Annotated in this window: 49 protein-coding genes (1 of these 49 cut by a window edge); 17 read left to right on the forward strand and 32 right to left on the reverse strand. The window is 70.2% G+C overall.

All coding sequences use genetic code 11. The features are described from left to right. Positions 1-490 precede the first annotated feature (490 nt). Positions 491-1,525 carry an AI-2E family transporter gene (locus ETD86_RS09505; protein WP_246147809.1) on the forward strand — a complete coding sequence of 345 codons (1,035 nt, stop codon included), beginning with the start codon at positions 491-493 and terminating at the stop codon, positions 1,523-1,525. Here the strand turns inward: ETD86_RS09505 and ETD86_RS09510 are convergent. Beyond that, positions 1,502-2,206 carry a helix-turn-helix transcriptional regulator gene (locus ETD86_RS09510; protein ID WP_138665741.1) on the reverse strand — a complete coding sequence of 235 codons (705 nt, stop codon included), beginning with the start codon at positions 2,204-2,206 and terminating at the stop codon, positions 1,502-1,504. The two genes, ETD86_RS09505 and ETD86_RS09510, sit on opposite strands and share 24 nt — an antisense overlap. A 34-nt stretch (positions 2,207-2,240) precedes the next feature. Beyond that, on the reverse strand, positions 2,241-3,095 hold the full coding sequence (locus ETD86_RS09515) for a hypothetical protein (RefSeq protein WP_138665742.1): 855 nt from the start codon (positions 3,093-3,095) through the stop codon (positions 2,241-2,243). Positions 3,096-3,243: 148 nt separating this feature from the next. Here ETD86_RS09515 and ETD86_RS09520 point away from each other — a divergent pair, with 148 nt between their 5' ends. Beyond that, positions 3,244-3,471 (forward strand): hypothetical protein, encoded by a 228-nt coding sequence (locus ETD86_RS09520; protein WP_138665743.1) that lies wholly within the window; start codon positions 3,244-3,246, stop codon positions 3,469-3,471. Between the two features lies 1 nt (position 3,472). Here the strand turns inward: ETD86_RS09520 and ETD86_RS09525 are convergent, their stop codons facing one another. From ETD86_RS09525 to ETD86_RS09560, 8 genes are read right to left on the reverse strand one after another with little or no spacing between them, the layout of a single operon-like run. After that, entirely contained in the window at positions 3,473-4,669 is a 1,197-nt protein-coding gene (locus ETD86_RS09525; protein WP_138665744.1) for an ABC transporter permease, read from the reverse strand. Continuing rightward, on the reverse strand, positions 4,666-5,376 hold the full coding sequence (locus ETD86_RS09530) for an ABC transporter ATP-binding protein (RefSeq protein WP_246147815.1): 711 nt from the start codon (positions 5,374-5,376) through the stop codon (positions 4,666-4,668). The genes ETD86_RS09525 and ETD86_RS09530 overlap by 4 nt, the downstream gene beginning before the upstream one ends. Continuing rightward, the gene (locus tag ETD86_RS09535) at positions 5,376-6,470 is read right to left on the reverse strand and encodes a peptidoglycan-binding domain-containing protein (protein ID WP_211369932.1); all 1,095 of its coding nucleotides are present in this window, start codon (positions 6,468-6,470) and stop codon (positions 5,376-5,378) included. Before ETD86_RS09535 ends, ETD86_RS09530 begins: the two co-directional genes overlap by 1 nt. Continuing rightward, a complete protein-coding gene (locus ETD86_RS09540) occupies positions 6,467-6,991 on the reverse strand; it encodes a hypothetical protein (RefSeq protein WP_138665745.1) in 525 nt (174 codons plus the stop codon). Before ETD86_RS09540 ends, ETD86_RS09535 begins: the two co-directional genes overlap by 4 nt. Positions 6,992-7,014: 23 nt before the next feature. Then, on the reverse strand, positions 7,015-8,424 hold the full coding sequence (locus ETD86_RS09545; protein WP_211369933.1) for a sensor histidine kinase: 1,410 nt from the start codon (positions 8,422-8,424) through the stop codon (positions 7,015-7,017). Further along, positions 8,421-9,098: a response regulator transcription factor gene (locus ETD86_RS09550; protein WP_138665746.1), complete on the reverse strand. Its 678-nt coding sequence runs from the start codon at positions 9,096-9,098 to the stop codon at positions 8,421-8,423. The genes ETD86_RS09545 and ETD86_RS09550 overlap by 4 nt, the downstream gene beginning before the upstream one ends. Before the next feature lie 53 nt (positions 9,099-9,151). After that, positions 9,152-10,927, reverse strand: a complete 1,776-nt coding sequence (locus ETD86_RS09555; protein ID WP_138665747.1) for a vWA domain-containing protein — start codon at positions 10,925-10,927, stop codon at positions 9,152-9,154. Further along, entirely contained in the window at positions 10,924-11,985 is a 1,062-nt protein-coding gene (locus tag ETD86_RS09560; protein ID WP_138665748.1) for an AAA family ATPase, read from the reverse strand. The genes ETD86_RS09555 and ETD86_RS09560 overlap by 4 nt, the downstream gene beginning before the upstream one ends. 253 nt (positions 11,986-12,238) lie before the next feature. Between ETD86_RS09560 and erm the strand changes: the two genes are divergently transcribed. Next, positions 12,239-13,063 (forward strand): ErmE/ErmH/ErmO/ErmR family 23S rRNA (adenine(2058)-N(6))-methyltransferase, encoded by an 825-nt coding sequence (erm, locus tag ETD86_RS09565; protein ID WP_138665749.1) that lies wholly within the window; start codon positions 12,239-12,241, stop codon positions 13,061-13,063. Here the strand turns inward: erm and ETD86_RS09570 are convergent. Then, positions 13,052-14,437, reverse strand: coding sequence for a hypothetical protein (locus ETD86_RS09570; protein ID WP_138665750.1), 1,386 nt, complete (start codon positions 14,435-14,437; stop codon positions 13,052-13,054). The genes erm and ETD86_RS09570 overlap by 12 nt on opposite strands. 117 nt (positions 14,438-14,554) lie before the next feature. On the opposite strand from ETD86_RS09570, the gene ETD86_RS09575 reads away from it, so the two are divergent. After that, positions 14,555-16,126: a molybdopterin-dependent oxidoreductase gene (locus tag ETD86_RS09575; protein ID WP_170222969.1), complete on the forward strand. Its 1,572-nt coding sequence runs from the start codon at positions 14,555-14,557 to the stop codon at positions 16,124-16,126. On the opposite strand, the gene ETD86_RS09580 is transcribed toward ETD86_RS09575, so the two are convergent. Genes ETD86_RS09580 through ETD86_RS09590 form a run of 3 tightly spaced genes read right to left on the reverse strand, consistent with a single transcriptional unit; the run spans position 16,119 to position 21,215 of the window. Further along, complete coding sequence (locus ETD86_RS09580) at positions 16,119-17,915, reverse strand: chitinase (protein WP_138665752.1); 1,797 nt, start codon at positions 17,913-17,915, stop codon at positions 16,119-16,121. The two genes, ETD86_RS09575 and ETD86_RS09580, sit on opposite strands and share 8 nt — an antisense overlap. 55 nt (positions 17,916-17,970) lie before the next feature. Then, the gene (locus ETD86_RS09585; protein WP_138665753.1) at positions 17,971-19,653 is read right to left on the reverse strand and encodes a fibronectin type III domain-containing protein; all 1,683 of its coding nucleotides are present in this window, start codon (positions 19,651-19,653) and stop codon (positions 17,971-17,973) included. After that, complete coding sequence (locus ETD86_RS09590; RefSeq protein WP_138665754.1) at positions 19,650-21,215, reverse strand: chitinase; 1,566 nt, start codon at positions 21,213-21,215, stop codon at positions 19,650-19,652. Before ETD86_RS09590 ends, ETD86_RS09585 begins: the two co-directional genes overlap by 4 nt. 307 nt (positions 21,216-21,522) lie before the next feature. On the opposite strand from ETD86_RS09590, the gene ETD86_RS09595 reads away from it, so the two are divergent. Both ETD86_RS09595 and ETD86_RS09600 read left to right on the forward strand, forming a co-directional pair. Next, positions 21,523-22,101, forward strand: coding sequence for a tetratricopeptide repeat protein (locus ETD86_RS09595; RefSeq protein WP_138665755.1), 579 nt, complete (start codon positions 21,523-21,525; stop codon positions 22,099-22,101). Then, on the forward strand, positions 22,062-22,547 hold the full coding sequence (locus ETD86_RS09600; protein ID WP_138665756.1) for a hypothetical protein: 486 nt from the start codon (positions 22,062-22,064) through the stop codon (positions 22,545-22,547). Before ETD86_RS09595 ends, ETD86_RS09600 begins: the two co-directional genes overlap by 40 nt. On the opposite strand, the gene ETD86_RS09605 is transcribed toward ETD86_RS09600, so the two are convergent. The 4 genes from ETD86_RS09605 to ETD86_RS09620 form a co-directional block, all read right to left on the reverse strand. After that, positions 22,531-24,357, reverse strand: a complete 1,827-nt coding sequence (locus ETD86_RS09605) for a M14 family metallopeptidase (RefSeq protein ID WP_211369934.1) — start codon at positions 24,355-24,357, stop codon at positions 22,531-22,533. The two genes, ETD86_RS09600 and ETD86_RS09605, sit on opposite strands and share 17 nt — an antisense overlap. Positions 24,358-24,592: 235 nt before the next feature. After that, positions 24,593-25,984: a cellulase family glycosylhydrolase gene (locus ETD86_RS09610; RefSeq protein WP_138665757.1), complete on the reverse strand. Its 1,392-nt coding sequence runs from the start codon at positions 25,982-25,984 to the stop codon at positions 24,593-24,595. Positions 25,985-26,086: 102 nt separating this feature from the next. Then, positions 26,087-26,698, reverse strand: a complete 612-nt coding sequence (locus tag ETD86_RS09615) for a hypothetical protein (protein WP_246147816.1) — start codon at positions 26,696-26,698, stop codon at positions 26,087-26,089. Next, complete coding sequence (locus ETD86_RS09620) at positions 26,686-28,077, reverse strand: selenium-binding protein SBP56-related protein (RefSeq protein ID WP_138665759.1); 1,392 nt, start codon at positions 28,075-28,077, stop codon at positions 26,686-26,688. Before ETD86_RS09620 ends, ETD86_RS09615 begins: the two co-directional genes overlap by 13 nt. Positions 28,078-28,177: 100 nt before the next feature. On the opposite strand from ETD86_RS09620, the gene ETD86_RS09625 reads away from it, so the two are divergent. From ETD86_RS09625 to ETD86_RS09635, 3 genes are all read left to right on the forward strand, one after another. Further along, entirely contained in the window at positions 28,178-29,380 is a 1,203-nt protein-coding gene (locus tag ETD86_RS09625; protein WP_138665760.1) for a serine hydrolase domain-containing protein, read from the forward strand. A gap of 22 nt (positions 29,381-29,402) precedes the next feature. Beyond that, entirely contained in the window at positions 29,403-30,053 is a 651-nt protein-coding gene (gene leuE, locus ETD86_RS09630) for a leucine efflux protein LeuE (protein WP_138665761.1), read from the forward strand. Between the two features lie 213 nt (positions 30,054-30,266). Beyond that, positions 30,267-30,908 (forward strand): VC0807 family protein, encoded by a 642-nt coding sequence (locus ETD86_RS09635; RefSeq protein ID WP_138665762.1) that lies wholly within the window; start codon positions 30,267-30,269, stop codon positions 30,906-30,908. Here the strand turns inward: ETD86_RS09635 and ETD86_RS09640 are convergent. The 3 genes from ETD86_RS09640 to ETD86_RS09650 are packed head-to-tail and all read right to left on the reverse strand — an operon-like array spanning position 30,816 to position 32,960. After that, entirely contained in the window at positions 30,816-31,262 is a 447-nt protein-coding gene (locus tag ETD86_RS09640) for a hypothetical protein (protein ID WP_138665763.1), read from the reverse strand. The two genes, ETD86_RS09635 and ETD86_RS09640, sit on opposite strands and share 93 nt — an antisense overlap. Continuing rightward, the gene (locus ETD86_RS09645) at positions 31,229-31,768 is read right to left on the reverse strand and encodes a hypothetical protein (RefSeq protein WP_138665764.1); all 540 of its coding nucleotides are present in this window, start codon (positions 31,766-31,768) and stop codon (positions 31,229-31,231) included. Before ETD86_RS09645 ends, ETD86_RS09640 begins: the two co-directional genes overlap by 34 nt. Then, a complete protein-coding gene (locus ETD86_RS09650; protein ID WP_246147817.1) occupies positions 31,761-32,960 on the reverse strand; it encodes a sensor histidine kinase in 1,200 nt (399 codons plus the stop codon). Before ETD86_RS09650 ends, ETD86_RS09645 begins: the two co-directional genes overlap by 8 nt. A 472-nt stretch (positions 32,961-33,432) precedes the next feature. Between ETD86_RS09650 and ETD86_RS09655 the strand changes: the two genes are divergently transcribed. The 7 genes from ETD86_RS09655 to ETD86_RS09685 all read left to right on the forward strand — a co-directional run bounded on the left by ETD86_RS09655 (position 33,433) and on the right by ETD86_RS09685 (position 42,850). After that, entirely contained in the window at positions 33,433-34,050 is a 618-nt protein-coding gene (locus tag ETD86_RS09655) for a DedA family protein (protein WP_138665765.1), read from the forward strand. Between the two features lie 36 nt (positions 34,051-34,086). Continuing rightward, a complete protein-coding gene (locus ETD86_RS09660) occupies positions 34,087-34,899 on the forward strand; it encodes a DMT family transporter (RefSeq protein ID WP_246147810.1) in 813 nt (270 codons plus the stop codon). A gap of 81 nt (positions 34,900-34,980) precedes the next feature. Next, positions 34,981-36,192, forward strand: coding sequence for a glycosyltransferase (locus tag ETD86_RS09665; protein WP_138665766.1), 1,212 nt, complete (start codon positions 34,981-34,983; stop codon positions 36,190-36,192). After that, entirely contained in the window at positions 36,189-36,872 is a 684-nt protein-coding gene (locus tag ETD86_RS09670) for a DUF998 domain-containing protein (protein ID WP_138665767.1), read from the forward strand. Before ETD86_RS09665 ends, ETD86_RS09670 begins: the two co-directional genes overlap by 4 nt. Positions 36,873-36,923: 51 nt before the next feature. Beyond that, positions 36,924-38,465: an isocitrate lyase/phosphoenolpyruvate mutase family protein gene (locus ETD86_RS58020; RefSeq protein WP_246147812.1), complete on the forward strand. Its 1,542-nt coding sequence runs from the start codon at positions 36,924-36,926 to the stop codon at positions 38,463-38,465. 7 nt (positions 38,466-38,472) lie between these two features. Next, a complete protein-coding gene (locus ETD86_RS09680) occupies positions 38,473-41,295 on the forward strand; it encodes an AfsR/SARP family transcriptional regulator (RefSeq protein WP_138665768.1) in 2,823 nt (940 codons plus the stop codon). Positions 41,296-41,329: 34 nt separating this feature from the next. Then, positions 41,330-42,850: a DHA2 family efflux MFS transporter permease subunit gene (locus ETD86_RS09685; protein ID WP_138665769.1), complete on the forward strand. Its 1,521-nt coding sequence runs from the start codon at positions 41,330-41,332 to the stop codon at positions 42,848-42,850. Positions 42,851-42,859: 9 nt separating this feature from the next. Here ETD86_RS09685 and ETD86_RS09690 read toward each other — a convergent pair whose 3' ends face one another. From ETD86_RS09690 to ETD86_RS09720, 7 genes are read right to left on the reverse strand one after another with little or no spacing between them, the layout of a single operon-like run. Beyond that, on the reverse strand, positions 42,860-43,768 hold the full coding sequence (locus ETD86_RS09690) for a serine hydrolase (protein ID WP_170222970.1): 909 nt from the start codon (positions 43,766-43,768) through the stop codon (positions 42,860-42,862). Between the two features lie 51 nt (positions 43,769-43,819). Next, positions 43,820-45,214: an NAD(P)/FAD-dependent oxidoreductase gene (locus ETD86_RS09695; RefSeq protein WP_138665771.1), complete on the reverse strand. Its 1,395-nt coding sequence runs from the start codon at positions 45,212-45,214 to the stop codon at positions 43,820-43,822. A 23-nt stretch (positions 45,215-45,237) separates the two neighbouring features. Then, positions 45,238-46,026, reverse strand: coding sequence for an ABC transporter permease (locus tag ETD86_RS09700; protein WP_138665772.1), 789 nt, complete (start codon positions 46,024-46,026; stop codon positions 45,238-45,240). Further along, the gene (locus ETD86_RS09705) at positions 46,023-46,874 is read right to left on the reverse strand and encodes an ABC transporter permease (protein ID WP_138665773.1); all 852 of its coding nucleotides are present in this window, start codon (positions 46,872-46,874) and stop codon (positions 46,023-46,025) included. Before ETD86_RS09705 ends, ETD86_RS09700 begins: the two co-directional genes overlap by 4 nt. A 4-nt stretch (positions 46,875-46,878) precedes the next feature. Then, complete coding sequence (locus tag ETD86_RS09710) at positions 46,879-48,075, reverse strand: polyamine ABC transporter substrate-binding protein (protein WP_138665774.1); 1,197 nt, start codon at positions 48,073-48,075, stop codon at positions 46,879-46,881. A gap of 9 nt (positions 48,076-48,084) precedes the next feature. Next, entirely contained in the window at positions 48,085-49,230 is a 1,146-nt protein-coding gene (locus ETD86_RS09715; RefSeq protein WP_138665775.1) for an ABC transporter ATP-binding protein, read from the reverse strand. A 6-nt stretch (positions 49,231-49,236) separates the two neighbouring features. Next, on the reverse strand, positions 49,237-50,670 hold the full coding sequence (locus tag ETD86_RS09720; protein WP_138665776.1) for a gamma-aminobutyraldehyde dehydrogenase: 1,434 nt from the start codon (positions 50,668-50,670) through the stop codon (positions 49,237-49,239). Between the two features lie 201 nt (positions 50,671-50,871). Between ETD86_RS09720 and ETD86_RS09725 the strand changes: the two genes are divergently transcribed. Then, positions 50,872-51,363 (forward strand): Lrp/AsnC family transcriptional regulator, encoded by a 492-nt coding sequence (locus tag ETD86_RS09725; protein WP_138665777.1) that lies wholly within the window; start codon positions 50,872-50,874, stop codon positions 51,361-51,363. Here the strand turns inward: ETD86_RS09725 and ETD86_RS09730 are convergent. The 4 genes from ETD86_RS09730 to ETD86_RS09745 form a co-directional block, all read right to left on the reverse strand. Then, on the reverse strand, positions 51,360-51,992 hold the full coding sequence (locus ETD86_RS09730) for a cyclase family protein (RefSeq protein WP_138665778.1): 633 nt from the start codon (positions 51,990-51,992) through the stop codon (positions 51,360-51,362). The two genes, ETD86_RS09725 and ETD86_RS09730, sit on opposite strands and share 4 nt — an antisense overlap. Continuing rightward, on the reverse strand, positions 51,992-53,506 hold the full coding sequence (locus tag ETD86_RS09735) for a purine-cytosine permease family protein (RefSeq protein ID WP_138665779.1): 1,515 nt from the start codon (positions 53,504-53,506) through the stop codon (positions 51,992-51,994). The genes ETD86_RS09730 and ETD86_RS09735 overlap by 1 nt, the downstream gene beginning before the upstream one ends. Then, positions 53,503-54,438: an agmatinase gene (gene speB, locus ETD86_RS09740; RefSeq protein ID WP_138665780.1), complete on the reverse strand. Its 936-nt coding sequence runs from the start codon at positions 54,436-54,438 to the stop codon at positions 53,503-53,505. The genes ETD86_RS09735 and speB overlap by 4 nt, the downstream gene beginning before the upstream one ends. A 139-nt stretch (positions 54,439-54,577) precedes the next feature. Continuing rightward, positions 54,578-56,968: the 3' portion of a glycoside hydrolase family 38 N-terminal domain-containing protein gene (locus tag ETD86_RS09745; RefSeq protein ID WP_138665781.1), read on the reverse strand. It continues 396 nt past the right edge of the window; the window shows 2,391 of its 2,787 coding nt (coding positions 397-2,787); the start codon falls outside the window, past its right edge; the stop codon is at positions 54,578-54,580.

The raw sequence follows: 56,968 nt of genomic DNA on the forward strand, positions 1-56,968 counted from the left end.
CCGCCAGCGTTCGTCCTGAGCCAGGATCAAACTCTCCAAACAATGAACATGTCCGGACAGATCTGTCCAAGCAAAACCGTCAAAAATGACGGGGTCATACATGTGATGATGCACATGCACTGGCTTTTAACACACTGTTGAGTTCTCAAGAAACGGACGCTTATTCCGGCGTTTCGCTTCGGTCTTGCGTTATGTCTTAATCCTTACATCCGCCCGAATCCCTGTCAAATTGACCGGACCCGCGAAATCTGCAGGAATTAAGCCGCGTCCCGTTTCCGGGACAACCCCTCAAACTTACCAGCCCTTCAGAGTGGACGCGCACGTCCACCGGAGTGGAGGAGTCTTGGGGGTCGTCCCCGAAGTGAGGTCGGCGATCATGCCGCTCTCTCGGGACTGATGAACTGTATGTGCGCCTCCCGGAGCCGTCAAATCGGCGGTTCCGCCGTCCGCCTCCCGGGCATTCACAGTGGGTAATCGCAAGGGAGCGCACGTGAACACTCTGCCCAGGGCACTCATCCTCCTGGTGGGCATCGCCTGCGCGGTCGTCGCCCTGTTCGGTCTCCGGGAGGTCGCCTCGATCGCCGGCCCGGTCGTGCTGGCCCTGGTGCTCGTCATCGCCGTCGCCCCGGTACGCGGCTGGCTCGCTGCCAAAGGGCTGCCCGTGTGGGTGCAGGTCGCGGTGCCGTTCCTCGTCGTCGTGCTGGTGCTGCTCGGCATGGTGGGCATCCTGACCATCTCGGTCGCCCAGCTGACGTCGTTGCTGCCGGCGTACGCGAGCGAGTTCGAGCAGTTGCTCGCCGACGCGCAGCGGTGGGCCGCCACGTACGGCCTCGGCACCGACGTCTTCGACCGGGCGCTGGACGCGTTCGATCCGAACAGATTGTTCGAGCTGGCGCAGGGCCTGCTGGGGAGTTTGATCGGCGTGCTCTCGGCGAGCTTTCTCGTCGTGGTGTTGTTGCTGGCGATGTGTCTGGACGCGCCGGTGACGGCCAGAATTCTCACTGCCGGGGAAGGGCAAAGACTCCAATTGGTGACGGCGCTGAACACATTCGCCCACAAGACCCGGCGTTATCTCATCGTCTCCACAGTCTTCGGGCTCTTGAGCGCGATTCTCGACGTGCTCGCACTGTCGCTGCTCGACGTGCCGTTGCCGCTGCTGTGGGGGGTGCTCGCGCTCATCGCCAACTACATCCCTAACATCGGGTTCGTCATCGCGTTGTTGCCGCCCACGATGCTCGCACTGCTGGACGGCGGCGTGCGGACCATGGTGCTCGTCGTGATCGCCTATATCGTCATCAACGTCGTCACCCAATCGTTCATCCTCCCCAAATTCCTGGGGGACGCGGTCGGGCTGACGACGACGATGACGTTCCTCTCGTTGCTCGTGTGGACCTTCGTGCTGGGGCCGCTGGGCGCCATTCTCGCCATCCCGTTGAGCCTGCTCGCCCGGGCGTTGCTGATCGACAGCGACCCGAGCGCCACCTGGGCACAGGCGCTCGTGTCAGGCAGGCTTCCGAACAGGTGAGACCAGCCGGCCCATCGGCACCCCGCTCAGCCGCTTGACGTCGTGGGACAGGTGGGCCTGGTCGGTGTAGCCGGCTGTGACGGCGACCTCGGCCAGGGGCACGCCGGCGCGGGCGAGCCGCAGCGCGCGCTGGAAACGGACGATGCGCTGCAGGGTCTTGGGCGCGTAGCCGAAGGCGGCCACGGCACGGCGGTGCAGCTGGCGATCGCTGAAGCCGAGGTCCCAGGCCACTTCGGTCACGGTGCGCCCGGCCATGAGCGCCTTGGCGATCGCGGGGGCGGCGGGGTCGGCGGCGTCCGAGCGGGTCAGGCGCCGCGCGACGGCCGCGCGCATGGCCTCAAGCCGCCACTCGGGCCGCGGGGCGCAGGACTCGTCGATCGGCAGGCCGGGCAGGGCGGGCAGCGGGATCCGCTGGTCACGCAGCTCGTGGACCGGGACGCCGAAGACGTCGCCTACCGCGCCCGGCTTGAAGCGGATGCCGGTGAAGGTGTCGCCTGCCGCCATGGGAGTGGGCATGGGGCCCGTGTCGGGCCCGGCCACGAACAGGCCCTCGGGGCCCCAGATGAGGTCGACACAGGCGTCGGGCACCACCAGATGGGTGGTGCCCGTCTCGCTGACCTGGTGCCACACGCAGGCGACACGTCCGGCGAGGTCCGGGCCAGGCGGCCGTTCCTCGTACATGCCTCCAACGTACGACACACCACCGACAGAACGGCTAGCCCGGCAGCCGCCCGTAGGCGCGCAGGGTCTTGAGCTGGTGGACGGTGAGGTAGCCGCTCCACTCGTGCTTCACCAGAGGCGTCCATATCGGAAAGTTCGGACTCCAGCCGCCGTCAGTGGACTGCGCGGCAACGAGCGCGTCGAGATGGGCGTCCAGGACGCCCTGCGTGAACAGCGGCAGCCGCAGCGGCTCGGGCGCGAAGTCCAGCGGGAAGTGCGCCTCCCCCGGCGTGTCGGGATCCAACGCGACCGTGGCCAGGATGGCCTCGCGCAGCCGGGCGAACTCGGCCTCCGCCCACTCCCGGTCCGGGACCAGGTTCAGGAAGGTCACGATGGCGCGGGCCTCGTACGGGCTGGTCTCCTGCACCGCGGCGATCCGCGACCAGCAGAAGCCGGTGGCCGTGGCCAGCCATGGATGCGAGATCGCGTGTTTGTGGAGGAGGCCGGCGAGTGACGCCGTCGGGACGAGGTTGCCGGGCGGGTCGTCGTCCGTCTGCCACCAGGGCCCGCGCGGGTCGTCCCGGACGGAGGGCAACACGAAGGGCACCCCGCCGTCCCCCGTGGTGATGCCGGACAAGTAGTCGCAGGCGGCCAGGACCATGGGCGAGTCGAAGGCAGCCAGCTCGTCCAGGATCCAGAACGCGATCTCGACCGGCTCCGGCTGGCTGCCCGCGCCCCGCAGGTCGGGTTCGAGCGCGTGGCCGAAGCCGCCGTCGGTGTTCTGGTAGCAACGCAGCACGTCGAGCACCCGTTCGCGGGAGCCACCGCGGAACAGCGCCGCGAAGCGCAGCCGGTCGATCAGTCTGCCGTGCAGCTGGAGATACGTCTCTGCCCGGTCGAGCACGTCCATGGATGCAGTCCTTTCCCCAGAGTCCGTCCCCAAGAAGCTACTCACACCACCCCGCCGCTCTCTTGTAAGAATCGGACGCATGAAGGAGAGCGGCGATAGGACGTCGACGAGCGGTTCACCGGCGTGAGCGACGGACGGGGTCTACGAGGTGCGGGCCCGTCCGGAGGAGGAGCTGGAGGGCATCGACGTCATGCGGGCCGTGACCAGGCCGCTGTCCGAGGTGGCGGAGCCCTCCTTCCTGGTACGGCAGGCGGGAGGCGACGCCTACGACAGCGTGACCGGGGTGATGCCCGGCGACGGGAGGGTCAAGTCGCACGGGCATCCGATCAGGGTCGTCGTGGGCACAGAGCAGGTCACGGAGCAGGTCACGGGCTAGGTCACGTCGTAGCCAGCGCCTCGGTCGGTGACATCCTGGCGGCGCGCACCGCCGGGTAGAAGCCGGCGATCCCACCGATGACCAGTGTGGCGAGCACGCCGCCGAGCATGGCCCAGACGGGCACGATCGCCGGCCAGCCTTGGAAGCTCGCGTACGCGGTGGTGACGCCGATGCCCAGCAGAACGCCGCCGAGGCCGCCGATGGCCGACAGCAGCAGCGACTCGGCCAGGAACTGGAGCCTGATCTGGCCCCTGGTCGCCCCCAGCGAGCGGCGCAGCCCGATCTCGGCGCGCCGCTCCAGCACAGAGATGACCATCGTGTTGGCCACCCCCACGCCGCCGACCAGCAGCGCGACGCCGCCGAGGCCGAGCAGGAGCGCGTTGAGCGTGGCGTCGGTGGCCTGCTTGGCGGCCAGGACGTCCGACGGCCGGGAGACGTCGACCTCGTTCGGCATCTCCGGGTTCGCGGTCGCGCCGAGCACGTCGCGGACCGCGACCACGTGCTCTTCCTGCACTCTGGCGTAGATCGTGGTCGCGTACCCGTCGAAGTCCAGCCGCTCCTCCGCGACCGGCCAGCCGACGAGAGCGGCCGTGTCCAGCTCGGGCGCCAGCGGAGCGGCGGCGAGCACGCCGACGACCGTGAACCACTGGCCGCCCAGCCAGACCCGCTGGTCGGGGCCCGCCTGGACGACGCCGAGCCGGTCGGCGGCCTTGGCGCCGAGCACGGTGGCCGGGTAGCGGTGGGTGGCCGCGTTCAGCCAGGAGCCGCTGACCACGGTGGCGCCCGTGTCCTGGAGCAGGTCGAGCCGGGCGGCGGTGACGGAGATGCTGCCGGTCTCGGCCGCGGGGACGTGGTCGTTGCGGTAGACCTTGGCGGGCGTCGTGCCGGTCGCGGTGACCGAGGTGACGGGGGCGATCTGCCCGATCATGCCCTCGGCCTCGGCGGGCAGGTGGCTCGCCTCGCCGAACAGGGTCTGTCCCGGCGACACGGTGAGCAGGTTCGTGCCGAGCGCTTCCAGCTGCCGGTTCAGGTCCTCCTGGCTGGAGGCGGAGATGCCGACGACGCCGAGCATGGCGGCGATGCCGATGGCGATGCCCAGCGCGGACAGGAACACCCGCAGCGGCCTGGCCCGCAGCCCGGCCCCGCCGACTCTGACCACGTCGCGCGACCGCATGCGGGGTGTCGTGAGGACCGTCATGCCTGTGCCCCCTCGACAGGTCCCTTGCGCGCCTCCGGCACGACTCCCTTGCGCGCCTCCGGCACGACGCGACCGTCGAGCATCTCCACCTTCCGGGGCAGGGAGGCGGCGATGTCGCGGTCGTGGGTGATGACGACCACCGTGGTGCCGGCCGCGTTCAGCTCGCGCAGCAGCTCCATCACCCCGGCCCCCGAGCGGGAGTCGAGGTTGCCGGTCGGCTCGTCGGCCAGCAGCAACTGCGGGTCGCCGACGACGGCGCGGGCGATGGCCACGCGCTGCCGTTCGCCGCCGGACAGCTCGTGCGGGCGATGGCCGAGCCGGTGCCCGAGCCCGACGCGTTCCAGCGCCTCGTACGCGCGCAGCCGCCGCTCGCGGAGCGCCGGGCCCGCGTACAGCAGGCCGTCGGCCACGTTGTCCAGAGCAGGCACCCCGGCGGCCAGGTGGAACTGCTGGAAGACGAAGCCGATGACGTTCGCGCGCAGGGCGGACAGCTGCTGGTCGGTGAGGGTGCTCACGTCGTGCCCGGCGATGCGGACGGTGCCGCCGGTCGGGCGGTCCAGGGTGCCGATCATGTTGAGCATGGTCGACTTGCCCGAGCCTGACGGTCCGACGATGCCGACCAGGTCGCCGTGCTCGATGTCCATCGAGACCTCGCGGAGCGCGGCGACGTCGCCGTACAGCTTGCTGACGCCGCGGAGTTCGACGATCACCTGGGCACCGCCACGGTCATGCCCTCGTCCACGCCGGTGACCTCGACCTTGCTGTCGGCGAACATGCCGGTCTCGACCGGGACGTAGCGGGTGGTGGAACCCTCCACGACCTGCACGCCGTAGCCGCCCTCGGCGAGCGCGACCAGCGCCCCGACGGGGACGGCCAGGACGCTCTCGCGCTGGCCCGACACGATCGTGACGTCCACGGGCGCGGCGTCGAACGACTTCTTCAGCCCGCTCACCGACACCGTGACCTCGACCGTGGTGCTGGTGTCGGTGCCGGTGCCGGTCTCGGTGGCGACCTTGCCGACGCTCGCGACCTTGCCGTTCACGGTGCTGCCGTCGGGCAGCTCGACGGTGGCCTTCATACCCTTCTTGACCAGGTGCTCGTCGGCCACGTCGAGGTTGACGAGCACCTCGCGGGTGGTGCCGGTGGCGGTGAGCACGGGGCCGCTCGCGGCGCCGCCGAGCGCCTTCTTGAGCTCGGCGACGCGGAGGGGGCCGTCGGCCACGACCACGTCGCCGGGCTGGACCTTGCCGGTGACGTCGTGCCCGAGGTCCTCCTGCCAGTCCTCGACCGCCTCCCTGGTGGCCCAGGTGAACTCGTCGTCCACGTCGAAGCCCTCGTAGCCGAGCTTGTCGAGGTTACGTTCGAGCAGCTCGACGTCCCGGCCGCTGACGCCGTCCTCCAGGGTGCGGTAGAGGGGCATGGCGCCGTACAGGAGGGGGCGGCGGTCGGCGTCCACACTGTAGACGCCGCGTCCTCGGGTGACGGTGGAGCCCTCGCCGGGAAGCCAGGTGATCGTGCCCTGGGACTGGGCGGCGACGGTGACGGTGTCGCCGTACCCGAGGCTTCCGTCGACGGTCTTGGTCTCGGTGAGGGTCGTACGGGTCACCTTGGCGGTGGCGGGGGGCGTCCGGCCGGCGGCGGCCGTACCGGTGCCGTTGCCGCCGAAGCCCACGGCGGCGGCCGCGACGGCGGCGGCGAGCAACGCGGCACCGCCCGTCCATGCCAGGACCCGCACGGGGCTGCGCCGGACCGGGGGCAGGGCGCGGACCGCCCGCTCGCTCTTCTGCTCGGTCTGGGTCACTTGGCCGCTCCCGGCTTGCGGAACTTGTCGCCGCACGCGTCGAGCGCCTTCCTGAACTGCGGGTCGTCGCGATTGAAGTTGCGGCCGGCTCCGCTGAGGGTGCCGTCGGGGTTGGGGTCGGGCATGTCGACGCCGTTCTCGCGCATGCACTGGGCGAACTGCCGCAGCTGCTCGACCTCTTCGGGATTGAGCTCCCTGCGGTCCTTGAACGGCGCGAACGCGCGGCAGGCCTCGGCGGCCTCTCTGACCTTGTTCTTGTCGACGTTCTGGCCGATCGAGGTGAAGCCGCCGCCCCCGTCGGGGTCGGGGTCCTCCATGGGCACGCCGTGCTCGCGCATGCACTGGGCGAACTTCCTGCCCTGTTCCTGCGGGTCGGCCGTGGTGGTCGGGGTGGCGCTCGCGCTGGCCGAAGGCGGGGACGAGCCCCGGGTCACCGAGGCGACGCCCGCGCCGCTCTCCTGGCTGCCGCAGCCGGCCGACAGCGCGGCCAGCAGAGCCGTGGCGATGAATGTCCGTCTCATGCTCCGAATGTGCCGAGCGTGCTTCAACGCCGGCTGGGAGCCGCCTCGGAGTCAGGTAGGAGCACGCGGAAGCACGCGCCTTTGCCCGGCGCGGTGTCCAGGTCGACGCGGCCGCCGTGCGCTCGGACGATGGCGGAGACGATGGCCAGGCCGAGCCCGGCGCCGCCGTCGGCCCTGGATCTGCCTTGGCCGACCCGGTAGAGGCGGTCGAACAGGCGCGGCACGTGCTCGGGCGGAATGCCGGGCCCGGTGTCGGTCACCTCCAGTACGGCCATCCCACCCGACCGGCCCACTTTCACCGTGATGTCGGCGTCGGGCGGCGTGTGGCACAGCGCGTTGCCGACCAGGTTGGCGGCGACCTGGCGCAGGCGCGCCTCGTCGCCCACGACCGAGACGGGTGCGAGCGGGCCATCGAGCCCGGCCAGTTTCACGTGCCGGTCGGGGACGCGGGCGCGGGCGTCCCTCATCGTGTCGACGGCCACCTGGAGCAGGTCGACCGAGGCGAGGTCGAGCGGGCGTTCCTCGTCGAGCTGGGCCAGCGTGAGCAGGTCGTTGACGAGCACGCCCATCCTGGCGGCCTCGTCCTCGATCCGGCGCATCGCCTCGTCGGCGTCGCCGCCGCCCCTTCGGTGCAGCTCGGCGAAGCCGCGCACGGAGGTGAGCGGAGTACGCAGCTCGTGGGAGGCGTCGGCGAGGAAACCCCGCATGCGGGCCTCGGAGTCGGTCCGGGCGGCGATCTCGGACTCCAGGCGGTCGAGCATGACGTTCATGGCGCCGGCCAGCCGGCCGGGCTCGGTGTGCGGGTCGTGGGCGTGGACGCGGCGGGAGAAGTCACCGCGGGCGATGTGCCCGGCGGTGGCCTCCATCCTGGTGAGGGGGCGCAGGCCGAGGCGTACCACGGCGTCGGCGGCCAGGCCCAGCAGGAGCAGCACCAGCCCGCTGACCGCGACGGCGATGGCGACGGCCGCGGTCTGCGTCTGCTCCAGCTCGGCCAGCGACTGGGCGAACACCCAGACGGTGCCGTTGGGCAGCTCGGCGGCCCGGATCCGCCACGAGGCGCCCGAGGTGCCCGGCACGGTATAGGCGACGCCGGTTCTGACCTCTTCGACAACGGGAGCGGGCTGGCCGGGTGCGGAGCTCTTGTACTGCAGCGCGCCTTCAGCGGTGAAGACCATGATCTGCTGGATGGTGGCGATCCGCTTGGCGAGCACCTCGAAGACGTCGTCCACCGGGACCGGCCGCGCGGTGAGCGTCTGGACGCCCTTGGCGCTGGCGATTCTGGAGATCTGCGCCAGCTGCTGGTCGACCCGGCCCATCATGTTGTCGCGCAGCAGCAGGACGCCGACGACGTTGGAGAGCACCAGCGCGACCGCGGTGAGGCCGAGGATGGCCACGACCAGCCGGGCGCGCAAGGTCCAGGTCGCGGGCCTCATCGCGGCGTCCTCAGCGTGTAGCCGACCCCGCGCACGGTGTGGATGAGCTGCGGCTCCCACTTGTCGATCTTCTTGCGCAGGTAGTAGACGTACGACTCGACGATGCTGGAGTCGCCGTCGAAGTCGTAGCGCCAGACGCTGTCGAGGATCTGCGCCTTGCTCACCACCCGGCCCGCGTTGATCAGCAGGTATTCGAGCAGGTTGAACTCGGTGGGCGACAGCTCCACCGGCACCCCGGCCCGGCGTACCTCGTGGGCCTGTGGATGCAGCTCCAGGTCGGCGTAGCGCAGGACGTCGTCGCGGGGGACGGCGCGGCTGCGCCGCAGGATGGCGCGGATGCGGAGCACCACCTCTTCCAGGCTGAACGGCTTGGCCACGTAGTCGTCGGCACCGAGCGTGAGCCCCTGCACGCGGTCCTCGACCTGGTCGCGGGCGGTCAGGAACAACACCGGGATGCGTTCGCCGAGCCGCCTGGCCACCTCGAATCCGTCGAAGTCGGCCAGCATCACGTCGAGCACCACGATGTCGGGCTTGAACTCCCTGGCGGCCGTCACCGCCTCCGCGCCCGTCTCCGCCGTCCTCACCTCGAACGAGACCAGTCGCAGTGTCTGTGAGAGCAGGGCGCGGATGTTGGGCTCGTCGTCCACGACGAGCACCCTGGCCGGTCGGTCCATGGCTAAAGGTCTACCCGAGCCACCTCAATGCCGGCTCAAAGCCGAGCAGCGGCTCACTTCACGAAGAACACCGGGCCGCGCGGCCTGAACGGCAGGGGTGCGCCCTGCGGCACCAGGAACGCGTGCTCCCTGCGGATACGCAGCACGTCGCACGCACCGTCGGTGATCACCAGGATGGGCCCGTCCAGGGGGAAGTCGTCGGCCTGTTCGAGCAGCCTGACGCCCGGCTGGAGGACCGTGCCGCCGCGGCCGCGCACCCTGACCTTGCCCGCGATGTCCTCGACCGGCAGATAGCCGGCGTCGTAGGCGGCGGCGTCGCAGAAGACCACGCGGGCCCGGGGCACGTCACGGGCCGTGGCGTAGGAGGCGATCGCGCCGAGCGCCTTGCCGAGCAGCTTCACGTCCATGGATCCCGAGGTGTCCAGGACGACCCCGAACGTGGCCTTGCGCACGATCTCCTCAGGGCGCACCCAGCCAGGGCGCGGGATGCCGGGGCTCGACGCCTGCCGGCGCGATGCTCGGGCGTAGGAGCGGCGCTTCTCCCCGGGCTGGAAGTGCTCGTCGAACCAGCGGGCCAGCTGGGCGTCCCACGGCAGCGGCGGCTGGTCGAGCGCGCGGATCTCCTCTTCGAGCCCGGCGGGCAGCAGGCCGCGCCCGCTGCTCTGGTGGTAGGCCAGGCCGGTGCAGAGCGCGTTGCGGTAGTACTCGTCGAGGTCGACGTAGCCGCCGATGCGGCGGGGCGGGTGGTCGAGCACGTCGCCGAGCCCGCGCCCGCGCAGGGTGGCGAGCTTGCGGAGGCGGCGCAGATCGGTGGCGATGTGGTCATAGACGGCCTCCGCGGACATGCGGCTCAGCGACTGGTCGAACAGCAGCCCTTCCGGCATCTCCCCGACGCCCATCTCGACCAGCCAGCCGTTGATCACGTAGTCGCAGGCGACGTTCCACAGGTACGGGTCTCGCATGCCGCACCGCTCCCCATGGCGCAACGCGGCGTGCAGCATCTCGTGGGCCAGCACGAAACGCCATTCAAGCTCGGAGTGCTGGGCGAGCGGGTTGATGTAGATCTCCCCTGCCTGGGCGCTGACCGCGGCGATCGAGATGGACCAGCCGCGGGCCAGCTCCGCGTCGGAGACGATCTTCATGCCCGCGGCCAGCGCGCCGAGCAGCGGGTACGACGACGTGAACCAGCGCAACGCCAGGTCCCACGGGCCCTTGACGTGCCCTTCGACGGGGGTGCGAGGCTCGCCGGCCTGGTCGAGCGCGGTCGTGGCGGCCTCGGCGACGCCGATCGCGAACGACCGCTGGAAGTCCATGTCCTCGGCCAGCTTCGCCGAGCCGACGCGGAAGTCGGGCTCCCCCAGCGGCTTGACCGGGGCCGGGACGCCGAGCCTGCGCCACTGCTCGGACAGCGTCACCTCGTCGTTCTCCGGCAGCTCGGCGGGGAGCGGCCAAGGACAGCGCCCGATCTTCAGCGTGCGCAGGAACCGCTCCACGGCCAGGCAGCAGGCGGCGTGATAGGCGGGATGCGGGCGGTCGCCGTCGACGTCCTTGGGCGCGCAGGTGCGCGGGTCGGCGTGGCCGAAGCCGAGGTGGAGCAGGAGGTGGGCGAAGACCCAGGTCCACTCCTCGGCCGGGGCGCGGCGCTTGGGGTGGAAGCGCACGTCGCCGTCCTCGGTGACGATCGCCCAGGTGTCGTTCGTCAGCTCGCCGTCGTCGGCCTCCTCCAGGTGGGGGTAGAAGACGCGGAACAGCGGCTGCTTCGTGGTGGCGTGCCAGCCCGTCATGAGCTCGGCCCGCCACGGGTCGACCTTGGGCTTGCCGCGGCTCATGACCGGGCCGCCATCAGCCGCGGCACGTCCCTGCCGACCTCCACCAGGAACCAGGTGGGCAGCGCGGGAGCGCCGTCGGCGTTGTTGGCGATGACGAGCTGGGCACACTCGAGGGAGATCTCGGCCAGCTCGACCAGCAGCGTCTTGGCACGGAAGCCGAGGTCGCGCCCTCGGGAGGAGGCTCCGCGCTTGTCCGCGGGCAGCTCCTTGATCAGACGTGCGCGGAACGCCTCGGCCAGGAAGTAGAGCAGGTCGCGCTCCTCGGGCGCGCGCGGCCAGGGCGCCTCGCCCTTCAGCACGGCCTCCAGGTCGTACGCGTGCCGCACGGTCTTCACGTACGCGCGGAAGGCCGAGGCATGGGTGGCGGTGAGCGTGCCGAACGCCAGCATGGCGATCGTCTCGTCGGGCACGTCGTCACCATAGGAGACAAGCACGTCGGAGAGCATGTGCCAGGCCCGGGGCGAGGAGAACGGCTCCTCGGTCTTGGGCGGCGGGATCCACAGGTGGTCGGGCCGCTGCACGAGGTAGTCGACGATCCACGGGTGGATGCCGTTGGCGGCCGCCCACTTCAGCCAGTCGTCGGCCGAGGCCCGCAGGTGGACGTGGACCAGCCGGTTGATCAACGCGGAGGCCATCGGGCGGGCGAGGGCGTTGTCGGTCGCGCGGTTGCCCGCGCCGATCACGACCGAGCCGGCGGGCAGCTCGTACGTGCCGATCCTGCGGTCGAGGATCAGCGAGTAGAACGCCTTCTGCACCTCCGGCGCCGAGGCGTTGAGCTCGTCGAGGAACAGGCAGTAGGGCTCCTCGCGGGCGATCGACTCGGGCGGCGCGAACCGGCTGCGCCCGTTGACCAGCTCGGGCACGCCGATCAGGTCTTCGGGAGCGAGCTGGGTGCCGAGCAGCGTCACGCACTCCAGGCCGAGAGAGCCGGCGAACTCGCGGACCAGTGAGCTCTTGCCGATGCCGGGCGCGCCCCACAGGAACACGGGCCGCACCACGGCGACGTGCAGCAGCAGCTCGGGGAGCTGCGCCGGAGTGACCGTGACCGTTGCCTGCACGCTGTCCAGAGTGACGAACCAGGCGCAGCTCGCGCATCACATTTAATTGCGTTGCCCGGGTGACGGGCCGCTCCCTACTGTGACGGGCATGACATGCATGTTCGCCTGCCCGATGTTCATTCGCATCCGCCGGAGCTCGCGCGGCCGGGCTCTGGCCCGCTAGCGGACGCGATCATCTGAGGCTGCGCGTCCGCACGCGTGCCCAGGGCCCTTCGAGACCTGTCCATCTCGAGGACCCGAAAGGGCGAGCGCTGTGGCGCAGAATTTCGCACACGGAAACTATTCACACACCCAGAAGAAGGCCAGGAACGGCGGTGGCGGTCGCACGCCCAAAGATCGGGCGCGGCGCACGCTCTCGCAGAATTTCCTGGTCGACAGCCATGCCGTCGAGCTGATGGTCAAGGCCGCCGCTCCCGACGGGCTCGTGCTGGAGCCCGGATCGGGGCAGGGGGTGCTCACCTTTGCGTTGGCCGAGGCCGGCGCGCGGGTCATCGGCTACGAGATCGATCCCCTGCTGGCCGGGAAGCTGGCCGCGCGGACACGTGACCACCCGGGGATCGACGTGGTCAGGGGCGACTTCACGACCGCGCGGGCGCCGCGCGAGCCGTTCGCGGTGGTCGGCAACATCCCGTACTCGGTCACGTCGAAGATCGTGGACTGGTGCCTGCGGGCGCCGGGCCTGACCTCGGCGACGATGCTCACTCAGCGGGAGTACGCCCGCAAGCGCACCGGCGACTACGGCCGCTGGAGCCTGGTCACGGTGGAGTCGTGGCCGTGGTTCAGCTGGCGGCTCGGTGACACGATCGGCAGGGAGAGCTTCCGGCCCGTGCCGGCGGTCGACTCGGCGATCCTGCGCGTCCACCGGCGGCCCGCGCCGCTCGTCCATGGCCGCCGCTCCTACCAGGAGCTGGTCGAGCTGGGGTTCGGCGGCGTCGGTGGATCGGTGCGGGCGTCGTTGAAGACCCGCTACCCGGGGGTGGACGCCGCGTTGGAGGCCGCAGGGGTGGCCCGCGACACCGTCGTGGGCCATGTCCACCCCGACCAGTGGGTCACGTTGTGGCGGCGCCTATGCGGCTGAGGTGACCCTGGTCCTCGCCTCCACGGCGGGGGCCGAGCCAGGGGCCGGTGCGTCGCGCCGGCCCCACGGCATGGCCAGCAACAGGATCGGCAGCAGCACGATCGACGCCCGCGACCAGTCCTGGTGCAGGTACCACCAGGGGTTGACGTCGAACTGGGTCATGTAGAGGTAGCCGTAGCCCGCCCAGAGCGAGACGCCGATGATGGCGGGCCAGGCGAACCTGGTGGGCCTGGCGACCAGGAACGGCATGAACCAGAGCAGGTACTGCGCGCCCAGCCGGGGCGTCACCACCATGAAGATCAGCAGGATGGCGATCGTCATGTCGATCGGGTCGGCCCGCCGCCAGATCAGGATCGCCGCGATGACGCACACGTAGATGAGGTTCGTGCCGAAGGAGGCCAGCTCCGGGATCAGCGCCCAGTCGCCGCCGGTGAACCACGGTGTCCAGCCCCATTCGCCGATGATCGGCCGGATGTCCTGGATGGTGTGGATGACCGCGGGGATCTGGTCCAGCGACGTGCCCGCGAAGATCGGCAGCGTGGCCAGGAAGAACAGCGGCAGCAGCCCGGTCATGAACAGGGCGGCCACCCGCGAGCGCAGGTTGGGCAGGAGCAGCAGCATGCCGGGGATCAGCCAGATCGGCCAGCTCTTCGCGCACAGCGCCAGGCCCATGAGCAGCCCGGCCAGCGCGCCGCGCTTGAGGTGGGCCAGGTCGTCGGGGCCGGGCACGAGGGCGCGGTGCAACATGCCGCCGCGGCCGATCACGCGCGGGATCGAGGCCCGCACGCCGTACGCCCCCACACCGCGGCGCAGCTTGGCGATCACGTCGGTGGTCATGCCGGGGCGCTCGGGCTCGCCGGGGCCGCGGGCGACGACGAACGCGGCCACGCCGAACACGAGCGCGACCGGCTCGACCTGGCCGTGGACGCAGGCGATGAGCAGGGCGAGCGGATTGAGCGCGTACTGCAGGGCCCGCAGCGAGGCCTTCGGGCCGCCGGCGAGCTTGGCCACCAGCGGGATGAGCGCGATGTCGGCGACGACGGTGACCAGGCGTCCGGCGTACTCCCACGGGATGCCGAGCCACAGCAGGATGCCGTACACGTACGGGATGGTCGGCAGGAAGTGCCAGCCGCCCTCGCTGGCCAGGACCGGGTCCTCGCCCCGCAGCACGGCCTCGCCCGCGGGCTTGAAGCTCTCCATGAAGTCGACGGGCTGCCATGAATCGATCGCTGAGGTGTACATGATGAGCACCCGCACGACCACGCCGACGGCGATGGCGACGATGAGCGGGGGCCGCCAATCGCGCCATTGGGCGATGAGAGCGAGTAGGACACCGGCGACGAGGACTATCCCCGTGAGGACTGCGTAATCCATGGCGGCATCTAGCCTGCCGCATCCATCCGACTGCCGCCACCTGGGGTTCCGATTCTTATCCCCGACATGCCGACACGTATCGCGATACGGGCTCACGGTGTGTGTTCAACTTTTTGCATGGGGGGATCGCAGGTCAACCAGGCAATGGTCAGGCTCTACTTCGAGGTGAGAGATGGGCTGCGCGACCCGGTCGCGGCCTGGGCGAAACTCACAGGGAACTCACAGCAATATGTCCGGGCCAGAGGTGAGCGGCGGGTGCCGCTGGACGACGGCACCGCGGCCGAGCTCGCGGCGGCCGCGATCGTGCACACGACCGCGCGGCACGGCGCTGATCGGGTGGCGGCTCTGGCCACCTCGCCGCTGGCGCGGCTCGTCGGCGGGCTCGGCGGCGCGGTGCTGACCGAGCATCCGTGCGCGCCCGAGCAGGTGCTGGGGCCGCGGTTCGCCGGTCCGCGGGCCGAGGACTGGGCACGGGCGGCGTACGTGCTGCTCTGGGGGGAGAACAACCGGCTCGTCCGCACCGCCGACACACCCTGGGTGATCGCCGGGCGGTACAAGGGGCAGAAGGTGGTCGCGATCGGCACGCATCCGACACGGTTGTCGGACGAGACGCTGGTCGTGCGGCCGGGCACGGACGGGGCGCTGGCCATGGCCATGGGGCACGTGCTGCTCAAGGAGTTCTTCGTGGACCGCACGCCGTTCGCCGGGCATGCCATGGAACGCACGGACCTGCCGTTCCTGGTGCGGCTGCAGCCGAGGCAGGACGCGTACGTGCCGGGCGGGGTGCTCGGGCGGGTCTGCGACCGGCTCAGCGTGTACGGCGGCGAGGCCGTCGAGGTGCTGCTGCCGCGCTTCGACGACGGTCCTGGGGTGCTGCGGCGCGGCGTGCCGGTGCTGCGGGACGGCGACGACCTGGTGACGACCGTGTTCGATCTGCTGCTCGCCGTCTACGGGGTGGCGCGGCCCGGCCTGCCCGGCGAGTGGCCGGCCGGCTACGACGACCGCGTCGAGCCGTACACGCCGGCCTGGCAGGAGGCCTGCACCGGCGTGCCCGCGTCGCGGGCGTTGAAGATCGCGCGTGAGCTGGGTGTGACGGCGGAGAAGACCGGCGGGCGGTGCGTGATCGTGCCGGGCCGGCTGGAGACCCCGCACGCCGACACCGCCTACCGGGCGATGCTGGCGTTGCTGGTGCTCACCGGGTGCGGCAGCGGATGGGCGCAGGCGGGCGGTACGGGGATCCCGCTGGTGCCGTACCTGTGCCTGCACGCCTGCGGCGAGGACCGCTCGGACGTGGGCGCGCTCAGCTGGGCGCTGGCCGAGGGGCTGTTCGCGCACCGCACGTCGCGATCGGTGCTGCTGGAGGCGGTGCGCGACGGCTGGCCGATGGCGCCGCCGCCGCGCGTGCTCGCCCTGCCGCGGCCGATCTACCCGCTGCCGCCCGGCGTGGACCTGCTCATCGGGCCCGACGACCACTGCGACCTGTCGCCGCCGGACGCCGAGCTGGTGGCCGGCGCGGTGGCCAGGCTGGCCGGCCGCCAGGCTCCGGCCGCGCCGGACGGCGACCAGGTGGACGGGCGGATGCGGCTGCTGGTGGACCACGCCTGGATGCACGAGTACGGCGAGGCCCTGCCGACGTACCGCCCGCCGGGCCTCGGCGTCCCGCTCAAGCCCACTCAGCTCGTCATATGAGGGCGTTCAGATACGCACGATGGCTCCTGGAGAACTCGAACCCGTTGTACTTGTCCCAGTTGATCGACCAGGTCATCAGCCCGCGCAGGTCGGGGTAGACGCCACGCGGCCGGTACGTGCCGCAGTTGCTCCCCTTGGCGAGGCAGTCGAACGCCTTCTGCACCTCGGGCACGCTGGTGAACCCGTTGCCCGCGTTGACGGAGGCCGGCAGCCCGATGGCCACCTGGTCCTGGCGCAGCGGCGGGAACACGTTGCCCGCGTTGCCCGCGATCGGGAAGCCGGCGAGCAGCATGTCCGTCATGGCGACGTGGAAGTCGTGTCCTCCCATGAAGTGATATTGGTTGTCGAGCCCCATGATCGCGCCGGAGTTGTAGTCCTGCACGTGGAGCAGGGTCAGATCGTTGCGCATGGCGTGGATGACCGGCAGGTACGACGCGCTCCTGCTGTCGGCCGTGCCGTTCGGCCCGGGGCCGTAGAACTGGTAGCCGAGTTGGACGAAGAACGTCTCCGGCGCCATGGTGAGCACGAATCTCGACCCGTAGCGGCTCTTGAGGGTCTTCAGCGCCGAGATCAGGTTGACGATGACCGGAGTGGTCGGGCTCGCCAGGTTCGTGTCCCCGGGGTTCAGGTAGAGCGAGTGGCCCTCGAAGTCGATGTCGAGGCCGTCGAGGCCGTACCTGTCGATGATCGCGGCGACCGACGCGACGAACGTGTCGCGTGCGGCCGCGGTCGTGAGCTGGACCTGGCCGTTCTGCCCGCCGATCGAGATCAGCACCTTCTTGCCCTGCGCCTGTTTGGCCCTGATGGCGGCGATGAAGTCCGCCTCGGGCTCGACGTTCGGGCACTCGGCGGCCGGGCACTGGCGGAAGCGGATGTCGCCCGAGGTGACGGAGGTCGGCTCACCGAAGGCGAGGTTGATGACGTCCCACTCGTTCGGCACCTCACTCATCCGGATATATCCGGATCCGTTGGCGAACGACGCGTGCAGATAACCGACCAGCACGCGCTTCGGCAGCCCGCCGCCGTTCCCGCCGCCACTGGTCGTGGTGCCGCTCGCCTCGGGGCCGTAGGCGGAGCAGTTGCCGGCGGCATCGCAGGCGCGAACCTTGAAGCGGTACGTGGTGGACGCGGCGAGCCCGGCCGCCTGGTGGCTCGTCCCGGTGACGGGGACAGGGGGGCCGCCGTCGCGCGAGACCTCGTACCGGGCGACGCCGACGTTGTCCGTCGCGGCCGACCAGCTCACGGAGAGCGACGACGGCGTGGCCCCGCCGACCGCCAGGTTGCCGGGGACGGCCGGCGCCTGGGTGTCCGGCGTGCCGCCAGGGCCGTCGAGCACCACGTCGTCGGCCAGGTAGGCGCCCTGGCCGTACCAGCCGTTGAGGTAGATCGTCACGGAGGTGGCGGAGCCGGTGGTGAAGGAGGTGTTCAGCCGGCTCCAGGCCGCGCCCGGCGCGCTCCACGTGCTGGCGTCGATGCCCGAGCCGGTGGCGCCGAGGAAGACGTAGGCGCCCTGGACCCAGGCCGAGAGCTGGTAGGCGGTGTTCGGCTGAACGGTGACGTTCTGCTGGCAACGGGCGTGGTCACTGCCCGCCGGGGTGGCACGCAGCGCTCTCGTGCCGCCGTGCACGGGCGACGTCACGGCCTGCGCGCCGGAGGAAGCTGAGCAGGTCCAGCCGGTCAGGCCGGACTCGAAGCCCGGATTTGTCAGGATATTGGCCGCGTAGGCCGGGGGCGCGTGGAGGGCGGTGAAGACCAGGACCAGCGCGGCCGCCGCTGCTCGGAGTTTCATCGGGCGAGCTCCTCACAAGGCCCGCCCCCGGGACGGGGGCGGGCCGGGTCGTGGCTCAGAAGCCGGCGGTGATCCTGGTGAACTCCCAGTCGGCCTGGGCGATGCCGCTGCAGTTCGACACCACGCCGCCGCCCGGGCAGGGACGGTCGCGGTTGACCGACCAGTACGCGAACCTGGTCAGCCCCCTGGCCTTGGCCCAGTCACGGATCTGCGTCCATGTGGCCGGAGTGGTGAGCTCCTGCTGGTCGGACAGGCCGTTCATGCCGGAGATGCCCATCCGCGCGTACGCCTGCGCGTCGGTCCAGCCGAACGCGCTCTTCAGCGCGTTCTTCAGCCCTTCTGAGGCGTTGACCGTGTCCTGGTAGATGTTGGCGCTGCCGAAGTCGAACGGCATGATCGTGTAGTTGTCGATCGGCACGCCCAGCGCCTTGGACTGGTTGATCAGCCGGATGCCGTGGGAGTTCGGGCCGGTCCTGGTGGTGCCGAAGGTGACGACGACCTTGACGTTCGGGTTGTTCTGCTTGACGATCTTGAGGCCGTTCAGGATGCGGTCCTGGACGGTGTAGTTCTCGAACTCGTCGGTGTTCTCGATGTCGAAGTCCACGACGGCGGGGCCGACGGCGTTGATGACCTGCTGCACCGCGTTCGCGAACGCCTGCGGTGTGGAGCAGTTGGGCCCGAGCTTGTTGCCGGACCAGCCGCCGAAGGAGATCTGGACGTTGCCGCCCTTGGACTTGATCGTGTTGATCGCCTGCTGGTCGGCGCCGCCGGTCAGCGGCCTGTTGCCGTCCCAGGCCGGGGTGCAGCCGCCGCTGGACAGGATGAACGCCATCGTGAACGACCTGACGCCGGTCGCGTCCATCACGGTGCCTGGGTTGGGCGGGTTGCCCCAGCCCATGTAGAGGTAGGGGGCGCCGGCCATCTTGGTCGGGTTGCTGCAGCCGGACGTGGTGGCGGTGGCGTCGCGGCCGGCCGACTCCCCTGCCGAGTTGTACGCCCGCACGGTGTAGGTGTGCGTCGTGCACGCGCCGAGGCCGGAGAGCGTCGCGCTGGTGCCGGTGACCTGGGCCCGCTGGGTGGAGCCCTCGTACACGCGGTAGCCGGTCACCGTGCCCGAGGAGGCGCCCCAGCTCAGCGAGATGCTGGAGCTGGTGACGGACGTGGTGATCGTGCCCGGCTGGCCGGGCGCGCCGGTGCCGCCCGACGTGGTGGCCGTGACGGAGTTGCTGACGCCGGACAGGTTCCCGGCGGCGTCGCGGGCCCGGACCGTGTAGGTGTAGCTGGTGTTGGCCGCCCGGCCCGTGTCCGTGTAGGTCGTGCCGGTCACGGTCGTGACGAGCGTGCCGCCGCGGTAGACGTTGTAGCCGGTGACGCCCACGTTGTCGGTGGAGGCGTTCCAGGCCAGCGAGACGCTGCTGGAGGTGACGCCGGTCGAGCGGAGGTTGCCGGGCACCGACGGCGCGGTGGTGTCGCCGCCGCCCCCGGTGCCCGGCTTCCAGAGCGCGGGCACGTTCGGCGGCTCCCAGCCGGGCTGGGAGGTGTGGGCCTGGAGGCAGACGTAGTCGACGCCGTTGTAGGTGACGACCGCGCCCACGGCGTACGCGGTCCACGGGGCCCAGGCGGCGGCCATCTGCTGCACCGCGCCGTGGGCCGCGGGCGCTGCGGTGACGAGCCCGGCGCCGGTCAGGGCCAGGGCCGTCCCGGCCAGTAACGCGGTCAGCTTTCTGCGAAATCTCATGGCATCCCCTGGAGGTGCGGCTTGACGGTCTTGGAGAACGACCAGTTGTTGCTGGCGTCCCAGTTGATGGACCAGGTCATCGCGCCCCTGATGTCCGGGTAGGCGCGCGGTGGCACGAAGGTCCCGCAGCTGGTCCGCTTGGCCAGGCAGTCGAGTGCCTGGTTGACGAGGGAGGGCGACACGACGCCACCGCCCGCGGCGCCCGGCCCGGCCGGCAGGCCCAGCGCCACCTGGTCGGGGCGCAGGCCGTTCTCGAGCTGGATGCAGGCCAGCGCGGTCATGAAGTTCACGGTCCCCTGCGCGTACGCGAAGGACTGGTCGCAGCCGAGCATGGAGCCGGAGTTGTAGAACTGCGTGTGGACGACGGTGAGGATGTCCTTGATCGACAGGGCGAGCTTGAAGTACTCCATCCCGGTCGACTGCATGTCGATGGTCTGCGGGGCCATCGTGATGATCAGGTCGGAGCCCGCCTTCGCGCGCAGCGCCCTGAGCGCCTGGGCCATGTAGGTGGCGTTGAGGCCGTTCTCCAGGTCGATGTCCACGCCGTCGAAGCCGTAGCTCTGCATGAGCGCGTACACCGAGTCGGCGAATCTGGTCGCCGCCGCGGCGCTCGCGACCTGCACCCGCCCGGCCTCGCCGCCGACGGACAGGATGACCTTCTTGCCCCGCTGGTGCAGGGTCTGCACGTCGGCCTTGAACTGGGCGTCCGTGTAGCCGCCCACCGCCGTGGCCAGGCCTGGGTCGACCGCGAAGACGACCTCGCCGGCGGTGGCCGTGGCCTCGCCGAACGCGATCGCGACCAGGTCGTACTCGTTGGGCACGGCCGAGAGCTTGAGCTCGGTCGCGGCGTTGACGAAATTGTGCCAGTAGCCGGTGAGGAAGTGCTTGGGCAGCGTCCCCCCGCCGCCCGTGCAGCCAGTCGTGGTGGCGGTGGCATCCCGCCCGGGCGACTCGCCTTGGGCGTTGTACGCCTTGACCGTGTAGGTGTGGGTCTCGCAGGCGCCGAGGCCGGAGAGGGTCGCCGTGGTGCCGCTGACAGTGGCCTTGACGGCGGCGCCCTCGTAGACGCGGTAGCCGGTCACCGTGCCCGAGGACGCGCCCCAGGTCAGCGTGATGGCACTGGCGGTCGCGGTGGCGCTCGCCGCCCCAGGCGTGCCAGGGACGCCCGGCGTGGTGGTGCCGCCGCAGGAGCCGCCGTTCAGCGTGCAGCCGGTGATGCCGGGGAAGTTGCCCGGGCTGCCGTTGAAGCCGAAGCTCACGCCGGCGCCGGCGGCCAGCGTCGGCGCCCAGCTCGGATTGGTGAACGTGTAGTGCTGGCCGTTGCGGGTCATGACCGCGTCCCACGCGGACGGGATCGAGTAGCCGGCCGGGACGTCGAACTGCACGTTCCAGCCGTTCATGGCGGTAGTGGTGCCGTTGGTGACGGTGACCTTGCCCTCGAAGCCGGAGCCCCAGTCGGAGACCTTGACGAAGGTCGCGGTGGCTGTGGCCGCCTGGGCGGGCGGCGCGAGCAGGCTCAGGGCGAAGGTCGCGAACGCCACGAGGATCGCGCGGTGTTTCACGGGGTTCTTCCTTTGGGGGTGTGGCGTGCCGCACGGCTCGCGCCGGGGGGTGAGAGCGCGAGCCGTACGGCACGGGCTCGTGGAGGTGAGCACAAGCCCTTGGGGGGTTGCGCGCGGCTGGGTGTCCTTGCGGGGGCAGTACGTTTTTGTCCGATCGAAGATTACTTATAGGAAAGTTTCCTAAGAGTTGTCGCGATCGTAGCTTTGACAACCCGTCCTTACAAGACCCAATCCCATGGCTTCGAAAGCGAGGAAAATTCCCATTCGGGTTGAGGGCTGACCGAAATCGGTTGTTTGAGTGAGCTCTGTGGCTGTTGATGTAGAGCAGGACGGGCGACTGCAGGAGGCGTACACCCTGTGGCGAACCGCCATGGAACACGGTGACACGTCCGCCATCCAGGAGACCGCGCGACTGCTCCTGCTGCTCGGCCAGGTGGACGAGGCGTGCGAGCTGCTGCACGGGCTCGCGAGCACGGGCAACCGCATCGCCATGTGCCAGCGCAGCCTGCTCCTTTTGCAGTCCGAGCGCGTTGCGGACGCTTGCGAGATCTGGCGTCCGAGCGCCGCTGCGGGGGACGTCGCCTCCATGCGTGAGCTGGCCCGCCTGCTGGAGCAGGCCGGAGCCGTGGAGGAGGCCGAGACCTGGCTGCGCCGTGCTGCCATGACCGATGACCCGGAGAGCATTCGATCCCTCGCGGGCCTCCAGGAGCGTCTCGGCGCGCGGCACAAGGCCAAGCTGTGGCTGCGCCAGCTGACGGACCGGGGGACCTGCGTGCTCTTGCGAGCCTGTCCGACCTGTACGAACGCGAAGGCAACCTGGAGGCGGCAGGCAAGATCTGGTTGCCGTTGGCCGAGACCGGGAACCGCTACGCCATGTGGCGGCTGACCGGCGTGCTCGAACGCGCGGGCCGACACGAAGAAGCCGGACGATGGAAGGCACGCGCGACGTCGAACCGCTCGCCGGGCGCGGACGGGACTGGCGAGAGCCTCAGGCAGAAGGACGAGGCGTGGCTGCGCAGAATGATGGCGGCCGGTGACCCAGTGGCCCCTCTGGCGCTGGCCGAGCTCCAGACCGAGGCGGGCAGGGACGACGAGGCCGGCCTGACACTGCGGGAGGCGACGCGGGACGGGAACGAGTTCGCCGCGGCGGCCTTGGCCGAACTCCTGCGCCCTGAGCAGGATGTGCGCCTGGACGTGGACGCCGTCGTCTCCGCCTCGCGAGCCCTGGATGCCGCGCTCACCGCCGGGCGCACGGTCGAAGACGACTGGCGCTCCGCCGTCCGGGACGAGAATCCCGGACGGTGGAGCGAGTGGGTTACTGCTGCTGAGTGATCAGGACATTGTCGACGCCGGCCTCGACGAGGGAGGCGCCCGAGGCGTCGGCGGCGTCGATGAGGATGCGGACCGTCTGGCCGGCGAAGGCGTTCAGGTTCGCGGTGGACGTGGCCCATGAGCCGTTGCGGTTCGACGCCGCACCGGCCTGGTTGAGCACCGTGGTCGTGGTGTTGCCGACGACACGCACCCTGACGTAGTCGGCGCTGGAGGAGTTCGAGCCGTGCGCCAGGTACCACGACAGGGACAAGTTCAGGCTCCCTGTCGAAGGCAGCGTGATCGGCGGTGACTGGATCGACGTGACACCGCCGTCGATGTCGAAGGCGCCCGCCGACGTGCCGGCCAGCCGGCCGGTCACCAGGTCGTTCGAGCCGCTGACCGTCGTGCCCAGCTGCTTGGCGCCCGAGGAGGTGGTGGCCTCGGGGTCTCCGCGCTCCCACTGGCCGAGGGTCGCGGTGTCGGTGCCGTTCGGGTTGGCGGTCCAGCCCGTGGCCGTCTCGAACGTGTCGGAGTAGACGGTCACCGGCGGGTTGCCGGTGCCGCAGTACTGGGCCTCCTTGCCGATGATCCGGTAGACGCAGTCCGAGTATTCGAGGAAGCGCAGCACGGCCTCCCTGTTGCGGGTGGTCTGGGGGACGATCTGCTCGTCAGGTGGGTAGAAGCCGGGGCTGGAGCCGGTCGGATACATCTCGAACGTGAAGCTGAAGATCTTGTAGACGCCCCACATCCAGTCGTCGATGGTGCCGTCGGTGATGTAGAGGTCGCTGGCCTGCTCGGGCGTGTATCCATTGGTGGCGGCCATGTTCTGGCCGAGCGTGGCATGCGCGTCCCGGTCGTCCTGGGTCAGGCCCGGCGCGGTGTCGTTGAAGGTGTAGCCGTAGGGCCACAGGATGAGCTCGCTGTAGGTGTGCCAGTCGATGTGCGACTTGATCTGCTGGGTGCCGCCGACGACGCGGCTGCGTACCCAGTTGGCCGCCGCCCTGACCTCGGGCGCCGACTCCGCGCTCGCGCCGCGGTAGGTCTCGCTGGATGTCGAGCCCGAGGAGCCGCCGCAGCAGCCCCAGTTGTAGGCCCAGTTGCGGTTCATGTCGGTGCCGACGGCCGACGAACCGGAATTGGGCTGGCGGTTCTTGCGCCAGGAGCGGTAGGAGCCGGTGGCGATGTCGTACTCGCCGCCGTCCGGGTTCATGTCGGGCATGATCCAGATTTCTCTGGTGTTGACCAGGTTCGTGATCCTGGAGTCGCTGCCGTAGTTGTCGGCGAGCAGGTGCATGATGTACAGCGCCATCTCGACCGTCAGGTGCTCGCGGGCATGCTGGTGGGCGGTGAAGAGCACCTCGGGCTCGGCCTCGTCGGTGCCCACGTTGTCGCTGATCTTGATGAGGCGCAACGCCCTGCCCTCGTACGAGGTGCCGTACGTCGTCTGGCTGACGATGTTCGGGTGGGCAGCGACCAGGGCGTTGATGTTCGCGGTCATTTCCGCGTAGTTGTGGTAGGCGGAGTCCGCCGGCGGGAAGTCAAACGCGTCGACGGACGGGGGTGTCGGGCGCGGGACCTCCGCAACCCGGTAGCCGAGCCGCTTGATGGCGGCGACCTCGGCTTCCGTGGCCGTGACCAGGACCGAGTCCGCGGCCACCTCCTCGATGGCCGCGCCGGTGGCGGCGACCGCGCTGCGTTGCTGCGCGCTGGCCGGGCCCTGTACGCGGTACTGCTTGTTCGGTGGCGGCTCGGCGGAGGCGCCCACTCCTGTCATCCCGGTGAGGGTGATCAGGCTGAGGGCGGCCAGCAGGATGACTAATCGGCGTTTCACCACGTCCTCCTCAGACGCTCGGGATCGGGTATTGACCGGCGCCTGAACTGAGAGTGAAGACGCGAGGATCCCCGCGAAAGACCCAAATTTCCGGATATGCCACGAACATGCCAGGACGCTGCCCGCGCGCCCGCGCACCGTGAACGGCATGACCTACACGATCGAAGCCGTGTCCTTGCCGGGGCAGGGCAGTGCACCGGCCAGGCGGTGAGACCCTGGCCGGCGCACTGGGGCATCAGAAGTCGTCTGGGGTGCGGATGCGATCGCGGATCCAGACACCGGCCGGCTTGAGGCGTGAGGTGCCGGCGAAGGGGCCGCTCGGGCAGGTGCCCTGGGTGAAGACCGCGCCGGAGCGCATGTCGTCCGAGAAGTTCCAGTTCACCCAGCTGATCTTCTTCTGTGCCATCAGATCCAGGTACTGCTGCGCCCGGGTGAAGTTGTTCGACCCGTCGCCGGAGGCCGTCTGGGTGCCGAATTCGGTGACGAACATCGGGATCCGGTCAGCGGCCCGGGACAGCGCGTTGAGGTAATCGGTGCCGTGGGAGGCGGCGTAGAAGTGGAAGGTGTACATGATGTTGGTGGCGTTGACCGGGTTGTTGATCACCTCGGTCTCGGTGGCGCCGTCGGAGACGCCCAGGGACGACCAGGCGCGGGTGCCGACGAGGATGGGGGTGTCGGCGTCGTACTGCCGGATCACGGGGATGATCTGGTGCGCGTAGTTTCTGATGGTGGACCAGGAGACGCCGTTGGGCTCGTTGGCGATCTCGTAGAGGAGGTTGTTCTTGCCGTTGTGCCGCTGGGCGATCTCGGTGAAGAACGTCCTGGCCCTCGAAAGGTTGTAGGTGGGATCGCCGGGAGTGAGCATGTGCCAGTCGACGATGGCGTACATGCCGCGCGCCGTGGCCTGCTCGATCAGGTTGTGCACCCGGTCGGTGAACAGCCGCGGGTTGGTCTCGTAGCCGTCCTCCTGGATGTACATGGAGATCCGCAGGACGTCGGCGTTCCAGTCGCCGGCCAGGGCGTCCAGGGAGGCGGTGTTGAGGCACTGGTAGTACCACTGCAGGCCGTGCGAGCTCATGCCGCGGAGCTGGATCTCCTTGCCGTTCTGGTTGCACAGCTTGACCCCGCACACCCGCAACTGCCCGTTGGCCTGCACGGGCGTGCCACCGCTCGACGGGGTGCCGAGGACCAGGCGGTCGAGGTTCGGGCCGCCGTTGGCGGTGGTGGCGGTGGCGCGGACGGTGTTGGCGCCGGCGTTCAGCGTCGTGGTGAGCGTGGTGTCCTGCCAGGTGCTCCAGGCGCCGGTGCCCGGGAAGTCCCGGTTGGTCGTGGTGCCGTTCACGGCGATGGCCATCGGGCGGTTCGTCGTGGTGCCGTTGGCGTACCTGAAGGTGAGGGTGGCCTGGCCGGCGGTGACGGCGGTGACGGTGAACTCGACGTACGAGCCGGTCACGTTGTCGTAGTTGACGAACCCGGTGCCGCTGTAGCCGGTGTGGTTCGACTCGGCCGCACCTTGGGAGATCGTGGCGTTCTCGGCCTCGTACGTGGTGGCGGCCTCGGCGGGGACCACCTGTAAGAAGGCGAGGACGAGCGCGGCCAGCGTGGCGAGCCGCAGGGATCGAAGCATGGGCGTGCGCTCCCGTTGATGATTAGGAAACTTTACTAACGAGCAAAGGGAGCGTAGATCGGCACACTGTCAATGGACAAGACCCAAATCTGACCGGCCCCGTCAAGCCTGCAGCAGGGTGATGATCCCGGCGGCCACGAGTGCGACCGCCCACATGCGGTCCACGTTGAACCAGGCGCGCCGGAGCACGCTGAGCCCCGCGATCTCGTAGACGATCAGCGCGACCGCTCCGGCGACCAGGAACATGGCGAGGGTGTGCAGGGCCGCCACCCCCAGTCCCCCCGACATGGCGTGGCCGGCGTGGCCGCCCTCCACGTGCAGCCCGGTGAGTACGGGCAGCAGCATGAGCCCGGCCCCGTGCGCCGACGACATCAGGAAAGACCACCCCGCCAGCTGCCACAACGACAACCGCATGCCCACCCACCGGAAGTGCCTGGTGGACAACAACCGCCACAGGCCGAAGGCCACCAGCGCCACCCCGCCGCCGATCGACAGGACGGCGCCGGTGACCAGCGAGCCGGTGACCGCGACCACGAGCGCCACCAGGGCCACCGAGCCCAGATGCCCCAGCGCGATCGCCGGGATCGACTGCAGGAGCCGGTCCCTGCTGCGCTCCTGCAGGCCGCGGGCCACGGCGAAGAGCCAGCCCATGGCCGGGTTCAGGCCGTGGAAGGCCCCGAGCAGCACCACCGCCGTGACGGTCACGGGAAGCAGTACGAGTCGGAGGAGGCGTCCCCGCCCTGCAAGCGCACCTGGTGCGGGCGCAGGCCGCGGAAGTCCTCGCCGTGCGGGAAGAAGCGCGTGTCGAAGGCGAACGCGTCGGCGTCGATCTTGGCCATCCAGGCGCCCACGCCGTCCGGGTAGAACTGGTCGTCCCAGGCGCCGTACAGGGAGTTGGTGAGGTACACGCGGCGGCCGTCGCGGCTCACCTCGACCATCTGCGGGCCGCCGCGCAGCGGCAGCACGGGCTCGGCCGGGTGCGGGATTTCCCCGACGATGCCGCCGATCCGCAGCGAGCCCAGCTCCACCGGCCGGTACGGATCCGACACGTCGTACTGCTTGATCTCGCCGGTGCCCCAGCACGAGACGTACAGCCGCTGGTCGTCCACCGACAACGCGATGTCGGTCACCAGCGGAGGCACCGCGCCGAACGGCTGCAGCAGCGGCGGCAGGCCGGCGGCGTCGGCCGGCTCCGCCGGGATGGAGATCACCTTGCGGACCTGCCAGCCGCCGTCCTCGTGGAACCAGAGCCACACGGACGCCGACAGGTCCTCGACGCTGACGGCCACGCCGACGAAGCCGTACAGGCGGGTGGGGTCGTGGGCGGGCCGCAGCTCCAGCGGCATCTGGTGCTGGTCGCCGAGGTCCACCTCCTGGACGTGGGTCCGCTTGCGGAGGTCCCAGAAGTGCAGCTTATGGCCGTATTTCCGGCCGAGCAGCAGCTCCCCCACGATCCCGTCCTCGATCATGGACGGCGTACCCCACTCCGAGGACACCAGCACGTCGTGGTTGATGTGCCACCAGAAGTCGTAGGCCAGGTACTGCGGCCCCCGGTCCAGCTCCCACTGTCCGGTCACCTCGAAGGTGTTGTGGTCCAGCACCGCGATGCCGCCCGGCCCGTCGTGGCCGTTCGCGCCGCCGAGCGCCGACACGTACAGGCCCTCGGGGCCGCAGTGCACGGTGTGCGGGCGCGAGTAGCCGGCGCGATGGGCCAGGGTCTCCGGTTCGACGACCTTGACGAGCTCCGGGCTGACCCGGTCCTTGGTGTCGTAGATGTGGATGCGCGAGGACCGCAGGCCGGGGACGACCAGGTAGCGGCGTTCGACGTGCGGGTGCGGCGCGTTGGGGCACAGGGCGCTGCTGCACGCGTTCCAGCCGAAGTGGTGCAGCTCGTCGCCGGTGTTGGGCAGGTCCGTCCAGCCGGCGACCGTGCCGTAGCCGGGCGAGTCCGGATCGGTGTCGATGACGGCCAGCGCGTCGGGGCGCTGAGCGGCGCGGTCGAAGGCGGCGACGTACGCGAGTTTCTCTGGCGGCGCTTGGGCCGCATCCCTCGGTGACGGGTAGAACGTGGGGTCGGGGGTCCAGAGTGTCATCTCTCCACGTATAGACCGATTTCCCACCCGGTCAATAGGTATTGAGCTCCCTCACACAAACGCTGTTTACAGGCCACCCCTTTCGTGATGCATTCGGGAAATGACCCTGCAAGGCACCTGTGATCCAAGGTTCGCCCAGGTCGCGGAGGAGTTCGAGGCCAACCTCGCCACCCGCGGCGAAGTGGGCGCCTCGGTGTGCGTGATCGTCGGCGGCGAGGTCGTCGTCGACCTGTGGGGCGGCCAGGCCGCGCCCGGAGTCCCCTGGCAGCGCGACACCATCGGGCACGTCTGGTCGTGCACCAAGGGCGCCACCGCGTTGTGCGCCCACATCCTGGCCGGGCGCGGCGAGCTCGACCTGGACGCGCCGGTGGTGCGTTACTGGCCGGAGTACGGCGCCAAGGGCAAGGAGCCGACGCTCGTCCGGCACCTGCTCGCCCACCGGGCGGGGCTGCCGGCCTTCCACGAGCCGCTGCCGCCGGGCGCGTTCTACGACTGGAAGCTGATGGCCGACCGGCTCGCGGACGAGGATCCGTTCTGGGCGCCGGGGGCTGTGCACGGGTATCACGCGCTGACGTTCGGCTACCTCGTCGGCGAGGTCGTGCGGCGGGTGAGCGGGCGCTCGCTCGGCACGTTCTTCCGTGAGGAGGTGGCCGAGCCGCTCGGGCTGGAGTTCTGGCTCGGGCTGCCCGAGGAGCACGAAGGCAGGGTCGCGCCGACGATCCCCGCCGACCCTCCGGAGGTCCCGCCCACGTTCTCCATCAGGGCGTTCACCGATCCCACCTCGATCCCGGCGCTGCTGCTGGCCAACGAGGGCGGCTACATGGCGCTCGGGGAGTCGGACAGCCGGGCGGCGCACGCGGCCGAGTACGGGGCGATCGGCGGGATCACGAACGCCCGCAGCCTGGCGGGCCTGTACCGGCCGCTGTCGCTCGGCGGGGGCGAGCTCGTCAGCCGCGAGCAGTTGCAGATCATGGCGCTGACCGAGTCGGCGGGCACGGACACGGTGCTGGCCGTGCCGACGCGCTTCTCGCTGGGGTTCATGAAGGCCGCGGACAACCGCTATCTGCCGGGTCTCGACGGCGAAGGCGCGTTGTTGTCGGCGACCGCGTTCGGGCACGCGGGGATGGGCGGCTCCGTCGGGTTCTGCGATCCGCCGGCCGGGCTGGCCTTCGGCTACACCATGAACAAGCAGGGCGCCGGGCTGGGGATCAACCCGCGCGGTCAGGCCCTGGTGGACGCGACGTACCGGGCGCTCGGCCACCGGCAGGCAGGGGGAGGCATCTGGTACCTATCTGCCGATTAATCACCAGATAGGCTCCTCTGTCATGTTCTTCGGCATCACCGACATCTGGGCCTATGTGATCGGCGCCTTCTTGATCGTGCTCCTGCCCGGCCCGAACTCCCTTTACGTTCTCAGCTTCGCCGCCCAGCATGGCGTGCGCCAGGGGTACCGGGCCGCGGCAGGCGTCTTCGTCGGCGACACGGCGCTGATGGTCCTGTCCGCCGCCGGCGCCGCGTCCCTGCTGCGCTCGAACCCGGCGCTGTTCACGATCGTCAAGTACGCGGGCGCCGGCTACCTGGCCTGGATCGGCTTCCAGATGATCAGAGGCGTCTGGAGATCGCGCCGTACCGGGGTGGCGGCCGAGGAGGCGCCGGCGGCGGTGGTGCACCAGCCGCGCCCGTTCCGCAAGGCCCTCATGATCAGCCTGCTGAACCCGAAGGCGATCCTGTTCTTCGTCTCGTTCTTCGTCCAGTTCGTGGACCCGGCTTACGCGACGCCGGCGCTGTCGTTCCTCATCCTCGGCACGGTGGTCCAGATCTTCAGTTTTCTCTACCTGACGTCGCTGATCTTCGGCGGAACGTTCCTGGCGGGCCAGTTCCGCCGGCGCCGACGGCTCAGCGCGGGGCTGACCTCGTGCGTTGGCGCCGTTTTCGTGGGGTTCGGCGCGAAATTGGCCACCGCGTCACTCGGCTGAAAGCGTGGTTCAAGGCTCTGCTGGTTTCGTATGGAACAGATGGAACGTGTACGAAGAGGCGGTCACACCTCTGCGGCTCGGGTACGGTAGGCCACCGGCGTGCTTCCCGGGACGCGGGGTCGTCGCAACGGTTAGTGCGAGCGGTCCATCTGGATAGCCTGGTCCCTCGAAGCCCGGGTAGTCGCTGATCGTCGGCCTATCTTCGGAGCAGCCTTGAACCATCCCCCCGTCACCCTTCCACGCCTCACCGCGCTCGCCCGGCAGGCGGCCCCCAAGTTGCTCGAGGCCGTCGTGGCGCCACTGGCGGTCTTCTACTTGGTCTTGGTCGTCCTCGGACCCAAATGGGCGATCGTCGCGACCGTCGCCTGGGTCTATCTCGGCGTGGCGTGGCGGCTGGTCAGACGGGTCAAGGTGCCCGCGACGATGTGGCTGGCCTCGCTCGCGATCACGATCCGCGCCCTGGTGTCGTTCTGGACGGGGTCGTGGCTGTGGTTCTTCATCCAGCCGGAGATGGGCACGATCTGCCTCAGCATGGTCTTCCTCGCCTCCGTGCGGCTGAACAAGCCGCTCGTGCAGAAGCTCACGCTCGACTACATCCACCTGCCGTCGGCGGTGCTCAAGCATGAGCGGATCCGCAGGTTCTTCGCCAGGATCACACTGCTGTGGGCGTTCGTGCTGCTGACGAACTCGACGGTGAGTATCGCCCTGGCGATCTACGAGTGGCTGGCCGGGTCGCTGGGCGCGTACATGGTGCTGCGGACCTCAGCGGTGGCCGTGATCAGCGGTCTGGCGATCACCTTCTCGATCTTCGCCTTCAAGCGGGTGCTGCACCGGCTGCACGTGGCCCACGCCTGACCGCTCGGCCAGCAGGAACGCGCCGCACATCCCCATCACGAGGCCGGTCAGCAGGTCGAACAGCTCCACCAGGTCCGCCGCTCCCGCGCCGGACCCGCCGCTGAGCGGCCCGCCCACCGATCTGACGATCATGGCGTAGAGCCCCCACCCGAACAGGGAGCCGGAGCCGAGCCAGGCCACCACCAGCGGGCCGGGGCTGTGCCGCCTGACGAGCACCACGAGCGCGGCGGCCCCGGCGATCGCGAGCAGACCCTTGAAGCCGTTCTGCAGAGCCGGCGCGGGCTCCGCGCCGAACGTCCAGACCAGCCGGGTGCCGCCGATCACCGTGGCCACCAGCAGCGATCCCCAGGCCACGACCTCCTGGAACGGTCGGGTCGGGCCTGCCGAGACGGAGCGCGTGGACACCATCGCCCGCCAGCGCTCGCGTACAGGGCGAAGGCCGTCATGAGCCCCACCCCCTGACCCATGAACCCGCCGTAGACCATCAGGTAGACCCACGCCTGGATCGGTCCGCCGCTGAACACCTCCAGGCCGGACGCCACCACGGCCAGTGGCGCCGTGGCGACCACCACCGACAGCAGGCCTGTGCCGACCCACAGCGGCAGCAGCACGAGCCAGGCAGGCAGCCGCATCCCCCACCGCATGGTGAACGCCAGCGCCAGCACGAGCCCCACGGCGTCCATGCCGAACGTCATCGCGTTGAGCCCGACCATGGCCGGATCGCTCATCAGCGACGGATCGGCGACCCCGACGGAGCTGCCGGTCAGCCAGAGGACCTTCAACGTCAGGTACGGCACCATGGCGGCGATCGCGATGATCGCGGCCGTGATGCGTCCTATTCCCGCTCTCCGTTCATTCATGACCCGAGCGTCGCGCGCCGGGCGCCCGGTCCCCTCCCGAGCGGCGGGGATCCTCCTCCCCTGTACGGGGGAGCTCGACGGCCAGCTCGAAGCCGCCCTCGGCCGGCCCGGCGGTGAGCGTGCCGCCCACCAGGCGTACGCGCTCCCGCAACCCCGCCAGCCCCAGGCCGCCGGATCGGACGCTGGGACGGGAGCGCGGCGGTCCGTTGCGCACGGTCACGCGGTGCGGCGTGATCGTGACCCGCACGGTGGCCCCGGGAGCGTGCTTGGCGGCGTTGGTGAGCCCTTCCTGCACCACGGCGTGCGCCAGGCCCGGCACCGATCCCCCGGCCAGGTCGAGGGTGATCGCCATGCCCGAGTCCCTGGCCCTCCGCACCAGCTCGGCCACGTCCTCGTCCACGGGCGACAGCGGCGGCGCGTCGGAGTCCTCCCGCAGGAGCCCGATGATCTGCCGTAACCGGTCCGTGGCGTCCGCCGCCGCCACCCGCACCTCCCCCGCCGCCTTGGCCTGCGCGGCATCGAGGCCGGGAGCCAGCTCCAGCCCGGCGGCCCGCACCGCGATCAGGGCCAGGTCGTGGCCCAGCGAATCGTGCATGTCCCTGGCGATCCTGGCCCGCTCCCGCAACCGCGCCTGCGCCTCGGCGGACAGCCTGGCCTGCAGCCGCTGCTGCAACAGCCCCCGCCGCAGCAGACCCAGCGAGTACGGCACCAGGTAAGTGCCGATCAGCCCGGTGACCATGGACACCCACAGGGCCAGATCCCCGTCCATCGCCAGCACCACGCCCACACCGACCGCCGCGATCAGCCCGAACGCCGCGAGCGCCGGCCAGGCCCTGAGCAGGCGCCGGCCCGTGAGGTAGGCGTACCACATGATGAACGGCGAGGTGGACAGGAGCGGGAGGATCTTCACGCCGCGCCTTGGCACCAGCCAGCTCAGGTCCACGGTGGCGAACCCCTCGGTGAACCGCCAGGGCCCGAGCGGCAGCAACAGCACCAGCGCGGCCAGCGGCCACCGCCGCCCGACCAGCACCGCCACCCCGGCGAGCGCCATCCGGGGCACGGTCACCATGCTGAACGCGGCCGGATCCTTGACGGGGTCGGGCCCCACGGCGGCGATGAAGACGCCGAAGAAGACCCAGAGCAGCAGGTCATAGACCACCTGGCGGCGGCTCCCCCTGCGTAGCTGACGCATCACGGCTCCGACGTTATCCGCCGCCGGTCGGTGCATGCCCTCCTCCAAAGGCAGGGGACGACCCTGACGAAAGACAGGGGAGGAAGTGCCCTCACCCGGCGAGGGAGTGCCGCATCTGGCGACCGAGCCCGCCGAACGGAGTGAGGCCATGAACAGGTGGGGGCGAGGACACTGCTGGGGTAGAGCTAGCCCCACCCCGAAAGCGCCTACCTCCACTCCTGTGTCCCGCTGCCCGAACGGGTTGGATCGATGGTGTCACCCGGAGGTCGCGTCCCCCACCCCGACCAAAGTCGGGGGTGGTGCCTGCCGATCGTCCGATGTGCCATGACCTGCGGAGTTTCTACCTTCAAGGGGTAGCGGCCCTGACCCGCATAAGGGATGGGTCCGCGTTCGACCCGGGGCATCCCCGATGTCCCGGGACCGCTCATACCGAGACGCTGTGTGAGTGCCCTAAAGATCGGAGTACACGCTCATGTCGCATGCCATCCTCGACCTGGTCCAGCAGGCCATGTCGTCACCCTGGTTATACGTGGCGCTGTTCGCCCTGGCCCTGCTCGACGGGTTCTTCCCGATCGTGCCGGCCGAGACGTCGGTGATCACGGCGGCGGTCTTCGCCGCGTCCGGGGAGACGAACCTGGCCCTGGTGATCGTGGTCGCGGCACTCGGCGCGTTCGCGGGTGACCACATCTCCTATCTGATCGGCAACAAGTCCGGCGGCCGGCTGCGGAACAAGAAGGCGTTCGTCTGGGCACGCGACGCCCTGGCGGAGCGGGGTGGGCTCGTCCTGGTCGTGGCCAGGTACATCCCGGGAGGGCGGACCGCGACCACGCTGACCATGGGCGCGGTGCGTTACCCGCTGCGCTCGTTCACGTTCTTCGACACGCTCGCGGCGAGCTCGTGGGCCGTGTACTCCGGCCTGATCGGTTTCTTCGGCGGGATGGCGTTCGAGAACGACCCGATCAAGGGTCTGCTGCTGGGCCTGGGCATCGCGGTGTCCATCACGGGAGTGGTGGAGCTCGTGAGATGGCTCAGGAAACGACGCGCCATCCAAGCTTCTCCGGAACGTCTTCCAGCGGACACGTCCGTTTGACACAACCTGGCAACCATCCGTCTGAAAGGAGTGCTGATGACTGTGCTGGCCGCGGCGATCGCCCTGGTCGGTTCGCTGTTCTTCGCGCTCGGAGCCGCCCTGCAGCAGTTCGAGGCCGTGGGCTCGACCAAGCCGGGGCTGCTCGCCCTGCTGCGGAAGCCGCGCTGGCTGCTCGGCGGCGTGTCCATCCTGGCGGGTGGCGGCCTGCACATCGTCGCACTTGGACTCGGCCCGCTGACCATCGTCCAGCCGATGGGCGTGGCCAGCCTGCTCTTCGCCCTCCCGCTCGCCGCCACCCTGCACGGGCGCAAGCCCTCCCGGCAGGAGCTGGGCGCGGCGGCGGTGGTGGCGGCCGGGCTGATCCTCCTGGTGCTGATGGTCCCCGAGTCGGAGGGGCCCACGCGCCTCGACCCGAACGGCGTGCTCACGCTGCTGGGGGTGTCCGGCGTCGCTGCGGTGCTGCTGTGGGCCGGCTCCCGGGCGGTCTCGCCAGCGGGCCGGGCGGCCCTGCTGGCGACCAGCTCAGGCGTGCTGTACGGCGCCACCGCCACGCTCATGCGGGTCCTCGTGGACGGCACGTGGAACTGGTGGTATCTGCTGGCGCTGCCGGTGCCCGCCCTGCTGGCGCTGGTGATGTTGCAGCGGGCCTACGCCGTGGGCCACTTCGGCGTCTCCTTCGCCTCGCTGCAGATCGCCGACCCGCTGACCGCGGTGGCGTTCGGCGCGCTGCTGCTCGGCGAACCGCTGCCGACCGGGATCGCACCGATCGCGGCGGCCGCGCTCACTGCCGCGGGCACCGTCGCCCTGGCTCGCACCAGCCCCTTGGAGGCCCGCAACGAGCTCGCCTGATCTCCTACCACGCTCGTCGTCCCCCGTTCTTCTTCCGGTCCTCCCCCAGCCGGGTTCCCGTGTGAATTTGGAGTCAACGTCATGGCCATGCCCCTGCACAGCGTCACCGACCGTGCCGACCTCGCCGCCGCGCCCGTGCGCCAGCGCCGCGTGCTGATCTCGACCGATACCTATCCCCCCGACGTGAACGGCGCCGCGTACTTCACTCACCGCCTGGCCACGGGCCTGGCCGCGCGCGGCAACGAAGTGCACGTGGTCTGCCAGTCCGACCTCGGCCCGGCCAGCGCCGACGTGGTGGACGGCGTGATCGTGCACCGGCTGCGCTCAGCCCCGATCCCGGTCCACCCCGCCATGCGGTTCACCGTGCCGACCCGGCTCGACCGGCTGGTCGCCGACATCCAGCCCGACGTGCTGCACACCCAGGGCCACTTCGTGGTCGGCCGGGCCGCGATCGCCGCCGCCCGCCGCGCCGGCGTGCCCGTCGTGGCCACCAACCACTTCATGCCCGACAACCTCTTCCAGTTCGTTCGCATCCCGGACCGGCTGCGGGCCAAGGCGGGCCGGCTCGCCTGGCGAGACTTCAACCGGATCTTCAACCGGGCCGACCACGTCACCACGCCCACCCCGCTGGCCGCCAAGCTCCTGGCCGACCAGGGGTTCGCGCATGACGTCGAGCCGGTGTCCTGCGGGATCGACCTGGGCAGGTTCCACCCGCACGCCGAGCCCAAGGCGTGGGCGCGCAAGTTGTTCGCCCTGCCCGACCGGCAGACGATCCTGTTCGTCGGCCGCCTGGACGAGGAGAAGCGCCTCGACGAGGTGATCCGCGCGCTGCCCCTCGTGCTCAATGAGGCCGACGCCCAGGTGGCGCTCGTCGGCAAGGGCAACCAGCGGGGCGAGCTGGAGAAGCTGGCCAAGCGCATCGGGGTGGCCGAGCGGGTGTTCTTCCTCGGCTTCGTGCCCGACGAGAGCATGCCGCAGGCGTACGCCGCCGCCGACGTGTTCGCCATGCCGGGCATCGCGGAGCTGCAGAGCATCGCGACGCTGGAGGCCATGGCCACGGGCCTGCCCGTGGTGGCCGCGGATGCGATGGCGCTGCCGCACCTGGTGGACGGCAACGGCTACCTGTTCCAGCCGGGCGACGTGGTCGCGCTGGCCCGGCACCTGTCCGGCATCCTGACCGACGACGATCTGCGGGCCAGGCTCGGCAAGGCCAGCAGGGAGCTGGCGCTCACCCACGACGACCAGTCGTCGCTGGCTCGGTTCGAGAAGATCTACGACGAGGTGGCGCGATGACCCCACGGCAGAGCTTCTGGGGCACCTTAGTCGGCACGGTGGTGTCGGTGTGCGCGCTGGCGTACGCACAGGTCGCCCTGCCCGCTCAGCCACTGCTCAGCGACTACGCGCTCGTCTCCGGCGGACTCGTGCCGGTGCTGATCGGGATGCTGGCGCTGGCGGGGGCGTGCCTGTGTCTCGCGTACGGGCTGGCGGCGGTCGAGCCGTCGCGTACGGCGGCCACCCGGGTGCTGCTGCTGGCGGGGGCCGCCGGGCTGATGATGAGCGCGATCTTCCCCACGGATCCGGGCACGTCGCAGGTCGGCTCGCTCTCCGGCGAGATCCACCGCTGGTCGGCTGCGGTGGTGTTCACGTCGCTGCCGGTCGCCGGCTGGACCCTGGCGAGAGGCCGGGCCGCGGCGCCCCGCTGGAACGCGGTGCGCGCCATGAGCATGACCGCGGCGGTGACGCTGGGGGTGTACCTGGCGGCGCATCCCGCGTCCATCACCTCGCCGCTGATCAACGGCGTCGCCTACTACGGGGCGCTCGAGCGTGCCGTGGTGCTGGCCGAGATGGTGCTCGTCACGGTGATGGCACTGGCGTTCGCCACCGGACGACGCTCCGCGATGGCCACAGGGGCCGCGCCGGCGAAGCCCGCCGCCGAGAGCGCCGGGCCCGAGCAGGAGCGGCTCGCCGCCTGACCCGGCACACTTCGACCGCCGTCGAAAGGACTGCCTTCTACCGTGGGTTCCATGCTCGTCACACGCCATGCCGAAGCCCGGTCGGTCCTCGATGACACCCGATACGTGCCGCCTCCCGTGCCTCAGGACGGGCGGGAGGGGACGCTCGCCTGGCTGCGGGCGCACGTGTCGCGCTTCAGCAGCGGCGACACCCACGCCGGGCGCCGCCACGCCGTCGTCGAGCGGCTGGCCGCACTGGACCCCGCCGAGCTCCGGTCCGCGGCCAGGGCCATGACCCTGGAGCGGGGCGGCGAGTGGCGGGGTGTGCCGACGGAGGTGCTCGGGGCCGCCCTCGGCGTCAAGGACACTGCCGCCGTCCCCGCCGCCGCGAGCGGCTACCTGTCGGGCGAGGGCGGCCCGGAGGCCGACGCCGCCGTCGCCGAACTGCTCGGCCAGGCCGACCTCCCGGCCGTCACGCTGCTGCTACAGGCCTACGCCGCCACCGAGGGCCTCATCGAGAACGCACTGCGGCACGCCACCGCCGGCGTCGACGTCGAGGCGCTGCTGCACGAGACGCTCAGGCATGACCCGCCCCTCAAGGCCACCCGCCGGCTGGACACCCGCACCGGCGCCGAGGTGACGATCGACCTGGCGGCCGCCAACCGGGATCCCGCCGTGTTCGCCGAGCCCGACCGGTTCGACCCGTCGCGCGACCGGACCCCGCACCTGACCTTCGGCCACGGTGTCCGCCCCTGCCCCGCGCCCGACCATGCGATCGCCCTGGCCGCCGGCGTGCTGGAGGCCGTGCACATGGCCTCGCTCTGTTCGACGGCTCGGTCGCCGGGCGACGGCACTTCCTCGCGGGCTGTGGACTTTCGCGACCTGCACCGTCCCGGTGACCCGTTGCTCCTGCCCAACGCGTGGGACTACGGCTCGGCCGCCGTCCTCGCCGCGCAGGGGTTCCCGGCGATCGGCACGACCAGCCTCGGCGTGGCCGCCGTGTACGGCAAGCCGGACGCGGCCGGCGCCACCAGGGCCGAGACGATCGAGCTGGCGGAGTCGCTCAAGGATCTCGGCATCCTGGTCACCGTGGACATCGAGGGCGGCTTCAGCGATGACCCGGACGAGGTGTCCGACCTGGTGGCGAGCCTGGCCGCACTCGGCGTGGCCGGCGTCAACCTGGAGGACGGCCGCCCCGACGGCACGCTGCGCCCGATCGAGTCGCACCAGCGCATCATCGAGGCGGCCAAGGGTCACGGCGTGTTCGTCAACGCCCGCACCGACACGTGCTGGCTGCGGACCGGTGACACCCGCGAGCGGGTCCGGGCGTACGGCCACGCCGACGGGATCTTCGTACCCGGACTGAGCGACCTCGGCGAGATCGCGGAGGTGGCAGCGAGCACGCCGTTGCCGCTCAACGTGCTGTACCAGCCGGGCGGCCCCACGATGGCCCAGTTCGCCGCGGCCGGTGTGGCCAGGGTGAGCACCGGCTCGCTGCTGTACCGGGCGGCGATCCAGGGTGCGCTGACGGCGGTGCTCGGCATCCGCGGCGAGCCCGCACCCAGGATGCCCACCTACGCGGAAACCGCCGCGTTCTTGCCGCAGCCGCGATAATCGACGCATGCGCTTCCAGATCCTCGGACCCACCGCCGCGCTGGGCGAGGACGGCCGACCCGTCGCGCTCGGCGGGCCCCGGGTGCGTGCCCTGCTCACGCTGCTCGCCCTGCACGCCGGGCGCATCGTGGGCGCGGAGCAGCTCGTGGACGGCATGTACGGCGCTTATCCCCCCGAGGGCGTGGCCAACGCGCTGCAGTCGCAGGTGTCCAGGCTCCGCCGGGTGCTGGGCAAGGACCTGGTGGAGTTCCACCCGGCCGGATACCGGCTGGTGGCCGACCCGCAGGACGTGGACGCGCGCCGGTTCGAGCAGCTCGCCCAGGCGGGCAGGCAGGCGCTGCAGGGCGGCGACCCCGAGCGGGCGGCCGCGTTGCTGGGTGAGGCGCTGGAGTTGTGGCGGGGAGCGCCGCTGACGGACGCCCCGTACGCCGAGGCCGCCGCGACCGCGCTGGAGGAGCTGCGGCTGGCCGCCACGGAGGACCGCGTGCAGGCCGACCTGGACCTGGGCAGGCACCGGGAGCTGGTCGCCGAGCTGAGCCAGCTCATCGCCGCCCACCCGCTGCGCGAGCGGCTGCGGGCCCAGCTCATGCGTGCCCTGTACGGCAGTGGCCGCCAGGCCGAAGCGCTGACCGTCTACGACGAGACCAGGAAGATCCTGGACGAGGAGCTGGGCGTCGATCCGGGGGCGGAGCTGGCCGCCGCGCACCTTGCCGTGCTCCGGGCCGATCCGGCGCTCGGCGCCCCCGCGGCCAGGACGGCAAGCCAGCAGCGGCAGGGGCTGCGGGCCCAGCTCACCAGCTTCGTCGGCCGCGCCGAGGAGCTGGCGCACGTGGGCGAGAGGTTACAGGCCGGCCGGCTCGTCATGTTGATCGGCCCGGGTGGCGCCGGCAAGACCAGGCTCGCCATCGAGGCAGCCCAGCACGAGCCGGGCGACGTCTGCTTCGTGCCGCTCGCACCAGTCTCCGACGACGCGGACGTGCCCAGGGCCGTGCTGGCGGCGCTCGACATCCGCGACCCCTTGCTGCACACGGCCGACCGGCCGGCCGTGGACCCGGTCACGCGGCTGGTCACCGCGCTCGCCGACCGCAAGCTGCTGCTCGTGCTGGACAACTGCGAGCACCTCATCGCGGCCACCGCCGAGCTGACCGACCTGCTGCTCGCCTCCTGCCCCGGGCTGCGGGTGCTGGCGACCGGACGGGAGGCGCTCGGCATCACCGGCGAGTCGATCCTGACCGTGGCGCCGCTGCGGCTGCCGCCGCCCGAGGCGGACGACCCACTGGACTACCCGGCCGTCCGGCTGTTCGCCGACCGGGCCGCCGCGGTCCAGCCGGGTTTCGCCCTGCACGGGGAGAACGCCGCGCAGGTGGTGGGCATCTGCCGGGCGCTCGACGGGCTGCCGCTGGCCATCGAGCTGGCCGCGGCGCGGCTGCGTACGCTGTCGGTGTCCGACGTGGCGGCGCGGCTGGACGACCGGTTCAGGTTGCTGACGCGCGGCAGCCGTACGGCGCTGCCGCGCCACCAGACGTTGCGCGCGGTCGTGGCGTGGAGCTGGGACCTGCTGGACGAGAGCGAGCAGCGGCTGGCCAGGCGGCTGAGCGTGTTCGCGGGCGGCGCGCGGCCCGAGGCCGCGGAGCGGGTGTGCGGGCTGCCGGAGGACGTGCTGTTCTCGCTGGCGGAGAAGTCGCTGGTGGAGGTGGTGGGCGGGCGTTACCGCATGCTGGAGACGATCAAGGCGTACTGCGCCGAGCGGCTGGCCGAGTCCGGCGAGGTGGACACGGTGCGGGACGCGCACGCCGCGTACTACCTGGACCTGGTTCTGGCCGCCGACGCGCGGCTGCGGACCCGCGAGCAGATGGAGTGGCTGGCCAGGCTGGACGAGGAGAGCGACGACGTCAACGCGGCCCTGCGCTGGGCCACCGAATCGGGACGGGTGGGGACGGCGCTGCGGCTGCTGGCGTACACCGCCTGCTACTGGTACATGCGCGGCAACCGTGTGACCAGCGCCAATCTGGCCGCCGCCCTGCTCGCCAGACTCGGCTCCGGCCCTCCCGAGGGCCTGGAGGAGGAGTACGTCATGTGCGTGCTCGTCACCGGCTGGCAGGGCGAGGCCGACGATGAGTTACGCGACCTGATGGCGGCGGCCAGGGGGCTGCTGGCGTGGAACCACCTGCCGATGCGGGTGGAGTTCCTGATGATGCTGCTGTCGATGTACTCAGGGCCGCCCGACGACTTCAGCGAGGCCTACGAGGTGATCCTCCACTCCCTGCCGGCGCTGCCACCCTGGCAGGCGGCGCTGTCCTACGCGGGCGCGGCGTTCGTGCTCCAATCGCTCGGCCGGGAGGAGGAGGCCGTGGACCACTTCGGGCGCAGCCTGGCCGCGTTCAAGGCCATCGGCGAACGCTGGGGGATCGTGCTGGTGTTGTCCGGGCTCGGCGCCCTTCACCAGGAGCGGCGCGACTACCCGACGGCGTACGCGCTGGCCGACGAGGCGTTGGCGATCGCCCGCGAGCTGGGCGCCAAGACCGAGATCGCCGAGGCCCTGTGCCGGCGCGGGGACGCCCTGCAGTGCCTGGGCGATCCGGCCGGAGCTCGGGCGGACTACACGATCGCGGTCGATCTGTCACGCAGGAACGGGTCCATGGAAACCGCCGCGTGGGCGCAGCTCGGCCTGGGCGAGGTGGCGCTGGCCGGCGGGGATCTGGAGGAGGCGCGTGCCGTGCTGATCCAGGCCCGCGACGAATGCCCGGAGGACTGGTACAGCGCCGCGGACACCCGCACCCGCATCGACGCGGCGCTGACCGAGGTCAGCAGGGCGGTCAGCGAACGGTAGGCCCGCGGTCAGGGGTCCGCTGGACGGTGGGACCATGATCAACGCTCGCGCAAAGAACAAATGGTCCTGCCTGGCGATCGCGTGCTTGGCCACCCTGCTGCTCTCGCTCGACCTCACCGTCCTGCATCTCGCCCTGCCGAGACTGGTGAGCGACCTCGGCGCGACCTCCACGCAGCTGCTCTGGATCGGCGACATCTACGGCTTCGCGCTCGCCGGCCTGCTCATCACCATGGGCAACCTCGGCGATCGCATCGGCCGCAAGCGCCTGCTGCTGATCGGCGCGGTGGCGTTCGGCGCGGCCTCGGCCGTGACGGCGTACGCGCCCAACGCCGAGCTGCTGATCGTGGCAAGGGCACTGCTCGGCGTGGCCGGCGCCACGATCATGCCGTCGACCCTGTCGATCATCAGGAACGTGTTCACCGAGCCCGGCGAACGCACCGCGGCCGTCGGGATCTGGAGCGGGATGAGCGCCGCGGGCTTCGCCGTGGGCCCGGTGGTCGGCGGGCTGCTGCTCGACCACTACTGGTGGGGCTCGGTGTTCCTGATCAACGTGCCGATCATGCTGCTGGTGCTCGTCGGCGGCGTCATGGTGCTGCCGGAGTCTCGCAACCCGGACGCGGGCCGGCTGGACCTGGTCAGCGTCGTCCTGTCGTTCGCCGGCGTGGTGGCGGTCGTCTACGCGATCAAGGAGGCCGCGCACAGGGGCATCGAGCACACCGACGTACTGGTGGCCGGTGTGGGCGGGGTGGCGCTGCTGGCGTTGTTCGCGTGGCGGCAGACCAGGCTGGCCGAGCCGCTGATCGACGTGCGGCTCTTCGCCCGCAGGGCGTTCACCGCGTCCATCGTCACGAACCTGCTGGCGATCTTCGCGATGTCGGCCATGATGTTGATGTTCGCCTGGTACCTGCAGCTCGTGCTCGGCTGGTCGCCGCTCCAGGCGGGGCTGGCCCAGCTGCCCGGCGGCCTGAGCGGCGCGGTCGGCGGGGTGCTGGCCGCCAAGCTGATCCCCCGCATCGGCAGGAACGGCGTGGTCGCGCTCGGCCTGGCCATGAACGCCGGCTCGTTCCTCTACTACAGCACGCTCGGCCTCGAACTGAACTACCTGACGCTGCTGCCCGTCATGGTGATCGGCGGCGTCGGCATCGGGTTCGCCTTCACGGTCAACAACGACAACGTGCTGGCCACCGCGCCCAGGGATCGCGCGGGGGCGGCGGCCGCGGTGTCGGAGACGGCGTTCGAGCTGGGCGGGGCGCTCGGCATCGCGATCCTGGGCACCGTGCTGACCAGCGCTTACCGTGCCAACCTGGAGCTGCCGGCCGGGGTTCCCGGCGAGGGCGCCAGGGAGTCGATCGCCGGGGCGGTGCGTACCGCTGCGGAGCTGCCTTCCGAGCAGGCCGGGCCGCTCATGCGGGCCGCGCAGACGGCGTTCATCGAGGGGCTGCACGTCACCGCGCTGGTCACGGGGGCGCTGCTGGCCCTGGTCGCGGTGCTGGCGCTGGTGGGGCTGCGCGGCGTGCCGAAGGAGATCCCCGAAGAGGTCCTGGCACGAGCGTGACCGGCAGCCTCAGGCGACGGGATTGGTCGGGCAGGGACGGGTGATGGTCGGGGCGAGGGCGTCGAGGCGGGCGCCGATCATCCTGGCCACCCCCTCGATCGTCTCGATGCCCGTCCCCTCCCCCGGCTGCTGATCCGTCTGCACGGAGAGCAGCAGATCCCGCCCTGGGCCCACCACGCGGCCGTAGCTGGTGACGGCCCACGTGTTGTGGATGAACGGCCGCGGTGTCCACCCGTTCTTCAGTGCCACCCGGTCCCCCGGCCGGGCGGCGGCGCTGACGCCCCAGGCCTGATCCTTCTGCACCCGTCCCATCAGCCCGAGCACCAGCCGCCGATCCGCGGCGCTCAGCCCCTTGCCGCCCTGAACCAGCACCTTCAGCAGGCGGATGCGGTCGGCGGGGCTGGTGTTGGTGCCGCCCCAGAACCGGCTCGGCCCCGGCGTGGTCTCCCGCAGCCCGGCCCGGTCGTAGAAGGCGCTCATGGCGCCGCCCCCGCCGACCCGGGACCACATCGTGTCCGCGGCCCTGTTGTCGCTCTCCCTGATCATGCGGTCGGCCAGGTCCCGCTCGCCCTCGTCCAGCCCGCCGGAACGGCGTGCCAGCAACGCCGCCAGGATGTCCACTTTGGCGCCGCTCGCGGTGATCATGTCGTGCTCGTGCGCTCCCTGCCCCAGCGTGACACCCGTGACGAGGTCGTGGGCCGCGTAGACCACCCGTCCCGGGCGCCCGCGCACGTACCGGGAAAGATCGCGGAGGAGCCGGGCGCGGGCGGCGGTGCCCGCCCGCGCGTCCGGAAATTTCAGGACACACCGTGCCACCTTGACCGGAGCCCTCGCCGCGGCGGGCACGATCGGCGCCCGCTCGGTCCCGCATCCCGCCACCAGCGTCAGCCCGGCCCAGGCCACCCATATCGCACGCATCCGCAAACCCCCCGCGATCTCATCGGGGGTCGGCAGCATCCTGCCCTCAGGTCACGAGTCGAATCCCAGCCCCATCCGGTCGAGCGCGCGCAGCCACAGGTTGCGCTTGCCCTGATGCTGGTCGGCCTGGGCGATCGACCAGCGGGTGACCTGGATCACCCCGGACCGCACGGGCTCGGGCGGGAACGGGATCGGCTTCTCCTGGACCATCCGCAGCTCGGTCCGCTCGGTACGCTCGCCCGACAGCAGGTCGAGCATGACGTTCGCGCCGAACCGGGTGGCCCCGACTCCCATGCCGGTGTAGCCGGTGGCATAGACCAGCCGCCCGCCGTGCGCCTGGCCGTAGAAGGCGCTGAACCGGCTGCAGGTGTCGATCACACCGCCCCACCGGTGCGTGAAGCGCACCTCGGCGAGCTGCGGGAACGTGTCGTAGAAGTGCCCCGCGAGCTTGACGAACGTCTCGTCGCGCTGGTCGTACTCCGGCTTGACCAGGCCGCCGTTGTAGTAGACGGCGTCGTAGCCGCCCCACAGGATGCGGTTGTCGTCGGTGAGCCGGTAGTAGTGGAACCGGTTGGCCGAGTCGCCGACGCCCTGCCGGTTACGCCAGCCCACCTGGGCGAGCTGCGCGTCCGTCAGCGGCTCGGTCATGAGCGCGTAGTCGTACACGGGGACCACGAAGTGCTTGAGCCGCCGCAGCAGGGGCGGGAACACGCCGGTGCCCAGCGCGACCTTCGGGGCGGTGACCGAGCCGTACGGGGTGTGCAGCGTGATCATCGTGCCGTCGTCGCGCAGCGAGCGGACCGGGCTGCGCTCGTGCACGCGGACGCCGAGCCGCAGGCACGCCTCCCGCAGCCCCCACGCCAGTCGCGCCGGATCGAGCATGGCGCAGCCGCTGCGCTCCCAGAGCCCGCCCAGGTAGGTCGGCGAGTCGATCTCGCCTCGCACCTGCTCCTGGTCGAGCGGCACGTAGTCGAGCCCGAGCTCGGAGATCAGGTCCAGGTGCTCGTTGAGCCCGTCGAGCTGCCACGGCTCGGTGGCCACGTGCAGCTCGCCGGTGCGCTCGAAGGAGCAGTCGATGTCGTGGCGCTCCAGCGTGCGCTCGATCTCGTCGAGGTTCTCCACCCCCATACGTTCGAGCCGGTCGATCTCGTCCGGCCACCGCTCCAGCCCGTTGGCCAGGCCGTGGGTGAGCGTCGCCATGCAGAACCCGCCGTTGCGGCCGGTGGCCGCCCAGCCGATCCTGCGCCCTTCGAGCAGGACGACGTCCAGCGAGGGGTCGCGTTCCTTGGCCATCAGGGCGGTCCAGAGCCCTGAGAAACCGCCGCCGACCACGACGAGGTCGGCGCTGGTGTGCTGGTCGAGCCGCGGCTGCGGCTCGGGTCTGGCCGGGTTGTCCAGCCAGTACGGCTTGCGCTCCGCATCAGCAAGCGCCTTCAGCGGATCCACAAATCCCACATCCCTACAGAAGGTCAGGTACGGCGCCTTGCCGCGACCGCGTTGCCGATCGCGATCAGCACCCCGATGCCGAAGATCAGCGTACCCATGACGTTGACCTGCGGCGGGATTCCCGTCTTCACGGCGCCGACGATCCACAGCGGGAACGTGACCGTCGAGCCGTTGACGAAGCTGGTGACCACGTAGTCGTCGATGGACAGCGCGAACGACAACATGGCTCCGGCCAGCACGCCCGGCATGATCGACGGCAACGTCACCTGCCGGAACGTCCCCCACGCCGTGGCCCCGAGGTCCCTGGCGGCCTCCTCCAGCGACGGGTCGAGCGTGACGACCCGCGCCCGCACGGTCACCACCACGAACGACAGCGAGAACAGCACGTGCGAGATGATGATCGTGTTGGCGTCGCGCGGCACGTTCCCCGAGACGAAGAGCGACAGCAGCGACGCCCCCATGACCAGCTCGGGCGTGGAAATCGCGGCGAAGACCAGGAAGTTCGTGACCCCCTTGCCGCGGAAGCGGTGCCGGCCGAGCGCCAGCCCGAGCATGGTCCCGATCACCACCGTGATGATCGTGCTGACGGCCGCGATGACCAGCGAGTTGCGCAGCGCCACCGTCAGGTCGGAGATGTCGAAGAGCTCGGTGTACCAGCGCAGCGTGAAGCCCTGCCACGTGGTGTTGGACTTGCTCTTCTTGTCGTTGAACCCGAACAGGATCATCACGGCGATCGGCGACGACAGCCAGACGATGACCAGCCACGTGTACGCGTGGAGCAGCTTGTCCCCGAGCCTCGTCCTCGCGCTCATCGGGCCGCCGCCTCGAGGACGTTCTCGGTGCCGAGCGCCCTGGCGTAGATGAAGATGCCCACGAGCAGCACCGCCATGAGCGTGAACGACAGCGCCGAGGCGGTCGGGTAGTTGAGGTTGGTCAGGTATTCGGTCTGGATGATGTTGCCGATCATCGTGTTCGCGGTGCCGCCGAGGATGGCCGCGTTGATCGGGTCGGCCGTGGCCGGCACGAACGTCATCAGCACTCCGGCGAACACGCCCGGCAGCGACAGCGGCAGGACCACCCGCCGGAACGCCCCCACGCGGGTGGCGTACAGGTCCTGCGCCGCCTCCACCACCCTCGGGTCCACGCGTTCGAGCGACACGTAGATCGGCAGGATCATGAACGGCAGGAAGTTGTACGTCAGCCCGCCCACCACGGCGACCGTCGTGGCCAGCACGTGGAAGTCGTCGGGCAGCAACCCCCACCCCTTCAGCGTGCCGAACAGGATGCCGTTGTCGGCCAGCAGGAAGTTCCACGAGATCGTCCGCAGCACGAACGACACGAAGAACGGCAGCAGGATCAGGAACAGGTACATGGACTTGCGCCGGCCGCCCTTGAACGCGATCCAGTACGCCACCGGGTACCCGATCACCAGCATGGCGACGGTCGCCATTCCGCCGTAGAACAGCGAGCGGACCAACTGGGTGCTGTACCTGCCGAGCGCGTCACTGTAGTTGGAGAAGCTGAACGTCATGGCGAAGCCGTCGATGGCGTTGCCCGTCTGCAACGACACCGACGCCATCGCCACCATGGGCACGACCAGGAAGATCGCCAGCCACATCCAACTCGGCAGCGCCAGCAGGTAGGGAGTCAGCCGCCGCATCGGGCTACGCCTGCGTGATGGACTGGAAGATCGGGTTGAAGACCTGCTGCGTCTGGTTGGTCAGCGGCGTGTAACCGCGGAGCTTGGCGTAGTCGGCCTCGGTCGGGAACATGGGCGGGCTGTTGACCATGTCCTCCAGCGCCTTCTTGTCCTCGCCCTTGGCCGTCGCGGCCTTCTCCCTGAGCAGGTCCTGCACGGCCGGGACCGGGGTGACGTACTGGATGAACTCGTCCAGCTCGGCGGCCACGGCCGGCTGGTAGAGGTAGTCCATGAGCATGAGCGCGTCCACCGGGTTGGCGGCGCCCTTCGGGATGAGCATGTTGTCGGTCCAGATCGTGCCGCCCTCGTCGGGCACCACGAACTTGACGGGCTCGCCGGCGAGCTGGCGCTGGAAGACGTCGCCCGACCAGGCCATGGTCAGCCAGACGTCGCCCTTGGACACGGCATCGATGTAGCTCTGGTCATAATATTTCCGGACAATTCCGGCGTCGCGCTGCTCCTTGAGCTTGTCCCCGGCCTTGCGCCAGTCCGCCTCGGTCGACTTCTCCGGGTCGATGCCCAGGGCGAACATCCCGAAGTTCCCGATCTCCTGGGCGTCGGCCATCATGCCGACCCGCCCCTTGTACTTGGGATCGAACAACGCCTGGATGCTGGTGATGTCTTCCTTGACGTACTTGGTGTTGTACGCGATGCCGGTCACGCCGGACGTGTACGGGATCGTGTACTTGTTGCCCGGGTCGTAGGACCGTTCCTTGTACTTCTGCCCGGCGTTGGCCGCGAAGTTCGGCAGTTTGGAGTGGTCGAGCGGCACGCAGTAGCCCAGCTCGATCATGTGCTGGAGCTGGATGCCGTTCGTCATGACCACGATGTCGTAGCCCAGCGACTGCCCGGCGCGCAGCACGGGGTCGGCCTTGCCGAAGAACTCGGCGTTCTCCTGGATGACCTCTTTGTACTCGTACGAGATGCCGGTGGCCTGCTGGAACGCCTTCAGCGGCGCCTGATCCTCGGGCATGTACTCGGGCCAGTTGGCGAAGACGACCTTGCCGTGCTTGGTCTGCTTGGACCAGAAGTCCTGCACGGCGTCGGCCTTGGGCGGTGCGGCCTTCTGACCCTGCACGCCGCAGGCGGCGAGGGCGAGTCCGGCGGCGGAGAAGCCGGCGATCCTGAAGGCGTCACGACGGGTGTGGAGACGGGGGTTCATGAGGTGCTGTCAACTTCCAATCACGTACGAGTGCTGCGCCTGCCAGGACAGCCACACGGAGTCGCCCCGCTCCGCCGTGGCCATGGCATCAAGCGCGTTCTGCTGGAAAACCGTGATGATCGTGCCGCCGCGAGCGGCGGCACGATCATCACGGTTGCCGTGCTGTGTTTGATTTGCGCCCTCGCTACGCTCGGTCGCGTCGGCCCCGTCAGCGAGGCTCACGGCGTAACTGTTGTAGGTCCCCAGGTAGACCACCTCGGCCACCGTGCCGCGGACGGCGCTCAGACCGTTCGACGGCTCCTCCGTGCCGATGGTGATCTTCTCGGGGCGCACGGTCACCCGCACGTCACCCTCGTGGCCGGGCACCAGCACCCGGCCTCCGCCGATCTTCAGCTCCCCGCCCGTGGCCGATCCCGCCAGCAGGTTGGAGGTGCCGATGAAGCCGGCCACGAACGCGGTCGCCGGCCGCTCGTAAATCTCGCGCGGCCCCGCGAGCTGCTCGACCAGGCCGTCGTTCATGACCGCGATGCGGTCGCTCATGGTGAGCGCCTCGTTCTGGTCGTGCGTGACGTACACGAACGTGATGCCGACCTCGCGCTGAATGCGCTTGAGCTCGATCTGCATGGCCTGGCGCAGCTTGAGGTCGAGCGCGCCGAGCGGCTCGTCGAGCAGCAGCGCCCGCGGCCGGTTGACCAGGGCCCTGGCCAGTGCCACCCGCTGCTGCTGGCCGCCGGACATCTCGCGCGGCCGGCGTTTCTCCCTGCCGGTCAGGTCGACGATCTCCAGCATCTCGCCGACCCGACGCTTGATCTCATCCTGCGGCGTCTTACGCTGCTTGAGCCCGAACGCCACGTTGTCCCAGACGCTCATGTGCGGGAAGAGCGCGTAGGACTGGAAGACCATGTTGACGTCGCGCTTGTTCGGCGGGACGTTCGTGACGTCCTGGCCGTGCAGCTTCACCAGGCCCTTCGACGGAGCTTCGAAGCCGGCGATCATCCGCATGGTCGTGGTCTTGCCGCAACCGGACGGGCCGAGGAGGGAGAAGAACTCCCCCTCGGCGATGTCCAGCGAGACACCCTTGACCGCCTGGACCACCTCGCCGTGCGAGAGGTATTCCTTGACGACGTTCTCTAGCTCGATGGCACTGGTGGTCATCGTGGGCTATTCACCGATGTAGTGCATGACGTGCTTGACCCTCGTGTAGTCGTGCAGGCCGAAGACCGACAGGTCCTTGCCGTAGCCCGAGTGCTTGAAGCCGCCGTGCGGCATCTCCGACACGAACGGGATGTGGGTGTTGACCCAGACCACGCCGAAGTCGAGCCGGTTGGACATGCGCATCGCGCGGCCGTGGTCGGAGGTCCAGACCGAACTGCTCAGGCCGTACCTGACGTCGTTGGCCTTGGCGAGGGCGTCGGCCTCGTCGCTGAACGTCTGCACGGTGATCACGGGCCCGAAGACCTCGTTCTGCACCATCTCGTCGTCCTGCTTGAGCCCGTCCACGATCGTCGGGGCGAAGAAGTAGCCCTTGTCGCCGACCCGCTGCCCGCCGGTGAGAACCTTGGCGTGGGCGGGGACCCGCTCGATGAAGCCCTGGACCTTGGCCAGCTGGTTCTCGTTGTTGAGCGGCCCGTACAGCGCGTCCTCGTTGTCGAGGTCGCCGGTCACGGTGCCGGCCGCGGCCTCGGTCAGCGCGGCCACGAACTCGTCGTGCACGCTCTCCTGCACCAGCACCCGGCAGGCGGCGGTGCAGTCCTGGCCGGCGTTGTAGAGGCCGGCGGTCGCGATGTCGGCGGCGGCCTTGCGCAGGTCCTTGACGTCCTCGAAGACCACGACCGGCGCCTTGCCGCCGAGCTCCAGGTGCACCCGCTTGAGGTCGTCGGCGGCGGTCTTGGCCACGGACATGCCGGCGCCGACCGAGCCGGTGATCGCGACCATGGCCGCCGTCAGGTGGCTCACCACGAGCGAGCCGGTCTCGCGGTCGCCCGTGACGACGTTGAAGACGCCCGCGGGCAGCACCTCGCCGATGATCTCGGCCAGCTTGAGCGTGGAGACCGGGGTGGTGTCGGACGGCTTGAGCACCACCGTGTTACCGGCCGCGAGCGCCGGGGCGATCTTCCAGACTGCCATCATCATCGGGTAGTTCCACGGCGTGACCTGGCCGACCACGCCGATCGGCTCGTGCCTGATGACGCTGGTGTGATCGGCGAGGAACTCACCGGCCGTGGGGCCCTCGAGCGTGCGGGCCGCGCCCGCGAAGAAGCGGAAGTGGTCGCCGGCGATCGGCGTCTCGTCCTCGGCCATGCGGGCGCGCGGCTTGCCGGTGTTGCGGCACTCGGCCTCGTTGATCTCGTCGGCCCGCGCGTCGATCGCATCAGCGACCTTCAGCAGCAGGTTGGCCCGCTCGCCCGGAGTGGTCCTGCCCCACGAGTCGAACGCGGCGGCCGCGGCGGCAAAAGCGGCGTCGACGTCATCCTGGCCGGAGACCGGGGCCTGAACGTAGGCCTCGCCCGTGCACGGATCGATGATGTCGGAGAATCGGCCGCTCTTGGCGTCCACGAACTCACCGTTGATGTAGTTCTGCAGACGGGTGGTCAACGTCTGACCTCCTCGTGAGTGAGCTGAGATGCCGCGACTCTTACAGAGTGGAAGCATCCGGACAAGGGATTTCGTGGTGAAGATATCAAATTGCTACGAATTCGCTTGACAGACTGCCGAGAACTGACAACATGTCGCACCAGGACGGCAATCCAGCGGGAACGCCCCCGTAACGCCGGACCGCTAGGAGGATTCCTCTCGATGACGACGCCGCCCCGCGTACGCCGCAACAACTCGAGCGCTGGTCCCGTCGTGCTCGACGATCTGTCCAAACAGATCATCGAGCAACTCCAGCACGACGGGCGCATGCCGTACGCGGCGATCGGCAAGGCGGTCGGCCTGTCCGAGGCCGCGGTACGCCAGCGCGTGCAGCGGCTCCAGGACGCCGGCGTCATGCAGATCGTCGCGGTCACCGACCCGCTCACGCTGGGCTTCCCCCGGCAGGCGATGATCGGGGTCAACTGCGAGGGCGACCTGGAGTCGGTGGCGGACGAGCTGGCGGCCATCGAGGAGATCGACTACGTGGTCCTCACGGCGGGCTCGTTCGACGTCATCGTCGAGGTGGTGTGCGAGGGCGACGGGCACCTGCTGGAGATCCTCAGCAAGATCCGCGCCATCCCCGCCGTACGGGCCACGGAGTCGTTCGTGTACTTGAAGCTGCGTAAGCAGACGTACTCCTGGGGCACCCGCTAACCGATCCTCGCGACCGCGCGGACGGGCGCCCCGTCGGCTCCCGCGAGCCGGATCGGGAACATCGAGACCTCGATCCGCCTGCCCCGCGCGTCCAGGAGCCGGTCGAGCCCGGTCAGATTCTCAGCGATGACGGCATGTGCACCGCACAACACCCGATGCGCCGGGAAGTCCTCGGCGGGCGTGGGGTCCACGCTCAGCGCGTCGATCCCGACGGTCCTGACCCCGCGCTCGACGAGCAGCGCCGCAACCTCCTGGGTGAGGAATGGGTGCGCCTGGTAGGCGTCCGTCCCCCAGTGGACCGACCACCCGGTGGCGACGAGCACGATCGGAGTGGTGACGTCCTGGAAGGCCGCCGCCGGGATCGGCGAGCGCGGTGCCAGCCCTCGGACGTCCACCACGTCGGCGGGCCCGTGGAAACGGGACAGCGGCAGCTCGTCCAGCGTGGGCAGCGAGTCGTCGATGTGGAACGGCGCGTCCACGTGTGTGCCCGACTGCGAACCCAGGTGCAGCCCCAGCACGTTGACGCCGTCCTGGGCCACGGTGAGCGCCGGGCCGACCGAGACCTCCGGATCGCCCGGATAGACTGGCATCCCGGTCTCGATCGGCACCGACAGGTCGACGAGCTCCATCAGGTGACCGGCTCGGCCGCTGTGGCGTCGACGATCGGCAACACCGGCGTGTCGGCGGACCGGACCAGCCGCGGCCCCTCGGGCCCGTAGACCTCCCGCGGCTCGGGGGATACGGCCAGCAGCGCCAGGTAGAGCAGCCCGGCCGCGGCCAGGCCGAGCGGCAGGGAGATGTCGATGCCGCCGGCCAGGTCACCGAGCGGCCCGACGAACTGCCCCGGCAGATTGACGAACATCAGCGCCAGCCCCGCCGACACCAGCCAGGCGCCCACCCCACGCCAGTTCCAGCCGTGCGTGAACCAGTAACGGCCGCCGCGCTGGCGCCGGTTGAAGACCTGGAGCGCCTCCGGGTCGTACCAGCCGCGCCGGGTCACATAACCCAACATCATGATCACCATCCAGGGCGCCGTGCACGTGATGATCAGTGTCGCGAACGTCGAGATGCTCTGGGTGAGATTCGCGGCGAACCGGCCGATGAAGATGAAGACGATCGACAGCGTGCCGATGAACACGGTCGCCTGCACACGCGAGAACCGGGTGAAGACGCTGGAGAAGTCGAGCCCGGTGCCGTAGAGCGAGGTCGTGCCCGTGGACATGCCGCCGATGAGCGCGATCAGGCAGACGGGCACGAAGTACCAGCCCGGTGAGACGGCCAGCAGGCCGCCGACGTAGTTGGGCGCGGCCGGGTCCACGTATTCGGCGGCCTTCGTCGCGATGATCGACGCCGTCGCCAGGCCGAAGAAGAACGGCAGGATGGTGGCGATCTGCGACAGGAACGCGGCGGCCATCACGCGGGAGCGCGGCGTGTTCGACGGGATGTAACGGGACCAGTCACCGAGAAACGCGCCGAACGACACCGGATTCGACAACACGATCAGCGCGGCGCCGATGAACGACGGCCAGAACAGCGGGTCACCGACCGGCAGCGTGCCCGGATAGGACGGGTCGAAGTCGCCCGCGAAGGCGAACACCCCCAGCACGAACAGCAGCGACGCCGCCGCCACCGCGATCTTGTTGACGAAGAGCATGAACCTGAACCCGTACACGCAGACGACGAGCACGAGCACCGCGAAGATCCCGTACGCGACGCCGTAGGACAGGTCACTGTCCGGCAGCCCGACCAGCCGGTGCGCGCCACCCACCAACGCGTCGCCCGACGACCACACCGAGATCGAGAAGAACGCGATCGCGGTCAGCAGCGACAGGAAGGAGCCGACGATCCGCCCGTGCACGCCGAGGTGGGCCGACGACGACACGGCGTTGTTGGTCCCGTTGAGCGGCCCGAACAACGACAGCGGCGCCAGAATGAGGGCCCCCACCACCAGCCCGAGCACGGTGGCCGCCAGCCCCTGCCAGAACGACAGACCGAACAGGATGGGGAAGGCCCCGAGCACGCAGGTGGCGAAGGTGTTGGCGCCGCCGAACGCCACCCTGAACAGGTCGACCGGCCGCGCGGTGCGGTCGGCGTCGGGAATGCGCTCGACCCCGTAAGTCTCGATTTCGGTGATGCCGCTCATGTCCGCTTCTCCTGCATCGCTAGCAAGCTGACGAGGTCGTACGCCACGTGGGAGGCGGCGATCGAGGTGATCTCCGCGTGGTCGTAGGCCGGCGCCACCTCGACCACGTCGGCCCCGACCAGATTGCATCCGGCCAGGCCACGCAGGATCTCCAGCAGTTCCCGGCTGGTGAGCCCGCCCGCCTCGGGAGTCCCCGTACCGGGGGCGTGCGCGGGATCGAGCACGTCGATGTCGACGGAGACGTACAGCGGCCGGTCGCCGACCCGCTGCCGCAACACGTCGATCACCTCGTCCAGCCCGCGCCGCAGCACGTCGGCCGCGGTCAGGATGCCGAACCCGAGCCGCCGGTCGTCCTCCAGATCCTTCTTGCCGTACAACGGCCCCCGGATCCCGACATGGCTGACGCCCTCGGTGTCCAGCAGCCCTTCCTCCACGGCCCGCCGGAACGGCGTCCCGTGCGTGTACTCGGCCCCGAAGTAGGTGTCCCACGTGTCGAGGTGCGCGTCGAAGTGCAACAACGCGACCGGCCCGTGCTTCCTGGCGGCCGCCCGCAACAGCGGCAGCGCGATCGTATGATCGCCCCCGATGGTGACGAGCTTCGCGTCGATCCCCTCCGCGGCTCCCTCGATCGCCTCAATGGCCGCACCGACATCGAAGGGATTGGCCGCGATGTCCCCAGCATCGGCCACCTGCGCCTGCTCGAACGGCGAGACGTCCAGCGCCGGGTGGTAGGGCCGCAGCAGCCGCGACGCTTCCCTGACAGCGGCCGGCCCGAACCTGGCGCCGGGCCGGTACGAGACGCCGGCGTCGAAGGGCACTCCCACGACGGCGACGTCGGCCTGCTCCACCTGATCGAGGCGCGGCAGGCGGGCGAAGGTGGCGGGCCCCGCGAAACGCGGGACCTTGGAGGAGTCGACGGGGCCGATAGTCATGTCGGCCAGTGTTCGTCATGCTTCTGACCTGGGGCAATTGGAGGTCACATGAAGTATGACGGTGTGTGTTGTGGATGACCACAAGCCTTCTGCATGACGAGGCCTTCCGGGGCTCGATGGGGTGCAGAGCCTGAAACAGTTACCAGAGTTGACGGATCTGGATGGTCGCAATTTCCCAGGCCTTCAAGGGAAGTCGCATCTCACCGCCATCGACCTGCACTGGCTCGCCCGGACGCCCCCGAAGATCGGCATGCCGGGCTTGCAGGAGGTTGCCGGAAATCACGGCTTCCGTGTCGTTCGGGGTCAAGGCGACCACGCGGACTTCCCGCCAGTCGTCACGCATCCTGAGCGAGGTCATCACCACGCCGTCCCCCGTAACCGACAGCCCAGCCACAGGTGCGGGCAGCGGAAGGGCACGATCGCCGACGCCCGGCACCACCAGCAGGTCGTGACGGAAGGTTTCCGCGTGCGGCACCACCTCACCCCACGACTCCTGGTACGGCATCAGTGCCAGGCTCACGGACCGTACCCCCCGCGACTGCGCGGCCGGAGTGGGCAGCTGGGGCCCGGCCGGTTCGGGGCGGAGGGCGTTGCGGTTGCGGGACAGGTAGCCGGCCGAGCGCAGCAGGGTCAGCGCCAGCTCCCCGTCCACCAGCTCGTACTCCGTCACATGCTCCAGCAGCGCCGCCACCCCGCCGGCCGCCACCCACGACGAGGCGGGGAAGGTGGGCAGGGGCGTCTCGCCGCAGCCGCCCTCGGACGTCAGGCCGCGGGTGACGACGGCGAACTGGCCCTCGGCGTACGACTCCGTGGCCGCGGCGGGCAGCGGGACGTGCAGGCGGACCCGATGGTCGTCGCAGCGGTTGTCGAAGGTGACGTGCAGGCGGACGAACGGCTCGCCGGCACGCAGCTCGACCCGGGTCGTGACGAGGATGTCCTCGGTACGGGACGTCCGCGAGCCGGCCGGGGCCTCGGGGGCGCCGTCCACCGCGTCACCGGCGGCGGGCCACGCGTACGTGCGCCGCACGTCCACCGCCGCCACCAGCGGCCCCGACCACACCAGCTCGGCCGAGACCGATGCCGGCTCGGACACGATGAGGTCGGCCAGGGGCGGCGCGTAGTTGTAGGTGTCGCCGACGTCGCCGCCGTCCACGATGCGGCCCGCCCCTGTCACGGTGGTGCCGTCCTGACCGACCAGCGTCAGCGTGCCGTCGCGGTTGATCGTGACCCGCAGCAGCCCGTTGTCCAGCACCTCCTCGTCCCCGCGCACCGGCAGGGTCGCGGAGTCGGAGCCCATCCAGCACGACGCGTGGTGCTGGACGTTGGGCAGGCCGCCCGACGGCACCGGCGGGTTGAACACCTGATCGTGCGGCGCGGTCCGGAGGCTGGTGTGGCCCAGCGGCGGCGCCTCCACCATGGCCGCGACCGTACGCCGGGGCTCGGCGAGGATGCGGACGCGGGTCACGCCGTCGAGCGCGTCACGCAGGTCGGCCACGTCGAAGACGACCGAGGTCTCACGCGCCACCGTGAACGTCAGCGTGCCGCCCTCGACCGACCAGCCGGTGATGTGCTGCCCGTACAGCTCGGTCCCGTGGATGAACGTGAGCGCCGTGGCGGGGTCCATCTCCGCGTCGAGCAGCAGCGTGGGCGCGTACTCGAGCGGCTGCGCCGGCACCGGGGCGCCCGACGGGTCCACCAGCGGGTCGGTCCCGGCCACGTCCACGATCACGATGCCGCTGCGTACGTCGGGCGTGGGGTTGACGACGAGCACCCCGTCCGACGGCACGGCGGCCGCCAGCCGGGCCGTGACCATGTCGCGGACGGCCTGTCCGAGGTGCTCGGCCTCGGCGATGCGGGCGGCCACTTGCTGGGCGGTCTCGTCCACACCGCAACCGGTCACCGAGTCGTGCCCGCTGGCGTCCACCAGCCGCCACCACGCCATGTCGAGGAACCGCCCGGGCCACTCATCGCCCCAGAGCGCGGCCAGCGGCTCGGCGTACCGCTCGACCATGCGCTCGGCTCGGCCCATGGCCTGCTTGAGGTGGGGGCGGATGGAGATGACGCCGGGGAGGATGTTGGCGCGGGCGTGGGAGCGCAACTCCCCGTGGATGCGCGGGAGCCCGTCGAGCGCTGCCACCTCGCCCGAATAGCTCCCGATATAGCCGGACAAGGTGTCCATGCGGGCGTCGATCGCCGCCACCATGTCCGGCAGTCCGCGCACGGGCGCGGAGTGGTCGGTGCCGTACATGGCCAGCAGCGACCCGTCGGGGCCGTGCCACTCACGCATCGTCTTGACGAACTCGGCCGCCCGCCCGGCCAGGCCCACCGCGTCGTGGAAGAGGTGCGCGCCGTTGCCGTACCCGCCCGCCGGCAGGTATTGGGTCCGCAGCGCCGTCCCGTCCGGCGCGACCCAGGCGAAGGCGTCCGTGGTGACGGAGGACGGCACGCCGCGATACACGCAGGCGTGCAGGAGCCCGGCCTTCCGGAGGATCTGCGGCATCTGCGCCGTGTGCCCGAACATGTCCGGCAG

Origin of the sequence: Nonomuraea turkmeniaca (assembly GCF_005889735.1) — a bacterium.
In the GTDB taxonomy this organism is placed as follows: Bacteria; Actinomycetota; Actinomycetes; order Streptosporangiales; family Streptosporangiaceae; genus Nonomuraea; species Nonomuraea turkmeniaca.

What these genes read in the sequence shown, in the direction of transcription:
- ETD86_RS09510 (WP_138665741.1), bottom strand. Translation starts at nt 2,206, where the DNA reads ATGTACGAGGAACGGCCGCCTGGCCCGGACCTCGCCGGACGTGTCGCC.
- ETD86_RS09515 (WP_138665742.1), bottom strand. Translation starts at nt 3,095, where the DNA reads ATGGACGTGCTCGACCGGGCAGAGACGTATCTCCAGCTGCACGGCAGA.
- ETD86_RS09525 (WP_138665744.1), bottom strand. Translation starts at nt 4,669, where the DNA reads ATGACGGTCCTCACGACACCCCGCATGCGGTCGCGCGACGTGGTCAGA.
- ETD86_RS09540 (WP_138665745.1), bottom strand. Translation starts at nt 6,991, where the DNA reads ATGAGACGGACATTCATCGCCACGGCTCTGCTGGCCGCGCTGTCGGCC.
- ETD86_RS09545 (WP_211369933.1), bottom strand. Translation starts at nt 8,424, where the DNA reads ATGAGGCCCGCGACCTGGACCTTGCGCGCCCGGCTGGTCGTGGCCATC.
- ETD86_RS09550 (WP_138665746.1), bottom strand. Translation starts at nt 9,098, where the DNA reads ATGGACCGACCGGCCAGGGTGCTCGTCGTGGACGACGAGCCCAACATC.
- ETD86_RS09555 (WP_138665747.1), bottom strand. Translation starts at nt 10,927, where the DNA reads ATGAGCCGCGGCAAGCCCAAGGTCGACCCGTGGCGGGCCGAGCTCATG.
- ETD86_RS09570 (WP_138665750.1), bottom strand. Translation starts at nt 14,437, where the DNA reads ATGGATTACGCAGTCCTCACGGGGATAGTCCTCGTCGCCGGTGTCCTA.
- ETD86_RS09575 (WP_170222969.1), top strand. Translation starts at nt 14,555, where the DNA reads ATGGGGGGATCGCAGGTCAACCAGGCAATGGTCAGGCTCTACTTCGAG.
- ETD86_RS09580 (WP_138665752.1), bottom strand. Translation starts at nt 17,915, where the DNA reads ATGAAACTCCGAGCAGCGGCGGCCGCGCTGGTCCTGGTCTTCACCGCC.
- ETD86_RS09585 (WP_138665753.1), bottom strand. Translation starts at nt 19,653, where the DNA reads ATGAGATTTCGCAGAAAGCTGACCGCGTTACTGGCCGGGACGGCCCTG.
- ETD86_RS09610 (WP_138665757.1), bottom strand. Translation starts at nt 25,984, where the DNA reads ATGCTTCGATCCCTGCGGCTCGCCACGCTGGCCGCGCTCGTCCTCGCC.
- ETD86_RS09620 (WP_138665759.1), bottom strand. Translation starts at nt 28,077, where the DNA reads ATGACACTCTGGACCCCCGACCCCACGTTCTACCCGTCACCGAGGGAT.
- ETD86_RS09625 (WP_138665760.1), top strand. Translation starts at nt 28,178, where the DNA reads ATGACCCTGCAAGGCACCTGTGATCCAAGGTTCGCCCAGGTCGCGGAG.
- leuE (WP_138665761.1), top strand. Translation starts at nt 29,403, where the DNA reads ATGTTCTTCGGCATCACCGACATCTGGGCCTATGTGATCGGCGCCTTC.
- ETD86_RS09645 (WP_138665764.1), bottom strand. Translation starts at nt 31,768, where the DNA reads ATGAATGAACGGAGAGCGGGAATAGGACGCATCACGGCCGCGATCATC.
- ETD86_RS09650 (WP_246147817.1), bottom strand. Translation starts at nt 32,960, where the DNA reads ATGCGTCAGCTACGCAGGGGGAGCCGCCGCCAGGTGGTCTATGACCTG.
- ETD86_RS09655 (WP_138665765.1), top strand. Translation starts at nt 33,433, where the DNA reads ATGTCGCATGCCATCCTCGACCTGGTCCAGCAGGCCATGTCGTCACCC.
- ETD86_RS09660 (WP_246147810.1), top strand. Translation starts at nt 34,087, where the DNA reads ATGACTGTGCTGGCCGCGGCGATCGCCCTGGTCGGTTCGCTGTTCTTC.
- ETD86_RS09665 (WP_138665766.1), top strand. Translation starts at nt 34,981, where the DNA reads ATGGCCATGCCCCTGCACAGCGTCACCGACCGTGCCGACCTCGCCGCC.
- ETD86_RS09670 (WP_138665767.1), top strand. Translation starts at nt 36,189, where the DNA reads ATGACCCCACGGCAGAGCTTCTGGGGCACCTTAGTCGGCACGGTGGTG.
- ETD86_RS58020 (WP_246147812.1), top strand. Translation starts at nt 36,924, where the DNA reads ATGCTCGTCACACGCCATGCCGAAGCCCGGTCGGTCCTCGATGACACC.
- ETD86_RS09680 (WP_138665768.1), top strand. Translation starts at nt 38,473, where the DNA reads ATGCGCTTCCAGATCCTCGGACCCACCGCCGCGCTGGGCGAGGACGGC.
- ETD86_RS09685 (WP_138665769.1), top strand. Translation starts at nt 41,330, where the DNA reads ATGATCAACGCTCGCGCAAAGAACAAATGGTCCTGCCTGGCGATCGCG.
- ETD86_RS09690 (WP_170222970.1), bottom strand. Translation starts at nt 43,768, where the DNA reads ATGCGTGCGATATGGGTGGCCTGGGCCGGGCTGACGCTGGTGGCGGGA.
- ETD86_RS09700 (WP_138665772.1), bottom strand. Translation starts at nt 46,026, where the DNA reads ATGAGCGCGAGGACGAGGCTCGGGGACAAGCTGCTCCACGCGTACACG.
- ETD86_RS09705 (WP_138665773.1), bottom strand. Translation starts at nt 46,874, where the DNA reads ATGCGGCGGCTGACTCCCTACCTGCTGGCGCTGCCGAGTTGGATGTGG.
- ETD86_RS09710 (WP_138665774.1), bottom strand. Translation starts at nt 48,075, where the DNA reads ATGAACCCCCGTCTCCACACCCGTCGTGACGCCTTCAGGATCGCCGGC.
- ETD86_RS09715 (WP_138665775.1), bottom strand. Translation starts at nt 49,230, where the DNA reads ATGACCACCAGTGCCATCGAGCTAGAGAACGTCGTCAAGGAATACCTC.
- ETD86_RS09725 (WP_138665777.1), top strand. Translation starts at nt 50,872, where the DNA reads ATGACGACGCCGCCCCGCGTACGCCGCAACAACTCGAGCGCTGGTCCC.
- ETD86_RS09730 (WP_138665778.1), bottom strand. Translation starts at nt 51,992, where the DNA reads ATGGAGCTCGTCGACCTGTCGGTGCCGATCGAGACCGGGATGCCAGTC.
- ETD86_RS09735 (WP_138665779.1), bottom strand. Translation starts at nt 53,506, where the DNA reads ATGAGCGGCATCACCGAAATCGAGACTTACGGGGTCGAGCGCATTCCC.
- speB (WP_138665780.1), bottom strand. Translation starts at nt 54,438, where the DNA reads ATGACTATCGGCCCCGTCGACTCCTCCAAGGTCCCGCGTTTCGCGGGG.